The organism is Arthrobacter sp. 01T428, assembly GCF_056398685.1.
The window spans coordinates 55097-112767 of the sequence record NZ_JBFTPW010000004.1; the positions used below are offsets into that span (position 1 = coordinate 55097).

At 62.6% G+C, this 57671-nt stretch carries 46 protein-coding genes and 2 pseudogenes (2 of these 48 running past the window's edge); 28 read left to right on the top strand and 20 right to left on the bottom strand.

Features of this window, described 5'->3' with window-relative positions:
• Position 1, bottom strand: a 1-nt sliver of a protein-coding gene (moaA, locus tag AC1DJB_RS06980; RefSeq protein WP_059388595.1) for a GTP 3',8-cyclase MoaA. It extends 1040 nt beyond the left edge of the window; just 1 of its 1041 coding nucleotides falls inside the window; only part of the start codon is in view: it crosses the left edge, with 1 base visible at position 1; its stop codon lies off the left edge, out of view.
• 114 nt (positions 2 to 115) lie between these two features.
• Complete coding sequence (locus AC1DJB_RS06985) at positions 116 to 802, bottom strand: DUF2848 domain-containing protein (protein WP_284988721.1); 687 nt, start codon at positions 800 to 802, stop codon at positions 116 to 118.
• Positions 803 to 949: 147 nt separating this feature from the next.
• Here AC1DJB_RS06985 and AC1DJB_RS06990 point away from each other — a divergent pair, with 147 nt between their 5' ends.
• On the top strand, positions 950 to 2338 hold the full coding sequence (locus AC1DJB_RS06990) for an MFS transporter (protein ID WP_441437583.1): 1389 nt from the start codon (positions 950 to 952) through the stop codon (positions 2336 to 2338).
• 58 nt (positions 2339 to 2396) lie between these two features.
• Here AC1DJB_RS06990 and AC1DJB_RS06995 read toward each other — a convergent pair whose 3' ends face one another.
• Positions 2397 to 3053, bottom strand: coding sequence for a GntR family transcriptional regulator (locus AC1DJB_RS06995; protein WP_059388597.1), 657 nt, complete (start codon positions 3051 to 3053; stop codon positions 2397 to 2399).
• A gap of 32 nt (positions 3054 to 3085) precedes the next feature.
• On the opposite strand from AC1DJB_RS06995, the gene AC1DJB_RS07000 reads away from it, so the two are divergent.
• Positions 3086 to 3880, top strand: a complete 795-nt coding sequence (locus AC1DJB_RS07000; protein ID WP_284988723.1) for a carbon-nitrogen hydrolase family protein — start codon at positions 3086 to 3088, stop codon at positions 3878 to 3880.
• A gap of 150 nt (positions 3881 to 4030) precedes the next feature.
• On the opposite strand, the gene AC1DJB_RS07005 is transcribed toward AC1DJB_RS07000, so the two are convergent.
• The 3 genes from AC1DJB_RS07005 to AC1DJB_RS07015 form a co-directional block, all read right to left on the bottom strand.
• On the bottom strand, positions 4031 to 6484 hold the full coding sequence (locus AC1DJB_RS07005; protein ID WP_441437584.1) for a glycoside hydrolase family 32 protein: 2454 nt from the start codon (positions 6482 to 6484) through the stop codon (positions 4031 to 4033).
• 221 nt (positions 6485 to 6705) lie between these two features.
• A complete protein-coding gene (locus tag AC1DJB_RS07010) occupies positions 6706 to 7833 on the bottom strand; it encodes an acyltransferase family protein (RefSeq protein WP_441437585.1) in 1128 nt (375 codons plus the stop codon).
• A 339-nt stretch (positions 7834 to 8172) separates the two neighbouring features.
• Positions 8173 to 8730: a dihydrofolate reductase family protein gene (locus AC1DJB_RS07015; protein WP_306963363.1), complete on the bottom strand. Its 558-nt coding sequence runs from the start codon at positions 8728 to 8730 to the stop codon at positions 8173 to 8175.
• A gap of 273 nt (positions 8731 to 9003) precedes the next feature.
• Between AC1DJB_RS07015 and AC1DJB_RS07020 the strand changes: the two genes are divergently transcribed.
• Positions 9004 to 9843, top strand: a complete 840-nt coding sequence (locus AC1DJB_RS07020) for a DUF998 domain-containing protein (protein WP_059388601.1) — start codon at positions 9004 to 9006, stop codon at positions 9841 to 9843.
• A gap of 562 nt (positions 9844 to 10405) precedes the next feature.
• Here the strand turns inward: AC1DJB_RS07020 and mobF are convergent.
• Positions 10406 to 14032: a MobF family relaxase gene (mobF, locus tag AC1DJB_RS07025; RefSeq protein WP_476910069.1), complete on the bottom strand. Its 3627-nt coding sequence runs from the start codon at positions 14030 to 14032 to the stop codon at positions 10406 to 10408.
• A 447-nt stretch (positions 14033 to 14479) separates the two neighbouring features.
• Here mobF and AC1DJB_RS07030 point away from each other — a divergent pair, with 447 nt between their 5' ends.
• The 3 genes from AC1DJB_RS07030 (at position 14480) to AC1DJB_RS07040 (ending at position 15995) form a co-directional block, all read left to right on the top strand.
• Positions 14480 to 14968: a hypothetical protein gene (locus AC1DJB_RS07030; protein ID WP_476910070.1), complete on the top strand. Its 489-nt coding sequence runs from the start codon at positions 14480 to 14482 to the stop codon at positions 14966 to 14968.
• Between the two features lie 216 nt (positions 14969 to 15184).
• Positions 15185 to 15682, top strand: a complete 498-nt coding sequence (locus tag AC1DJB_RS07035) for a zeta toxin family protein (protein ID WP_476910071.1) — start codon at positions 15185 to 15187, stop codon at positions 15680 to 15682.
• Between the two features lie 100 nt (positions 15683 to 15782).
• Positions 15783 to 15995, top strand: a complete 213-nt coding sequence (locus AC1DJB_RS07040) for a hypothetical protein (RefSeq protein WP_476910072.1) — start codon at positions 15783 to 15785, stop codon at positions 15993 to 15995.
• Positions 15996 to 16026: 31 nt separating this feature from the next.
• Here AC1DJB_RS07040 and AC1DJB_RS07045 read toward each other — a convergent pair whose 3' ends face one another.
• Positions 16027 to 16845 carry a hypothetical protein gene (locus tag AC1DJB_RS07045; protein WP_476910073.1) on the bottom strand — a complete coding sequence of 273 codons (819 nt, stop codon included), beginning with the start codon at positions 16843 to 16845 and terminating at the stop codon, positions 16027 to 16029.
• A gap of 253 nt (positions 16846 to 17098) precedes the next feature.
• Between AC1DJB_RS07045 and AC1DJB_RS07050 the strand changes: the two genes are divergently transcribed.
• The gene (locus AC1DJB_RS07050) at positions 17099 to 17677 is read left to right on the top strand and encodes a hypothetical protein (RefSeq protein ID WP_476910074.1); all 579 of its coding nucleotides are present in this window, start codon (positions 17099 to 17101) and stop codon (positions 17675 to 17677) included.
• Positions 17677 to 18447, top strand: a complete 771-nt coding sequence (locus tag AC1DJB_RS07055) for a trypsin-like peptidase domain-containing protein (protein ID WP_476910075.1) — start codon at positions 17677 to 17679, stop codon at positions 18445 to 18447. The genes AC1DJB_RS07050 and AC1DJB_RS07055 overlap by 1 nt, the downstream gene beginning before the upstream one ends.
• 194 nt (positions 18448 to 18641) lie before the next feature.
• On the opposite strand, the gene AC1DJB_RS07060 is transcribed toward AC1DJB_RS07055, so the two are convergent.
• From AC1DJB_RS07060 to AC1DJB_RS07080, 5 genes are all read right to left on the bottom strand, one after another.
• Positions 18642 to 20093, bottom strand: coding sequence for a ribonuclease H-like domain-containing protein (locus AC1DJB_RS07060; RefSeq protein ID WP_476910076.1), 1452 nt, complete (start codon positions 20091 to 20093; stop codon positions 18642 to 18644).
• Positions 20090 to 20365, bottom strand: coding sequence for a DUF4258 domain-containing protein (locus tag AC1DJB_RS07065; protein WP_476910077.1), 276 nt, complete (start codon positions 20363 to 20365; stop codon positions 20090 to 20092). The genes AC1DJB_RS07060 and AC1DJB_RS07065 overlap by 4 nt, the downstream gene beginning before the upstream one ends.
• Before the next feature lie 151 nt (positions 20366 to 20516).
• Positions 20517 to 21194, bottom strand: a complete 678-nt coding sequence (locus tag AC1DJB_RS07070) for a hypothetical protein (protein WP_476910078.1) — start codon at positions 21192 to 21194, stop codon at positions 20517 to 20519.
• Positions 21195 to 21663: 469 nt separating this feature from the next.
• Positions 21664 to 22650, bottom strand: coding sequence for a hypothetical protein (locus AC1DJB_RS07075; RefSeq protein WP_476910079.1), 987 nt, complete (start codon positions 22648 to 22650; stop codon positions 21664 to 21666).
• Between the two features lie 483 nt (positions 22651 to 23133).
• A complete protein-coding gene (locus AC1DJB_RS07080; RefSeq protein ID WP_476910080.1) occupies positions 23134 to 23469 on the bottom strand; it encodes a DUF309 domain-containing protein in 336 nt (111 codons plus the stop codon).
• 639 nt (positions 23470 to 24108) lie between these two features.
• On the opposite strand from AC1DJB_RS07080, the gene AC1DJB_RS07085 reads away from it, so the two are divergent.
• Together AC1DJB_RS07085 and AC1DJB_RS07090 are read left to right on the top strand one after the other, a co-directional pair.
• Positions 24109 to 24807 (top strand): nuclease-related domain-containing protein, encoded by a 699-nt coding sequence (locus AC1DJB_RS07085; RefSeq protein WP_476910081.1) that lies wholly within the window; start codon positions 24109 to 24111, stop codon positions 24805 to 24807.
• Between the two features lie 332 nt (positions 24808 to 25139).
• Positions 25140 to 25691, top strand: coding sequence for a hypothetical protein (locus tag AC1DJB_RS07090; RefSeq protein WP_476910082.1), 552 nt, complete (start codon positions 25140 to 25142; stop codon positions 25689 to 25691).
• A 44-nt stretch (positions 25692 to 25735) separates the two neighbouring features.
• Here the strand turns inward: AC1DJB_RS07090 and AC1DJB_RS07095 are convergent, their stop codons facing one another.
• Positions 25736 to 26161: a hypothetical protein gene (locus AC1DJB_RS07095; RefSeq protein ID WP_476910083.1), complete on the bottom strand. Its 426-nt coding sequence runs from the start codon at positions 26159 to 26161 to the stop codon at positions 25736 to 25738.
• Between the two features lie 337 nt (positions 26162 to 26498).
• Here AC1DJB_RS07095 and AC1DJB_RS07100 point away from each other — a divergent pair, with 337 nt between their 5' ends.
• Together AC1DJB_RS07100 and mauJ are read left to right on the top strand one after the other, a co-directional pair.
• Entirely contained in the window at positions 26499 to 26930 is a 432-nt protein-coding gene (locus tag AC1DJB_RS07100; protein WP_476910084.1) for a hypothetical protein, read from the top strand.
• Positions 26931 to 27129: 199 nt separating this feature from the next.
• The gene (gene mauJ, locus AC1DJB_RS07105; protein ID WP_476910085.1) at positions 27130 to 28206 is read left to right on the top strand and encodes a methylamine utilization protein MauJ; all 1077 of its coding nucleotides are present in this window, start codon (positions 27130 to 27132) and stop codon (positions 28204 to 28206) included.
• Positions 28207 to 28271: 65 nt separating this feature from the next.
• On the opposite strand, the gene AC1DJB_RS07110 is transcribed toward mauJ, so the two are convergent.
• Positions 28272 to 29339 (bottom strand): hypothetical protein, encoded by a 1068-nt coding sequence (locus tag AC1DJB_RS07110; RefSeq protein ID WP_476910086.1) that lies wholly within the window; start codon positions 29337 to 29339, stop codon positions 28272 to 28274.
• A gap of 583 nt (positions 29340 to 29922) precedes the next feature.
• Here AC1DJB_RS07110 and AC1DJB_RS07115 point away from each other — a divergent pair.
• Complete coding sequence (locus AC1DJB_RS07115) at positions 29923 to 31341, top strand: hypothetical protein (RefSeq protein WP_476910087.1); 1419 nt, start codon at positions 29923 to 29925, stop codon at positions 31339 to 31341.
• A gap of 338 nt (positions 31342 to 31679) precedes the next feature.
• On the opposite strand, the pseudogene AC1DJB_RS07120 reads toward AC1DJB_RS07115, so the two are convergent.
• Positions 31680 to 32271 (bottom strand): annotated as a pseudogene (locus AC1DJB_RS07120) (recombinase family protein).
• A gap of 53 nt (positions 32272 to 32324) precedes the next feature.
• Between AC1DJB_RS07120 and AC1DJB_RS07125 the strand changes: the two are divergent.
• Positions 32325 to 33095 (top strand): transglycosylase domain-containing protein, encoded by a 771-nt coding sequence (locus AC1DJB_RS07125; protein WP_476910088.1) that lies wholly within the window; start codon positions 32325 to 32327, stop codon positions 33093 to 33095.
• 550 nt (positions 33096 to 33645) lie between these two features.
• Positions 33646 to 33846 carry a hypothetical protein gene (locus AC1DJB_RS07130; protein WP_476910089.1) on the top strand — a complete coding sequence of 67 codons (201 nt, stop codon included), beginning with the start codon at positions 33646 to 33648 and terminating at the stop codon, positions 33844 to 33846.
• Between the two features lie 645 nt (positions 33847 to 34491).
• Here AC1DJB_RS07130 and AC1DJB_RS07135 read toward each other — a convergent pair.
• The gene (locus AC1DJB_RS07135; RefSeq protein WP_476910090.1) at positions 34492 to 35139 is read right to left on the bottom strand and encodes a TetR/AcrR family transcriptional regulator; all 648 of its coding nucleotides are present in this window, start codon (positions 35137 to 35139) and stop codon (positions 34492 to 34494) included.
• Between the two features lie 136 nt (positions 35140 to 35275).
• Between AC1DJB_RS07135 and AC1DJB_RS07140 the strand changes: the two genes are divergently transcribed.
• The 9 genes from AC1DJB_RS07140 to AC1DJB_RS07180 all read left to right on the top strand — a co-directional run bounded on the left by AC1DJB_RS07140 (position 35276) and on the right by AC1DJB_RS07180 (position 49275).
• Positions 35276 to 37174 carry a sigma-54-dependent Fis family transcriptional regulator gene (locus AC1DJB_RS07140; RefSeq protein ID WP_476910091.1) on the top strand — a complete coding sequence of 633 codons (1899 nt, stop codon included), beginning with the start codon at positions 35276 to 35278 and terminating at the stop codon, positions 37172 to 37174.
• A 262-nt stretch (positions 37175 to 37436) separates the two neighbouring features.
• On the top strand, positions 37437 to 38384 hold the full coding sequence (locus AC1DJB_RS07145; RefSeq protein WP_476910092.1) for a C-terminal binding protein: 948 nt from the start codon (positions 37437 to 37439) through the stop codon (positions 38382 to 38384).
• A gap of 20 nt (positions 38385 to 38404) precedes the next feature.
• On the top strand, positions 38405 to 39697 hold the full coding sequence (locus AC1DJB_RS07150) for an aspartate aminotransferase family protein (protein ID WP_476910093.1): 1293 nt from the start codon (positions 38405 to 38407) through the stop codon (positions 39695 to 39697).
• A 2-nt stretch (positions 39698 to 39699) separates the two neighbouring features.
• The gene (locus AC1DJB_RS07155) at positions 39700 to 40599 is read left to right on the top strand and encodes a fumarylacetoacetate hydrolase family protein (protein WP_476910094.1); all 900 of its coding nucleotides are present in this window, start codon (positions 39700 to 39702) and stop codon (positions 40597 to 40599) included.
• Between the two features lie 34 nt (positions 40600 to 40633).
• Positions 40634 to 42724 (top strand): hydantoinase/oxoprolinase family protein, encoded by a 2091-nt coding sequence (locus AC1DJB_RS07160; protein WP_476910095.1) that lies wholly within the window; start codon positions 40634 to 40636, stop codon positions 42722 to 42724.
• 2 nt (positions 42725 to 42726) lie between these two features.
• Positions 42727 to 44487 (top strand): hydantoinase B/oxoprolinase family protein, encoded by a 1761-nt coding sequence (locus AC1DJB_RS07165; RefSeq protein ID WP_476910096.1) that lies wholly within the window; start codon positions 42727 to 42729, stop codon positions 44485 to 44487.
• A gap of 81 nt (positions 44488 to 44568) precedes the next feature.
• On the top strand, positions 44569 to 45702 hold the full coding sequence (locus tag AC1DJB_RS07170) for a Gfo/Idh/MocA family protein (protein WP_476910097.1): 1134 nt from the start codon (positions 44569 to 44571) through the stop codon (positions 45700 to 45702).
• A gap of 183 nt (positions 45703 to 45885) precedes the next feature.
• Complete coding sequence (iolD, locus tag AC1DJB_RS07175; RefSeq protein WP_476910098.1) at positions 45886 to 47835, top strand: 3D-(3,5/4)-trihydroxycyclohexane-1,2-dione acylhydrolase (decyclizing); 1950 nt, start codon at positions 45886 to 45888, stop codon at positions 47833 to 47835.
• 84 nt (positions 47836 to 47919) lie between these two features.
• Complete coding sequence (locus tag AC1DJB_RS07180) at positions 47920 to 49275, top strand: NAD-dependent succinate-semialdehyde dehydrogenase (RefSeq protein WP_476910099.1); 1356 nt, start codon at positions 47920 to 47922, stop codon at positions 49273 to 49275.
• Between the two features lie 80 nt (positions 49276 to 49355).
• Here AC1DJB_RS07180 and AC1DJB_RS07185 read toward each other — a convergent pair.
• The 3 genes and pseudogenes from AC1DJB_RS07185 to AC1DJB_RS07195 all read right to left on the bottom strand — a co-directional run.
• A pseudogene (locus tag AC1DJB_RS07185) lies at positions 49356 to 49490 on the bottom strand (IS3 family transposase); the annotation flags it as partial.
• Between the two features lie 63 nt (positions 49491 to 49553).
• Positions 49554 to 49793 (bottom strand): IS3 family transposase, encoded by a 240-nt coding sequence (locus AC1DJB_RS07190; RefSeq protein WP_476910100.1) that lies wholly within the window; start codon positions 49791 to 49793, stop codon positions 49554 to 49556.
• 94 nt (positions 49794 to 49887) lie between these two features.
• Positions 49888 to 51072, bottom strand: a complete 1185-nt coding sequence (locus AC1DJB_RS07195) for a Gfo/Idh/MocA family protein (RefSeq protein ID WP_476910101.1) — start codon at positions 51070 to 51072, stop codon at positions 49888 to 49890.
• 186 nt (positions 51073 to 51258) lie between these two features.
• Between AC1DJB_RS07195 and AC1DJB_RS07200 the strand changes: the two genes are divergently transcribed.
• The 4 genes from AC1DJB_RS07200 to AC1DJB_RS07215 form a co-directional block, all read left to right on the top strand.
• Positions 51259 to 52026: an SDR family NAD(P)-dependent oxidoreductase gene (locus tag AC1DJB_RS07200; protein WP_476910102.1), complete on the top strand. Its 768-nt coding sequence runs from the start codon at positions 51259 to 51261 to the stop codon at positions 52024 to 52026.
• Positions 52027 to 52078: 52 nt separating this feature from the next.
• Positions 52079 to 53839: an IlvD/Edd family dehydratase gene (locus tag AC1DJB_RS07205; RefSeq protein ID WP_476910103.1), complete on the top strand. Its 1761-nt coding sequence runs from the start codon at positions 52079 to 52081 to the stop codon at positions 53837 to 53839.
• Positions 53840 to 53902: 63 nt separating this feature from the next.
• Entirely contained in the window at positions 53903 to 54898 is a 996-nt protein-coding gene (locus tag AC1DJB_RS07210; RefSeq protein WP_476910104.1) for a D-2-hydroxyacid dehydrogenase, read from the top strand.
• A gap of 390 nt (positions 54899 to 55288) precedes the next feature.
• Positions 55289 to 57671, top strand: the 5' portion of a protein-coding gene (locus AC1DJB_RS07215) for an FAD-binding and (Fe-S)-binding domain-containing protein (protein WP_476910105.1). 572 nt of this gene lie beyond the right edge of the window; only the first 2383 of its 2955 coding nucleotides appear in the window; the start codon lies at positions 55289 to 55291; the stop codon falls past the right edge of the window.

Below are 57671 nucleotides of genomic sequence, written 5' to 3' on the forward strand. Positions count from 1 at the left end.
TGGAGCGCCCTCTCAACGCGGTAGTAGTGCCAACCGCTTGTGACTCTCCCAGAGTATGCCCGGTCCCGGGCGCCCACAATGGACCGCGGTCGGGCGAACGGCGGCGGAGGCGGCCTCAGCCGATGGGCTCTGCCATCTTCTCCACGACATACTGGGCGTCCACCGACGTGCCGGTCACCGGATCGGTCATTTCCACTCTCCAGCTGCGGGCAAACTGGTCGACCCCCTGTTTCATTGCCACTGTGCCTGAAATGAGGACGGTGCCCGGCTGGTTCAGGCCGCGTTCTGCGAGCACCGCCAGCCAGTAGTCCGGGCTGAGGAGGGCCTCCAGCGAACTGTCCTGGATCAGGGTGTCCGGAGTTTCGCCGTCGCCCACCCAGCCCTTGAGCGTGATCTTGTCCAAATGGTCGCGAACATCATCCAGGCGCCATGCTTTGCGTCCCAAGACGTCCGGGCTCGCGTTCTTGCTCCACGCCACGCCGTGGACCTCGAGCTCACGGTCCGTGTGGTCGCACGCCACGGTCAGGAGGACGTCCCCATCGGTGATCACGAGCGCCCATTCCGCTTCGCCCGAGGTCCGGCCGTGCTGGACGCGGACTTCCGAAACCTGCTGGGCCAGATAAGGCGACACCGGGTACAGCGCTGGCGTGGTTGTGGGGCCGGGAACGCCAAGTTCGGCCAGCTCGGCGATGTGGGCCTGCACTTCTTCCTGCTCGCGCCCTGCGTAGCCGGCGTTCAGGAGGTGCTTGACCTGGACATTCCGCGTGGTGCCATCGGGAAGTTCAAAGCTCAGAGTCGTCATTTTCTGTCCATCCTTTGCGTGTCCTGCTGGAGAAATTTTTCAGATCGGAAACCGGAAACAGTCGCCAATGTACATCCAGTATGCGTAATGTATACATTTAACGCCAGTGTGGCAGGCGTCACCGTAAACTTCTCGTGGAGGAAACCCATGGCCAATGTTCCAGTTCCGGCTTCCGGCGCAGCGCCGCGTCCCGGAAAGCCGATGCATCCCAAAGGCCTGTACAAGGCCTTTGCGGCAAGCCTCACCGGCACCGCGCTCGAGTGGTACGACTTTGCCGTCTACTCCGCCGCGGCCGCCGTCGTATTCCCCATCGTCTTTTTCCCGTCGTCGGATCCCTTGACCGGGACCATCCTGGCGTTCTCGACCTACGCGGTGGGCTATGTCTCCCGTCCTGTGGGCGGCATCATTTTCGGCCGGCTCGGTGACCGCATCGGCCGCAAGAAGGTCCTCGTGACGACGCTGATGATCATCGGCGTCGCCACTGTGCTGATCGGGGTGCTGCCTGGCTACGGCAGCATCGGCATCTCGGCCCCGATCATCCTGGTGTTGCTGCGCTTCGCCCAAGGCGTGGGTGTCGGCGGCGAATGGGGCGGGGCAGTGCTGCTCTCCAGCGAATACGGCGATCCCCATCGGCGCGGCTTCTGGGCTTCCGCGGCCCAAGTCGGACCGCCGGCCGGCAACCTTCTGGCCAACGGCATCTTGGCCGTCCTGACCGTCACCCTCAGCGAAGCGCAGTTCATCAGCTTCGGCTGGCGCATCGCTTTCCTGGTTTCGGCCGTGTTGGTGGGCTTCGGTCTTTGGATCCGGTTGAAGCTTGAAGATACCCCGATCTTCAAGGCCATCGAGGCGCACGGTGAGCAGCCCAACGCTCCGGTCCGCGAAGTCTTCAGCAAGGAACTCCGTCCGCTCGTCGCTGCCACCCTGTGCAGGGTTGGCCCGGACGTGCTCTATGCCCTGTTCACCGTCTTCACCCTGAGCTACGGGATCCAGACGCTTGGTTACGACCGCAGCCAGGTCCTCACTGCCGTGTTGATCGGTTCGGCATTCCAACTGTTCATGATCCCGTTGGCCGGGGCCGTCTCCGACCGCTTCAACCGGCGACTCGTCTACGGGATCGCGGCGGTGGTCGGGGCCGTCTGGACTTTCGTCTTCTTCGGAATCCTCGGCGGACACAGCGAGCCGTTGCTGATCGCGGGAATCGTCCTGGGCCTCATGGCGCACTCCTTCATGTACGGACCGCAGGCAGCCTTCATCGTGGAACAGTTCTCTCCGCGACTTCGGTCCACCGGAAGTTCGTTGGCCTATACGTTCGCAGGCGTGATCGGGGGCGCCATCGCACCCTTGATGTTCACGCTGTTGCTGTCCCAGTTCGGCACCTGGATTCCGGTTGCCATCTATGTGGCCGTGGCCGCCGTCGTGACCGCCGTGGGGTTGGCGCTCGGCCGGGACTCCAACACCGTGGAGGACGAGGACTATCGCCTGCTGCTGGAAGGTTCCGCGGCAAGCCAACGGTCCGCCGTCGCGGAAACGCGCTGACGCTCACGTCATGCCTTCGAAAATCCTGACAAGCTGCGCTGGGCGGACAGAAGATTCCTCAGGTGCGCAGCAGGATGTCCCGGGTCACCGCCAGGTGATGGTCGATGGCCTTCTGGGCCTTCGCCGCGTCGCCGGACATCAGGGCGTCGAGAATGTCCTGGTGTTCGGCGCATACCTGTTCGCGCCGGCCTCCGGTACGGAACAGCGCGGAGACGCCTACCAGAATCTGCCGGACGTGGAGCTTGCTGTACGTCCGGGAGATGAGCTCGTTGCCGGCCGCGTCGATGAGCTGCTGGTGGAACAGGGTGTCCAGGCGGATAAACTCACGGGCCGCTTCCGGGCTCAGTTCCTCGGGAAGCTTTGCCTGCTGGTCAAGGGTTTCCTGCATCGTCCGGGCGGGAACCCGGCCTTGCTCGATGACCAGCCCGGCGGCGTGGCTTTCAAGGATCCCGCGCAGTTCCATCAATTCGGACATTTCCCGGCCGGTCACCGGAGGAACGTAAGCCCCGCGCTGGGGAATCAGTTCCACCAAGCCGTCCGAGACGAGCAGCAGGAGCGCCTCACGCACCGGCGTACGCGATACGCCGATTTCCGCGGCCAGTTCCTGCTCGTTCAGGAACTTCCCCTGGACTTCGGGGTCGATCAGGATATTTTCACGCAAGTACGCGTACGCCTTCTCGCGGCCGGACGCCGCAGTCCCCGAACTTTTTCGCATACATCATGTATACAACAATTTGGAGTAAATTCATGCGTTTAGCCGTGGCACAAATCATCACGGGAGCCGATCTGGCCGCCAACCTGGAACTGATCCGAGAATACGCCACCCGCGCCAAAGCCGCCGGAGCCGAACTCGTGGTCTTTCCCGAAGCAGCGATGCGCGCCTTCGGCAACAGCCTTGCGGACATCGCCGAACCGTTGGACGGGCCGTGGGCCACAGCGGTCCGCGGCCTCGCACGGGAGCTGAACATCGCCGTCGTGGTGGGAATGTTCACTCCCGGTGAGGGCGGCCGGGTCCGGAACACCCTTTTGGTCACCGGCCCAGGGGTGGACGCCTCCTACGACAAGATCCACCTCTTCGATGCCTTCGGTTTCGCGGAATCCGATTCGGTCGACGCCGGGACGTCACCCGTAACCTTCGAACTCAACGGCACCGTGTTTGGCCTTGCCACGTGCTACGACGTGCGCTTCCCCGCCCTCTTCACAGCCAACGCCCGGGCAGGAGCGCAGGTCAACATCGTCTGCGCCTCGTGGGGCGACGGCGAAGGCAAAGCCGAGCAGTGGGAGCTGCTGGTGCGGGCCCGCGCAGTGGACAGCACCACCTTCGTGGTGGCGTGCGGCCAAGGCAACCCGGCCAGCGTCGGCCTGCCCACCACCGGCACCGCGCCCACGGGAATAGGGCACAGTGCCGTGATCTCGCCACTGGGTGCCGTGATGGTGGCCCTCGGGGAAATGCCGGAACTCGCCGTCGTCGACATCGATCCGTCGGTCGTCGAAGAAGTCCGGGGCAAGCTTCCGGTCCTGGCGAATGCCCGGGATCTTTAGCGGCGCCGAGAGTAGCGGCGTCTTCTTTCAGGGAGGGCGGCGCCGTCCTGACCTTCTTTCGTTTCGGAAAGCGCTTACGGCACGGCGAGTCGCGTCATTTCGAGGCTTTTGCGCGGCAAAGAAGGTCAGGACGGACAGGCCACGTTCGACTTAGGCGGCCGGTATGTCTTCGAAGGTGACTTGGTCGAGCAGGATATGGCCCCAACTTCCCGTGCCGTTATCGACCACCTGAAGCTGTGCGCTCTGGCCAATGAGGTCGGAGACGTTCCACGATGTCCAGGCGAGGCGTTCGCTGTTCTGGCCCGTCGCGGTGCGGACCACTTGCCCGTTGACGACGAGATTCACCGTGGTCTGATTGTCCGGTTCACCTCCTACCGCGTTTGGCACGCTGCTGAACACGATCTGGTCCACCATGATGTGGCCCCAGGATCCCGTTGCGTGGTCGATGACCTGGATTTGGGCCTTCTGCCCCACGAGCGTGTGGACGTCCCATTTCACGTTCGACATCGTCGATGAGTTCTGGCCTGTTGCCGTTCGCACTACCTGCCCGTTGACGAGGAGGTTCACCGCCGCGGCGCCGGACTGGCCCCAGGGGTGGTTTCCTCCAGCGATGAGGAAGTCGATATAGTCCCGCGTGATCGTGAACGTCGGTGACGTGATCGCGCCCGTGGAGGCATCACCTCCTCCGACGTACGTATCGAGGACCTTGGAGCCGAGCTGGTTGGGGAGGGATTCCGCCGTCGGGCCCTGGCCAATGTAACTGCCCGACGCCGTCCACCCGGCACCCCACGTCGCGCCCTCGAAGTCGGCGAAGACGTCCGACGGCCGTGGGTTGTTCCCGCCTCCTGCGAGGAAGTTGACGTACGAGTGGCCGATGGTGAACGACGGCGAGGTCAGCATTCCGGTCGCTGCGTCGCCGCCGTTGAAACTGTTGGCGAGCTTGTTCCCCAGGTAGCCCGTGACGGGCTGCTGATTGGTGAGAGCCCCGCTGGCGGGCCCTGAACCGAAGGCCGCTCCCGCCGTCGTCCATGAACCATAGGTGCTGCCCTCGAAGTCCGCGTACGGCGCCGCGGGGTTCGCCTGTTCGGTGATGTTGGCGAATTCCGTGATCGAGAGGTTGGCGAAGTTTGCGCTGCCGCCTATCGTGTAGAGGGAGATCCCCGTGTCCGACGACGTGAAGAAGGCCTGGTTCGAGAGTGCGATCCGGCCGTCGTCGGCGAAGACCTCCACGCTGCCATGGTCCACGAGGATCCGGAGGTGCAAGGACGTCGTGCCCGAGGCGAGCGGCGCCTGGGACTGCTGGTACGTGCCGAAGGAATACGGCACTTGGTCCTGCGCGGAGCGATCGACGTAGAGGTTGCCCCCGTAGACACCGATGTTCGTGTGCCGGCTGCCGTCCTTGTTCTCGCCGACGGAGATGCCGACGTTGTTCAGGGTGGTCCAGCTGACGTCCGCATCGAGCTCGTAGGCGGAGCCGTGGTAGTCGAGGGTTGTCCGTCCGTTGACCGTGGCGTTGGCGGGCTTCACGGTTTTGGTGGCGTAGTCGGCCAGATTCGGGGTCGGCTGGGATAGGAGGCTGTAGACACCGCTGCCCTCGGACTTGAGGCTGAGCTGGCGCACCACGGACATCTGGCCGTTGTAGTTGTCGGTGGAGTCCGTCGGCACGGTGTGCGGCGCGTAGTGCCAGTTGTTCATCCAGCCGATCGCGTAACGGGAAGCGTCGGGATTCGCGGCGTCCGGCCAGGTCACCGAGGCATACCAGTCCGAGCCCCAGTCGAGCCACTGCGGGTCCGTCTGGTCCGCGACGAACGCCGAGCCGTTCCACGTGCCGGTCCAGTACGCATACGTGTCCGGCTTGCCGCTGTAGTCGCCCTGCATGCTGCCGGCCATGACCCAATGCCACGAACCGTCGTTGGCCTTCATCTGGAAGATGTCCGGGCACTCAACGCCGCCGATGTTCGGGGTGGTGTAGCTGAAGTCGGTTTGGTGCGTCCACGTCTTAAGATCCGGCGAGGTGTAGAAGGTGATCTTTTGCTGGCGGCCGATCGCGGCTACCCAGGTCGAGTGTGCCGCGTCCCAAACGATCTTCGGGTCGCGGAACCAGTCCGAGGCGTCCGGGTTGGCAATGACCGGTGCGCCGTACTGCGTGAAGGTTGTCCCGCCGTCGGTCGAGTACCAGAGGTATTGCGATTGCTGGAACGGGTCGCCGTCGGTGGGCTGCGTGGCGAGCGCGACGACGGCGCCGGCCCCGAAGCCCGCGGTGTTGTTGGTATCGATCACCGAGGAGCCGGTCCAGACGGGGAAATTGCTTTGGAGGGGGAGGGCGTCGCCTTGGTCGTTGAACACCACAGTGTCCGACGACGTCGCATGTCGCCATCCGCCGGGGCCGTTGTCCTGGTTGCTGTGAAGGTAGTACAGGTTGTACTTGCCGTTGAGATAGATGGGCCGCTGAGGGTCGCTCAGCCATCCTGACGGGGGAGTCATGTGGTAGACGGCCCGCATTGGCGGTGGGGTCGCGCTGCCGACGGCTCCTGCGCCGGGGATGTCCCCGGTAACTATGGTTGTGGTGAAAAACATCGTGAGCGCGGCGAAGAGGGCGAGCATGCTCGCCCTCTTCGACAGCCTCCTTGCTGAGTGGGCCATAAGATCTCCGGGTCTCGGTCAGGACTACTCGACCGCCGATAGCTCTGCGTCGAGCCTCTGCACACGGCGTTGTTGAGCAGTCGGGGGAGCTTGTGGTGGAGCTAAGGATTTTTGATTAAACGCTTAATCACGGCAAGAATAACTGGCACTTGACTCGTGATCAAGCGTTTAAGCGGATTATTTTAGCTGGTTGCCCGGAGGGCGAGGCGGCGCATGAGGGCGCGCCGGATCCGCTGGGCTGGCTGTTCAATGGCCACGCAGCTCAAGAAACCAAGCGGCCAGACCGCCACGAGAGCGAACGCAGCAAACCCGAGCGCGGGAACGTGGGATGGAATGTGGGCGGCTGCGAGGAGCTGCTGGACGGGCCATCCGTAGATGTAGATCCCGTAGGAGATGTCGTAGCGGGACCCGATGGGGGACGCGCTGCCGATTGAACCGATCGACAGCACGAGGTAGGCAAACGGCAGCGGGGCGAGGGCTGTTCCGTAGCCCGTGGCGAGGGCGCCCCACACGGCCAGTGCGGCGAGGAGGCCTGGCGCCGCACCGACGCGGACCTTGCGCCTCTGGGTGGCAAGGAGGGATCCCGCCATGAAGACCGCGAGCAGCGGGAGGACGAATTCGGTGCGATTCGGCCCGAAGCTGCCTGCGAGCAGCTTTCCGAAGACTGCTCCCGTGGATGCGGCAAAAAGCAGGAATATTGCAGTGGCCGTGCCTCGCCTGCTCTCCGGAATCCTGCGGAGCAGGAACACAATCGCGGCGACGATAACGTAGCAGAGCCCCTCCCAGGTGAGGGTCCATAGGGGGCCGTTCCAGTCAAAGCGGTCGTTGTTGCCCCAGAGGGACGTCCCGATGGCGGGCGTGTCCATGACGCCGATGCTGAGTGCCAGCGCCGCGCCGAGGAAGGTCAATGCTCCGCGCGGGTCGTAGGTCCCGTGTGTCAGGAGGGCGCCAAGCGGTGCTGCCACGAAGGCAACAGTAAGCGCCGCGACCACGAGGGCCGGATAGATGCGGGCGAGCCGTGCTGCGGCATACTCGAGCACAGTGTCCGAGCGTTCGGCACTGACGGTGATGAGATAGCCGGAGATGGCGAAGAAGCCCATGACGCCAGCGGTCCCGAGCTTGATCCCGTAAAGCGAGGGTTCCGGGCCGTAGCCACCCAGCCACCAGGAATGGGAGACGATCACGGCTGCCGCGAAGACCAACCGCAGGGCGTTCAGCGAGTTTCGTCCGGAGCCCAGGGCATTACCCAGGGTGCGGGCGCCGAGTATGGCCAGGCCCGGACGGTCCACGGCTGTCGTTGGGGTCTTCATGGGCTGGTCATTTCTACTTCATGCCCAGGACTGTTCGGGTGAGCTTCTTGAGTGTGACCTGGCTAACAATCCTGACTGAATCTACACGAGTAGATCTCAGAAGGTCAAGCGACTTCTTTCTCAACCAACCAGCCGCACCTCGCCTTGGCCGAGCTGACCAGCTGGAAAGAGACGGCCACGGCCGTAGCCGGACACGGCAGCGCCGACCTCGAGCGGGGTTGCGCGACTTACGAGCGCTGGCAGCACAGGCCGACGGCGAAGGGCACCGCACGCATCTGGTTCTACATTAACGAGCGCACGGTCTTTCAGCCGAAGCTCACCCGCGACGGGCAGCCACCCTCAATCAGCCCGTCGATAGTGCAAGGCGACCGCGCCGTTGCTGAGCGGCTCCGCCGAGATCAGGTCGAGGCGTCGCGTGCTAGGCAGTCCGCCCTGGTACAGGGTGGGACCGTGGCCGGCAATCCTGGGATGGACAAGGAACTTGTACTCGTCGATCAGATCCAGTTGGTCCAGCGCTGTTGCAAGTTTGCCGCTGCCGACGAGCACCCCGCCGGGAGTCGCATCCTTGAGATCCTGCACCGCCGTTTGCAGGTCGCCTACGACGTGGTGGCTGTTGGTCCACGGGAAGTCGCTTCGCGTCGACGACACAACGTACTTCGGCTTGGCCTCCAGCTTGAGCGCCCACTCGCGCATCGCAGGCGGCGCGTCCTCCTCGCCGCGGGCGACCGCTGGCCAGTAGCTCTCCATCATCTCGTAGGTGGTGCGGCCCCAGAGCATTGCGCCGCCGTCGTCCATGAGGCGGGTGAAGTAGGCGTGCGTCTCGTCGTCGGCGATCCCTTCCCGATGGTCGACGCAACCATCCAGGGTGACGTTGATGCTGAAGGTAAGGAGACCCATGCGACGATTCTAGGCCGCCCACTTGCCGATGTCTCAACTATCACCGCCTCGGCACGGAGGCTATTCGCTGGACTAGTTAACGGGTAGCACGGCGAGCTCTCCTCTACTCAATTCCGAGCAAGGATGCGCAGGTCTTCATTCGAGTAGCGGAACCTCTAGTATTTTGTCCAGTCGAGCGCCTTAATCCTTGCTATGAACAAGGTGAACAGCTGGATCGAGCTACTCGGCGGCTGGTGTTTGGGGCGGCGTCCAAGGACGTCGGATACTCGGCACATGATCGGATCATGGGCCGCAAAAGCGATGCTTAGCTTCATCGTATTTGAGTGGGTCGTTCAGCTTGGGTGGAAAGGCAATGGCACTTACAGCTACGCATCGAACTACGTCAGCGACCTCGGCGCGGTGCACTGCGACAACGTCGGCAACCCTGCCCGCTACGTGTGTTCTCCATCCTTCGCTGCGATGGATCTGGCTCTTATCTTCATCGGCGTGAACGTCGTGGTAGCGGCCTGTCTCATCACTTCGCCGGTGCTCTGGATTGCAGCACATGCCGGCGACCTTGATGACGCGTACAAGGCGGTACGTCGGGACAAAACTGACGGCAAGATTCGGATGCAGCCCACCGGTTTTGCCAAGGTAACGACAACCATCATTCGTTGGTCGCTCGCCGTTACTGGGCTGGCTATTTTCGCCATCGGCGTCTTCCCCGAAGACTATCCAAATGCAGGCCACACTATTGGAATCCACGACCCCGCCGTCGTCATTCTGTCGGTTGGTATCTTCGTAACCCTCGTCTCGATCGGCGTGCTCTGGTTCAGACGGACCGACGCAAGCCTTTGGTTTTTCGGACTGGCCATCGTCGCTGGCGTATCGGGATTGTTGATGCTGCTCACCGGCGGTAAAACCGAATTCTCAGGCATTTTTGAGCGTGGCGTCATCTACGCGTTCATTGCCGGCCTGGCCATCCTTGGCTTCATGGTCAGCTCCGCGGCCCATCATGAGCGCGTTGGCCACCTTCAGCCGCGACCAGCCACAAGGCCGCTATGGGGGCCTCGGCAGGCCGGGCGGCTTGTCGCACCGTTCAGGCGGCGTCACGCGACCGTGCTCGAGATTTAGCAGAGGCTACCGCCTCACGCGTAGCCGCCACGTCAACATCCCCGACGCGGGCGCGACCAGTTTCGAAAAGCAGAAAACCCCCGGAATTCCGGGGGTTTTCATTGGCGGTGACGGTGGGATTTGAAACCTTTTCAGCCTCAATCAGGGCATGAAAAAGCCCTAGAATTCAAGGATTTTGGTTACCTCAAATCACCGGTTTTTACATCGGATGTGCCCAAAATGTGCCCAAAAAGTGCCCACGGCCGAAGGCCTCGATGTATCCGCTGGAGGCCTAGCGGCGCTGAATCGCCCTGTCTCCAAGGCGGGGGACCAACATTGGAATGCGACGGTCTTCGCCAAGATTTGCTGTTGCCGGGGAACGCGCCCCGATATGTCGCACGTGCCGTCGACGTGGGCTTTTGTAAGAGGCATCAAATGGATGCGCCGATGGGCTCCAAAGCGTCGACTCTGAGCACGGTCCTTTCCGCTGACGTGAGATTCCTTCGCTTCACGACATCGAAAGGATTCCACTTTCTGAGCGGTCGGCATGTTCGGCCAGCGACGGGAAGTGCGGCGTCTAACGCTAGACCCTCAGTCCCGGTCCCATGTCCCGTGTCGAGGGGGACGGCTGGTAGGGGTCCACCGTTGCCGTCGTTGGGCTGGTGCCGGTGGGGGCAACCGGGGAGAGCTTGGTCTGGAGCCGTTGGCGTTGGTTTTGCCTGTCTGGTTCTTCCCAGCTTGCAGGGGTGCCGAGCGGGTTGGTGGTGTCGGTGATGGCCCAGCGGTCCCGGTAGATGAGGATTTCCTGGAGCGTTCGCCGTCGCCGGTGCGGGTCCGGGATGTTCTGGAGTTGCGAGGTTAGGTTTTGCACCCATGGTTCATGGCTGGTGGGGATGCGTGCGGCTACGAGTTTGGCGCGGTTGCGGAGGCGCTGTTCGACCTGGGTAATGAGGTTGTTCAGGTCGGGTCGGTTGCTTGGGCAGCCGACGAGGCCTCCGGGTGTTTGGTGGTGATTGGCGGCGGTGCGTAGCCGGTTGTGGATGATGGCGGTCAGGTCGCGGGCTTCGCCGCGGGGCGTCATTGCGTTGATTACTTCGTGTTCGGCCAGGTTCCGGTCATGTGCTGCCAGGCGCTTCCAGGCGGCGACGGCGGGGCCCCATGCCGGGGAGCGCCGCAGATCCCCGGCCGGACCGGGGGAGTTGGTGGTGAGGAAATCCGTGAGGTCCTCGTCGGCGGCGAGTTGGGTGAGGTAGTCGTGCTCGGCGGCGAGCTGGTGGAGGGTATCGGTGCTGTCCTGGAGTTCCTGCCGGGTTTCGTGTGCGGTGTGTTCGGCGCCTTCGGCGGCGAGGACCTGGCCCAGGATCTCCGGCCAGCCAGGCAGACCGGTTGGATCAATCCGTTCGTCCGCGTCGGTGTCGGGTTCGACGATGTAGGCGGTGTTGGTGGTCCGGCCGCGGGTCATGCCGACGTAGAACAGTTCGCGGGTAAGCCTGCCTTCGGTCACGACGATGTGCCCGGTGTCGACGGTGATTCCCTGCGAGCGATGCGCTGTGGTCGCGTACCCCAATTCCGCAAATCCGGACAGGTAGCTCCGGTCAAGGTTGATGGTGGCGCCGGTGTCTTTTCTGACGCAGGGCACGGTGCCGGCTTTGGTGGGGTGTGCGGTGATGGTCAGGAGGGTGCCGTTGCGGATGAACCCGCCCATGCTGTCCCTGATCCTTCGGTCGTTGCGGCGGGCCAGGATCACATCCCCGCAACCGGCCGTGAGGCCATCGGACAGGGGCGCGGTGTGCCCGGTGTCAACCGCTCCGGTGGCGGCCCGGTCGTCCTGGGCGCGCCGGTTGAGGACGGTGACGGTGTCATTGTCCGCGGCGATGAGGATGGAGGCCAGCCCTGCCTTCACGTCGGCGGCCCATCCCGCGTAGGCGGCCTCGATCATCCGGTGGTCGGTGCCGGCCAAGATCCGGCCGTGTTGCTGGTACTCGAGGATCCCGTCCCAGTTCCCTGCCCGCAGCTGGAGCGAGGCGGCGCTTTCCCAGGGGTGGGTGAAGCGGTGCAGTGAGGTCAGCCGCACTGCACGGCCGGTGCGGTCGAGCCAGCCGAGCATCCCGCCGGCGTCGATGGAGTCCAGCTGGGCAGGGTCACCGACAAGCACCAGTTTCGCCCCTGCCGCGGTGGCCATTCCGGTGAGGGCGGCGAGCTGGTAGGTGGGGACCATGGACGCTTCGTCGATGATGAGCAGCTGGCCGGGGTGGAGCTGCCAGCGGGCCTGTTCGGCGGTGACGGTGGCGAGGATCTGTGCCGTCTGCTGCCGCCGCCGCTTCTGGATCGGACCAGTGGCCAGAGGGTGTTCCAGGGCGTGTTCGGCGAGGAGGTAGCGGCGGGCGCGGTTGGCTGCTCCGGGGCCGTTGGATTCGTAGAGCCATTTCGTCACGTTTTCCGCTTCGAGTCCCAACGCGTCGCCGAGGACGTCGGCGGACACGGCGGCCGGGGCGAGGGCGACTACGCTGCCGGGGCCGTGGACCTGTTGCCACCCGTCGCTGACGGCTTTCATGGTGGCGGTCTTCCCTGCCCCGGCGGGGCCCGTGAGCGCGTCCAGACGGCGCCGGCTGGTCAGGATCTGGATGGCGGCGTCCTGCTGGTCCGCGAACAGGACGGGCCCGGCACTGCGGGGCGTGGCGGTGACGGCGTCGACGGCGTCCCAGGGCTCCAGGCCGGGCGCGTCGGTGGCGTGGCTGGCGGCCATGATGGCTTCTTCGTCGGCGAGGGTGCGGGTGTTGGTGAAGACCCTGTCGGTGACCGGGTCGAAGACCGTGTGCCCGTCGTTGGCGAGATCAGCCCGGGCGTTGTCAGGTGCGGTGTACCGGTAGTCGTTGAGCGGGACAGAGAGCGTCTGGGCGTCGTCGGCAAGGGCGTCGATCGTCGCTGTGCGTTCGGCGGGGCTGGCCATCCGGATGCCGGAGCAGACGCGTTCGGCCTCGGCGAGCAGATTCCACCGGTTCCAGGTGGCGCGTTTTTGGGCGACAAGGTCCATGACCAGGTGCCCGGTGACCTGCCGCCATTCCGGGGACAGGTCCGCAATCGTGAGGGGCCGGGTGCGGGACTGGTCGACAGTGCCGGTAACCAAGCGTTCCGGCCTGTAGCCAAGGCCTTCGGCCCGGCGGCGCCAGGACGCAAGCCGCTCGCCCAGGGGTACGGGTTGGGCGTCCTTGGCCGTCCGGGTGGACAGGGTGGCCTGCTGCCGCAGCTTCAGGACCGTGGCGTCGGAGGGACTGGTCCCGTGTTCGAGGTTCCAGAGCCGGACCAGCCGGTCCTTCTCCAGCTCGATGATCCGTGCCCGGGCGGAGAACTCCGTGATCAGCCCGGCGTCGACCCCGGATAGCTCGCGGCTGGGGTTGCGTTCGACCGCGACCGGCGCGCGCAGTTCGGTTTCGGTTCCCAGGCTGCGCCGCAGCTCGTCGAAGAGTAGGCCGTTGTAGTGCTCGCTGGCCGCGACCACTGCTTTGTACAGGGTCCGGGAATCGAGAGTGGTCCACGCCCCGTCGCTGGTGCGTTGGACGCGGTTGGCGATGACCAGGTGGGTGTGCAGTTGCGGGTCGCCGGCCCGGGATTCCCAATGATCAAACGCGGCGGCGATGGCTCCGCGGACCGGGACGTGGGCCACGCCGTTGCGGCCCGTCCGGGTGCCGATGGCCCGGCACTCGAGCCAGGCCAGGGTGTCCTGCACGGCGCGGTGGTGCGCCGCGAACACCTGGTCGCGGACGGTTTGTGGGCTGAGCGCCCACAGGACCGAGACCGACTTCGGAACGCTGAACGTCAAGTCGAACCCGGCGACCGGGCAACGCGTTGATGTTCCGGGTTCCCGTCCCGGCCCTGCCGGGACGGTGGCCCTCCGCCCGTGCCGGCGGCCCAGCGGCTCACCGGTGACCGGATGCAGTGCTCCTTCGAAGACTGCCTTCGCCGAATCATCCGTCAGGACGGTGCCGGGGGCCAGGCCGATGCCGTCCATGCCGCTGCCCAGCCAGGTCCCGGGCGGGTTACCAGATTTCGTGTAGTAGTCCGTCAGATTGCGCACGGTTACATCACCATGGGCCGTAGTTTTCAGCAGGTACTTCACCCCGGCATCCGCAGACAGCCGGGCAATGGACATCGTCACCCCAATGCCCCAGGAACGCCCGCGGAACGCGGACAGGCACCGCACCCCGGGCATGGGGTTGTGATGCTGTTACGCCGTTGCTTCACGCCCCTTCATCGTCAGCAATGGGTTCGGGCACATGACCACTTTCCGTCGACAGGCGTGAGTCCTTGCTTGGATGCCAGACGTGTGCATGATCCGGAGGGTGCATGACGCGGATGTGTGCCATGCACCCATTCTTTTTAGGGCCCAGGGACGAGAGTTGTCGCGCCGCGTGGCTATTTATAAATACATGGCCCGCCGATGTGGCGCTTTCCGCTAGTGTTCCAGAGGCGTGGGCGAGCAGCGTTCCGCGCCGACAAATCGGAGGCTCGTGCTGTGGCTGACGAATAAGAGCGGTGACCATTTTCAAATCGGAGCCTGACCGTCTCCCAGCCGAGCGAGACGAGTCCCGGGATTCGATCCGCAAGCAGAAAGACCGGACGTCAGCCTGATAAGCTTACTAATATAGGAGGTTCGGATATGACGATTACCAGCCCCGACCACGCACTTGCTCTGGCACGCCGTGCATTGGCCCGTCAGGATCTGGGCCGTCTGGACTATTTGAGGGCCTTGCGGGAAGCGGTGCAGCAGGGATTGGGGCAGCGGGAGATCGCCCGTGCGCTGCACATCACCCAGTCGGCCATCAGCCAGGCGCTGACGAAGGCTGAATCCAGGGGTGTGAAGGCGATTCCGGAAGGGTTCAGTGGAGCCAGCCCCTACGAAATCGCGGAGCGTTACGCTGCCGGGGACATTGACCGGGACGAGATGATCCGCCAACTGTCCGCGTGGCCCCATGTCAATGCCCCTGACAACACGGAACAGCTGGCCATGGAGTGGAAGGCGATCCTTCCCCCGGACCCTCCCGGAACCTTCGAAGAGGTGGGGGAGGCTTTCGACAGGGGCCTGATCGACGGGGACGCTTACGACATCATCCTGGACGCGGCCGAAGACGCTCCCGGCGTGCCGTGACTACTCTGTAGAGCGTGACTACTGACGATCAGGCTTACCGCGCACCGTGCCCAGCTGGAACGCCTGTGCGCTGACGGCGGACCGCTGACGGCCCACTCCCGGTACGCGACAACCCAGAATCCGGAATGGTTCAACGTCAAGCGGCAGCAACCGCGCCAGGAACGACGGGCCCTGCACAACGAGATCCTTGCCGACTTTGTCGCGGCGCATCCGGAAGTGCTGCGGAACCGGAAGGCCATCGTCCTTGCCGGCCCGCCGGGGGCGGGGAAGTCCACCGCACAGGATGCGCTGATCGCGCAGACCCGGACGGGCCCGGAACACTGGCTGTCCATCAACCCCGATGACTTCAAAGACGAGCTGCTGGTCAAGGCCCTTGCCGACGGCAGCTATGACAGCTACCTGGTTCCGGATGAGGTGCGCCAGATGGAAGCAGCGGGGGAGAAGTTCTACCCGCGCGAGTTGGCGGCTCTGGTCCACAATGAATCCTCCATCCTGGCCAAGAAAGCGATCCGGGACGCCCTTGAACGGGGGGACAACATCATCATCGACGGCACGCTGTCAGGTGAGAAGAACGCCCGTGCGCAGCTGGACGCTTTGCAGGCCGCCGGCTACGACGTGAAGGGAGACCACCCGGGCAGTCAGCGAGGCCCGCACCCTGGGGCGGTGGGAACGCGGCTACCTCGAGGCCGAGAACGGCACGGCCACAGGCCGTGACGCCGAGCTGGGAGGCCGGTGGGTTCCGCAGTCGTTCCCGGCCTCGCTTTTCACCACTGCCGGTGCCAAGGAGTCCATCTGCGCGGCCAACGCCGCCGCCGTGGCCGCCGACTACGGATGCGTCAGCGAATACATCGTGTACCGCGTGGTCGACAAGGACGCCGGTCCCAAGCTGGAAACCACCAAGGGGCGCGCGAAGCCTGACGGGCCGCTCGTCGATGGAGAGACCCTGGCCGCCGTCCGCGCCGCCTCAACAACGCGCGCGCCGCAGCACAGAGGGCGGCCACAAGCCGCCAAGGACTTCGGGCGGTAACGACCAGTACTCCCCGGCGGAGCCGTTCCGTCTAGGCCTTGTCTTTGGCCCACCATAGGAATTCGGCAGCGTGCTGCTGGTGGTGGAAGCCGTCACCGAGAAGCGCACGGAGCAGATTGTTGCTCCACAGGATGAGGCGTCCTTTAGTCCAGGTGGTCGTCTCAGGAGCGGGCAGTTCGAGGCCCCAGAGGGACCGGGCGATCTCTCGTTTACCAGCAAAGCCGGTGTACATGAGGATTGTCAGGTACTCCTTGGGGTAGACGATGCACAGGACCTTCGTGAGCAGCGACTCCTTGAAGCCCTTCATCGCATTAGGGGTGGAGTCGTTGATGAGCGCAGTAAGGCGGTCCTCCAACGCGGATGGCGACGTGCCGCGAAGCAGATATTCGATAGTCCTGCGGACTTGGGCGGCGGCGGCGTCGGCGCCCATTTCATTCCAGGCTTCATTGAAGACAGACATGTTTCCCGGGTTCGCGCCGACGTTGGAGTTGGCGAAGTCCTTCAGATCCTGTGGGTTCGCCTTGGGCAGGCCTTCGGCGCTGAACACCTGCTGGTATTTGCTCCAGTACGGGGCGACGTTGGGCACAGGTTCGGGTTCTCGCCCGAGAAACTCAGCCTTGAGTTCATTGGCCCGCGCAAGCTTCTCGGGATCGACGTCCCCGGGCTTCGGGAACCGCTTCTTGATGTCCTCGAGCGTTGGCAGGGGGATCTTCTGCCGCGCCGGCTCGCCGCGGAGCCACTCGCGTCCGCAGTGCTCGCATTTGAGCTTCCGCTGCGTCCCCGACAGCATGTCCACGCGCACGACGTGTTCATCGGTATGGCAGGTGGAACAATCGAGATCAATTGCCATAGGAAGTACCTTCCGAACACGCTAAATATGGCCCCGACATAGGGCCACCCAAACGGTAACAGCTTCAGCTTGTTTATTGCGCTGAGGGACTTTGCGTATCTTGTGGCTTCATGCGCGTCCAATGGGTGACTGCTTCCCGGAAATGGCGGTAAACGTGGCCTTCTAATGAACCGCCTTGATGTGATCCGCATCGATGTGGCGAGCTGTAATGTATGCATCACGTGGGATCGCGGTTTGTTTGTCTGGAGGGGAAATGGACGAGGATTCGGGCGAAGAAAGCTCCTGGCAGCCTGAAATCACAGGGGTTGGAGGGAGACGGTGGCCTTTCATTCTTGCGATCGTTGTCCTGTTATTAGTGGCGGCCGGCATGGGTGCAGGCTTCGCCTACAGCAACAGCTCCGCACAGGCGTGGCGAGAAAGCTCGACGCAGGCTGCCAGCGACCTGGCATCCACAAGGCAAGACCTCGCATCCGTCACCCAGGAGAGAGATCAGCTCCGTGGAGTACGCGACGAGTTGACCCGGACCCAGAGCTCACTGGCTGACATGACCTCACAGTTCAATGCGGTCTCGGACAGGATCCGCTCCCTTTCCAATGAAAAGGCCCAAATCGGTGATCAGGCCGCTTTGATGACCGAATTCCTGGCGATGTCCCACCAAGTCACCCAAGAAATGGATCAGTGCATCTCGGCACTGCAGACCCTCGAGGGCTACCTGGTCAACTCCAGATCCTATGATTCCGTGTCTCTGGGAAACTACACCCAGGGGATCAACAAGGGCTGCAACCAGGCACGGGCCGATAGCGATGCGTTGTCGAAGAAGCTGGGGGGCTGATGTTCACCGTCCGAACCGCCCACGCCCTTGCGGCCACCGTGCTGGTGCTGACCGCGGCAGCTGGGTGCTCGCTAGCGCCGGTTCCGCCCCCGCCCTCCGGCGCTCCATCCGACGTCCCATCGGGCCGCCCTGCAGCCGGCCCCGCTGTTACCCCCGTCGCCGGACCGACGGTGACTCCCGCCGGGTTCTCGGACTACGAACGGGCTGCCCTTAGGGTGCGCAATATTGGCTGCGGTGGAGTCGCCAGCGGATCAGGCTTTGCCATCGGAGACCACGTGTTTATTACCAACAGACACGTCATCGGAGGTGCCGCGGTCCTTCAAGTGAGCACTTATGACGGACGCGATATCGATGTTGTGGCCACAGGCGCCGTGACGATCGCTGACCTGGCGCTGGTGTGGACGCGCGATCCACTTCCCAAGACGCTTACGCTGGCGTCGTCCGACCCAGCCGTGGGTGCGAATGTGACCGCGATCGGCTTTCCACTCGGCGGCCCGTTGACTACGACTCACGGCAAAGTCCTCGGTTACGCGCAGGACCCGATCGGATGGTCGGTGCTCCCTATGTTGGTGAACGATGCACCGATCGAGCACGGCAGTTCGGGTAGTCCCTTGATTGACGATGCCGGGCACCTGGCCGGCGTCGTCTACGCGGGCGGGGGTAGCGAGTACGCTGTGCCGGTCGAGGTTCTGAAGGAGGTGCTTGGCAACCCAAGCGCCTATTCCCATTCAGCCGCCTGCGATGGCGTCGTCAATGGGCCGGGATCCTAGTCGGAGTCAGCCGCAATCTTTGGCGCTTGCCGCTTTGGGGGGGATGTCTCCAGCGTGGAGGTCCTTCTCTTGCGCGATTGTGCAGAACGAAACTAAGAGCCGATAAGGGATCCCTCACCGGACGAAGGCAGGTGAAGATCCTGGTGTTGTTCTGTCAGCGATGTATGGCGCGCGGGAACAGGGGGGCCCACGGCTCAGCGGTTCTCGTGAGGTGAAGCCAATGCTTTCAGTTCCCGCGTCAGAGCGAGGGTGGAGTCCAGATCGTCGCGGTTGTAATCCAAGAGCTGCCGCTTTGTGTCCTGTTTTGACCTGCCGGATTCGTCTTTCATCCTGAGGTACAGGCCTTGCGCTTCCATCCCTCCGGCGACATTGGAGTTGCGTGGGAAGGCGAAGTATTCGGCCAGTCCTTTCAACCCGAGACCGGGTGCCGGAAACCGCATGCTCCTTTGAGCCCATACGTACAGGTCGCAGTGCTTCCGGCCGGCGAGCGGATCCTTGGTCCCGAGCCTCGCGGCGGCCCTGCGTGTCGCCGGGAGGTCGGCCCCGCGGCCTGCCCAAGTCACGATCGGAAGCTGGGGGTGCGTGTCGAGAAGCCGTCCGAGGTCTTCGAGAAGCCCTCGTTCGTCCGCGTCGGTGTCGTCGGCCCACAGCTGGTGGACCTGCGGGGGGTCGAAGCCTTTCGCCACGACGGTGCCGGCCAGCCAGACACGCTCCCCGAACGGCTGCGTCAGGTACTCGAGGTCGAGCACGATGAACCCGTCCCCGACGGGCGGCGGGGCCCCGAAGAACTGGGCAAAGCCTTCACGGTACGCGCGCGCATGGTGTTGCCAGCGCTCGGCCATCGAAGGAGAGCAACGCCGCTGCCCAGCCTGGCGGAGCGCCGCGGCGAGTGCGCCTGGATCCCATTCGAGCAGGTCGAGGTAGTCGTGCACCCCGAGGTCTGAGAGAGCCTTTTCGTACTCGGGGCCGACGCCGAACAGGAGGCTTACGTGTCGGCGGGCGGTCACGCTCTGCAGGACCTCGTCCCGGCGCACACCGGTGCAGACATGGCATCTGCACAAGCGGGGCTCCATCGGCGTGATTCGGGATTGGCGGACTAAGGCGAGGTAGCTCGTCACCTGTGAGATCCGGTGCGGTGGGATGGCAACTTCGACAGGGTAAGGTTCACCGTCGCGGCGAAGCACCATGAGACCTCTGGGATCATCAGTTCCCTTGGTGCGGTGCGGTGCCAGGAGCAGCCAGTAGAAGGCTAGCTCGATCTCGTCGTGGGGCTGGACGTCCTTGTGGGACTTGTATTCGATGGGCCATAGGGCCCCGCCCTGCGGGTCTATGCCGTCGGGCATCCCGTAGATCTTGAGCTCCACATTAAAGAGGAGGGGCGGATGCAAGATGACCGTGCCCTCGGCGAGCAGTTCGTCGAGCTCTTCGATGGATTTGAGCTCGACGGTGGGGGCCATTGCGTCGACCCGGTCATGGAACTCCTGGCCCTGAGCAATGAGGTCAAGGATGAAGTCGTCGAAGAGGTCGGCCGGGTCGAGCTCGCCGCGGTGCAGGAGCGAGTACGTGTAGGGGCAACGGACGTAGGTCATCAGCTCGGTCTTGGTCACCCATTCCTGGGAAAGCTCCGACGCGGCTGGGGTGATCATGCGTGGCACCTCGCCTTCTGCGCGAGCCAATAGTCCTGGCTCCGGAACAAGGCGGTGATGATGGCACCGGTGGATTGGTCGACAACGACACCGATGCCGCCGCGTTGGCGCATCTGGCGGTTGGGTCCGTAGTCGTTCTGCTCGTAGGTCACGTCGGGCTGGTTGAGGGCTTTGAGCAGTTCGGTGTCGGCGATGCCGCGTTCCGCGGCTCGCTTGCGCGCGTGGTAGGTCAGGTGCCAGATGGGGGCGGGTTCATGGGTCTGGTCGAACATCTTTTGGCTCTCTCTGTCGACGGCGCATGTGCGCCGGTGGGTGGGTGAGAGCCAGGTCCATCCCGTACGCTTGGGAGTGGTGGGACCGTGCGTACGTGCGGATCCTGGCGCGAGGGGCCCGTTGACGCGGGCCCCTCGTTGCATTTCCGAGTCAGCTGTTTGCCTCTTCGCCGGCGGACTGTGAGGTGGTGCCCGGCGGGTTCGACGCTGTGAGGATGTCGCTGGCCAGCATGCCGTGCTCCATCCCGCTGAGGATGACGAGCTGCCGGCGTAAAACGGCTTGGTCCTGCTCAACCAAGGGCTTCAGTTCGTGCCAGACCCGTCTTGCTGCGTCGACGAATCCCACTAAGTATTCGGTTGCATCGAGCCCCAAGTCGCGTCCTTTGCCGGAAAGATCCTGGTAGGCGACGTCCTCAGACCCGTTCTTGAGCAGCCACGGGCCGAGAGTTTCGAATTCTTTGCCGACGTCGAGGTAGCTTTGCGTTCCGCTCGCGTCATCCGCCCACCGCACCATGTATATCGGATCTTCACCGGCTTCTGCCTCGAGCTGCTCCACGACCAGCTCGTCCATGTCCTGGAGCTCCTTTACGGTCGCGGCCTCTCTTGCCCAACGAGCACCTTCGTCGGCGCCCACGGCCCGATGTCCCTTGGGGGTCGTGCGCTGGAGGCGCAGTGCCGCGCGCAGCGACTCTATCTTGGCGCCGACGCCCTGGCCTTTGGCCTCCAACGCTTCGCGGAGGGCCTGCTGGCAGATCTCGGATGCGTTCAGATCCGCGGTCTTGACCGAAGCCGCCAGCGAGTCCTGCAGATAAATGTTCAGTCGAGCCATCGTTCTTCCTCTTTCCTCGTATGCACAGTATGCGTTTGTATAGAGTGCATGTCAATGAAGCCCATTCGACTTATGGTCGGGGCCCCAAACAAATAAACGGTTGCCCGGAATCTAGAGGTTTACGAGACGCGTGCGGCCAACCGGCCGGCGAAGCGGTTCGGTATGTGAGCTAAGCATCGCTCGGGATGCAGTTGGGATCGCGATCAGGGGAATCAGGCGCGGGGGAGGATGTCCGTTAGCCGGTCCTCCACCGGACAAGCCAGGCCCCGGACTGCAATGGATCAGGCCGGGGTTGTTGCCGTTGTCCACCGAAGTCGCACGTCCGGACAGTACCAACACGTCCTGCACACAGCCCGGAATTTGGTCGTAATACTGCCTCTACCGGGCTTCGTATTCCGTCACCGCGAAGCGTGAACCTCGCATGCCTGTTGTTAGACCTGAGCGGTGGGACCTACAGAATTAAGCACGGTCATTCCTTACCGAGGAACACGTCCGACGTATTCTTCTCTGCCAGCGCCGCTGCATATGCATCGGCGACTTCAACTGCGAACTGCATGATTTGGTCCACCCGTTCGTGACTAACCCAACCCGGCGGGGTGCGACCTGTCCACCGCGTCCCGGCGGACCCGAAGAGTGACTCGGCCCGCCTGCGGAAGTCCTCAGTCGTAAGTGCCGAGATCGGGATACCGGTATTCTGGCCTGCAAACGCCCCGTACGGCACAGCAACCTGACCATTTGGAAAGAGTGCAAGCACTCCACGCTCCCCACTCTTGGCCGGCCCCTTCGCAGCGAGGCTGACGTAGCCCGAGTATCGCCATACGAGGTGACCCAGTGCTTGCCACCGCTTGACGAGCACGCTCATCGCCTCCCTGATCTCAAGGTTCTCGCACAGCGCGATGAACTCGTCGAGACTCAGCGGCTTCTCGGACTGCTTGGCCTGCTCGACTTGAGCCGTGAAAGAGTTCGGCGAGATCACGGCGCTGAATAGAGGGGCCCAGGGACTCCCTGAAATTCGAACCGCTTTGGCTTCTACCAGCCACACCGCAATTCCGTGCTCTGCATCGTGCTCGGCAAGTTCGTTCAGGTATTGCGCTACTGCCCGGAACTCATCTCGGTGCTCCTCCGCCACGACGACAAGACCCCGAGCGCCGCGCGCGATAGCGTACGCAAGGCCTCGGGTTAGGTGGTCATGGTCGGCACGTCCGTACTGGTTCTCAATCACGAACTCCGGGCCGTCGGACGCCTGGGCCACGATGTCGATGCTCCGGCCACCAGCCGTCGCTACCTCAGTCTGGCCGACAGCCAGAAGGTTTACGCCAATTTCGTCGCCAATGGCATCCAACTGCTCCGCCAGCAACGGCGTGAAGTCCGTTGCCTCGCCCTTCCAAGCTTCGCGGAGCGACCCAAATTCGAGCTTTGCCATCATCGGTTTCACTGGTATGTCACTCGTCTCCACAGTTGGGGCATGCACCAATCAGGGGCCGTTCCATAAAGCACGACTCACAGACATCACCCCTTCGGCCAGCTACATCACGGTCGACGGCGCCGGAGCCGGGCGACATTTCGGCGCAGGTCTGGCAAGGGGGGAGAGTGCGCATCTGCTCCTCGGATGCGTGGTACGGCGCCGGGCCGAGTATCGAACCATTGCTGGCACGATAAAAGTGCGAGCAATCCTCATGGTGCCTTCGTCGCGGAGCTGCGCCGGTCGGCTGGCCATCAAGGTTAATCGGATCCTTGACCCAAATGAGACCCGGATACTCAACGCTTTGGTTCACGTCACTACCCTAGACCCGCCCTCCGACACTTTGCCTCTGAGATGCCGGGATTCCTGGGTTAAAGCGCACCGTCGCATTTGGAACCGTTCGAGTACGACAAACTCTTAGCAGTGTCCCGGAGATAGTGCCTTCGGCCGCCTGCCCCGAGGATGCTGGTCGCGAGCTCAGCCACTGGTGCCCATCCGATCACGCGCGCAACTCACAACGGCGGACAAATCGAGCCCGTAGGTTGGCCCGTCGCCTGAACCGTACTCCTCGAGTCGGGCCGCACCGCGCTCGAAGAGCCGCAGCGCGCCAACGCTGTTCCCTCGGGCGGCGTGGGTGAGCCCGACGCAGATCTGGGCGAGACCTTGCCAGAGGTTGCGTTCTTGGGCCGGCCCAGCTTTCCATCGGGCCTCAAGTACCTCATGGGCGGCAAAGGGCCGGCCCGCTTCCACCAGGCTCCGGGCCGAGACCAAAGTCTCCGCCGGCGGCAACGGTTCCTCGGAGACCGGCTCCACTCCAGCGCTTCCGTATGGCAGCGGCCGTCCAAGAGCGTCTCGTGGCCGGGCCTGCCTCGGGCGTCTTGAAGCATCCCGATCCCGGTCGCCGGTCATTGCAGCTTCCGCTCTGAGCGTCCGTGGAACTTACCAACCTTCATCCGCCCAATGCTACGGCCCCGCCCTTCGAACATGCGTTTCGCTGCAGAGGGTGCCGTCAGGAGGGCGGCCGCGGGAAAAGAAATGATCACCGCTGGGCGCACCGCGGAGGGTGGTCCTTCGAGCCAAGCACTTCGCTCTTGCCCGTGCTTTGAATTCTCGGTGTGCGTTCAAGGATCCTTCACTGGGACAGTTCGAGAGTGGGACAGTTCGAGAGTGGGACAGTTCGAGAGGTCTTTGGATGCGGCTACGCGCGGCACACCCAGAAAAAGTTCCTGCCGTGGGTGAGGATTGAGCCATGACAGCGCGCAACCGCAGCCTAACCGCCGCGATCTACAAGCAGACCGGGTCCGTGCCTGTGATCCAAAGTGCATCCTCATGAAGCAGATGAGGCTCCGGTACTCCGGAGGATGCAGGCTGTGCGGTGCCTCTCTTCCGGCAGGGACAGAAGCGATCTACGAGAGCGAGACGAAGACCGTCCGCTGCTTGGGATGTGCCACCGTGGCTGCAGAAACCGTGTCCCCCGACCCGGAATCACCTTGTGATGCGTCGTTGTCCACTGAGCCCGGAGTAGCCGGTTCGTCCGCCCGACGCGAATATGAGCGCCGCAAGGCGAAGGACAAGGAAGAGCTCCGCGAGAAGTGGGGTCGCTTCGGCGGCCTCGCCGTCGCCCTCTCCGACGAGCGGCAAAGCACCAAGTCCTGGGACAAGGGTGCGATCGGTGAGGAACGCCTCGGCGCCCGGCTAAATACCCTGGCCACCGATGGCCTGGCTGTCCTCCACGACCGGCGCATCCCCGGCTCGAAGGCCAACATCGACCACATCGCCATCACTCCCGGTGGAATCTGGGTGATCGATGCCAAGCGGTACAAGGGACGGCCTGAACTGAAGATCGAGGGTGGCATCCTTCGCCCACGCGTCGAGAAGCTCCTAGTTGGCCGCCGTGATTGCACGAAACTGGTTGATGGGGTGCTCAAACAGGTCGATGTCGTGCGCGACCTCGTCGGGGATGTTCCGGTCACCGGGGCGCTGTGCTTCATCGAAGCAGACTGGCCCTTGATCGGGGGCGCGTTCTCGACTCGTGGCGTTCACGTGCTTTGGCCGAAACGATTGGCCAAAGTGCTTATGGAGCAGACAGCCGGCGACGTTGATGTGGCGAGGACGCGTGAGTCGGTAGCCTCGCGGTTCAAGCCGGCGTGATGCCAGGTGACTATGTTCGAAGCTGTTCGGAAGCACGCTAAGGGATCCACTATCGGGCGCTGTGGGGTCGACCACCGGCTTACGGGCATGGTGCGAGGGCTCTTTGGACCGAACAGCGTGCTCGGTTACTTGCCCACTGGTTCTAGGCCGTCGCCAACAAGGGTTCGGTGTCATTGTGCCCTCGCCTGCACCCCGCGGTTCCCTCGTCTGCACCCCGCGCCGCGAAAAAGGCCGTGGCCTGGCGTGCCGGAGGCACCCAGTGAGGGGAAGGCATCGGAGAATTGACCACGGCGTCGCGCTTGAACGAGCGTCCGGAATGGAAAGGATGACTTATGGATCCAACGGGTCAGAAACCAGGACTCCCACCGGGAGGCTGGTCTGCGGATCCCTACGGGTCCGGAACCTCCAAATGGGGAGACAGCGCCGGGCAAGCCGAAGACGATACCGGCACCCAGAGTCCGCTGGCTGCACGGATCCCCGGACTACGGCTTCCCCGGCCTATGCTCGGAGCCCACGCGCCCGTATACACCCCTTACATCTGGATGCTCCTTGCCGTGCCTGTCCTGGCTGCCCGCGGCGACGTCGTGCGCATCGTAGCGGCGATCCTCCACGCCGGCTCGGTCACACCGGCCACTGTGGTTCTTTTCTCTGCCGTGATGTCCTTTGGTGCCACCGGTCTTCTGGGCTACCTGGACTGGCGGAAGCTGCGCGGCGTCGGGGTCGTACGGCCTTTCCATTGGATCTGGGCCTTCCTGCCCACGGTCTATGTCATCGGCCGGACAACCGTCATCAGGAAAGTCGCCCCGCGCAGGGGCCTAGCACCGGTATGGGTGCTCATCGCCTCATTCCTCCTGATCGCGTTGTACCTCAACCATGTCATCTAGACACGCTCGCCCACACCATCGCCCAACAAACCGCAGGCTAACACTCAGCGGCGGGACGTTCGGCTCTTCTGTGCAGATTCTTCTGCCTCGGCTTTGGCGGACTGAACGATCTCGAGGAAATCCGCCCGTTGCAGGTAGTCCTCGCCTGGTCCGCGGATGACCCTGCCTAGGTAGGGGTCGCGTTGTTCCAGTTTACTGTTCCCGTGTTGCAGGGTGGTGTAACCGGCTTCGCGCTCCGCCTCTGCTTTTATGGCTACATATGGGATCAGGATCCCGACTGAAAAGCCGCTCACGAGCATGGCAGCCGCAGCGGTGTACATGGGCCACAACAGGGGGGTGCCCGAGACGTTCAGGACGCCCATGATGGCGAGCAAGGCCAAAGTAATAGTCGTACTTCTGAAACGCATGCGCAGCAGCGCGAAGGCTGTGGGCCCTGCCAGTAGCCGACCTTCAGGATCGCTGGTTACCAAGTCACAGCTCCATATCCACCATTGAGTAAGCCGGAGGGCAGAGTGCTCACATCGGCCGGCTTCGTTCGCTTGAATACCCCATGCCCCAGTGAACCACGAGGTTGTCGCGGTTTGCCTGAGGACCGTTCAGACGAAACGCCACACGGATAGCTCCGGACTCACACCATACGAGGCGGGGACATCCCTGATCGGTCCGAAATCGGCGACCTGGTCAGTAGGCTCGTAGGTGGTCCTGGATCAGGCCGTCTCAGTGGTCCTCAATTGGGTTGACATACCCAGGAAGCATGAGCAAGAGCCGTGAACACAAGCGGCAATCTTCGACGTGAGGTGCTCAATAGTGGCAAAAAGTAGCGGCCAACTCGGCTGGTGGCGCAGAGGAAACTTAAGGTGGAGGCTTGCGTGCCTCGGCGTCAGCCTGGGTATCGCAGCGGCATTAGTTCATCTTCTCAGTTACACACTGCCCACCTTCAACCCTGTCTTCGTCCTCTACTATCTGTTCTACCTATTCCCTGAAGTCCTTGTTATGACGGTGCTTGGGGTGGCAGTTTCCGGCGCAGTAATCGTTGCCAGGTTGGCGGTGGCCGAGGAAGCGACCCGCAAGACGCGGGCAGTTGTCACGGGAGTCGTTGCACTGATGACTTCAGGCGCAATGGCCTTCGCCCTCTACAGCCTGGTTCAGTCAGGGAACCCCTGGGTAGTCTCGGGCGTCACAGGGGCTCTGGTGGGCAGCGCATTCGCCACGGTTACCTACCGCCACTCCGAAGGCTGAAACAGGACCCGTTCCCCCGATTGCTGCTTACCCTCGTAGCCCCGACGACCGTCTTCGCCTAATAGGCCAATCCGAGGCTGACCATGCAAAACCGAGCGGCGCGGTGCCCGAAAAAGGATCCTCTGCCGGACGCTATCGGTGAGCGACGAGCGCGTACGGTGAGAGGGGCACCGGGCTTCTCAATGATTACGCTTCTTACATGACGACGAAGAATAGGAAGAAGAGAAAACGACCGTCCACCAACAATTCCCGCAACCAGACCCCAAACTCCGCGCAAATTCCTCGCCCTTCCGTCACGGAATACTTCACTCTAACTTCGGTTCCAGTGTTCCCTTACGGCCCGGCCGGGTCTCCTAAAGGCGGGGAAGGAGACTACGACATCACCTATATACTCGGTGTTCCTGGGGCCGATGATGTCACTACGGCGGGCCTCGACGTGGAGAAACTGCTCAAGTCGGGGAACTCGCTGATTGTGGGAAGCTCGTTTGTCACCCAATTGGTCCCCCCGGACGGCGGCGAGCCGTCCTCGGCGGAGGTACTTCCCAATTCGTCGGGTCGGCTTGCCCGGGTTCGGATATCCGTTTCGGCCAAGTCGTTCGGGGAAGCTGAGACGATCGCTTCCAACCGGGTTATGCCGCTCTTGAGTTGGCTCGCGTTCACGACTGACACCGCGGTCGACGCGGTCGCTCTCGTCATGAAGGAGAGAGCCACGAACATCATCCAGATTGGCGCGACCATCGCTGGCAGGGTCAAAACATTACCCGGCATCGAAGGAACAGCCTCGACTGAGCTTGCACCTTTCCTGTCCGCATACCGCGAAGGAATGTCGTCCAACTCCCCGCTCTACGAAGCGCTCTCGTTCTATAAGGTCCTCGAAGGCATCAAGGCGCATGACACCAGACGCCGTCGCGCTATGAAGGGCGCTATGGCTAGCCCAAGCCCTCTCGCCCAGGTCCTTCCTTCGCGAGCCGAGGAGCTACCATTTTCCGAAGAGATGGAACGAGCCCCTTTCATTCCGTTCCTTGGGGAATCCTTTGAGCAGATCACCAACTCTGTCAGCGACACGATTCGCAATGCCATTGCCCACCTGTCGCAAGGTAAAGATGGCGTCAAGGTGGCGGACAGTATCGAGGACGTCCGCGTGTGCAGAAGGATTTCCCCCGTGCTTCGGCATATGGCCCGTCGTGTTATCGAGGACGAACTCAAGTTACTTCAGACTGAATCACCTGCCGAAGCAAACGGTGCTGCCAGGTCCACTGCCGACGCCGATAAATAGTCCAGATCGGGGGCGGTCCGCCCGTTGGCAGACCCTCTCTACCAGACGACCGCGATGTCGGCCCCCTAGGAGCGGATGTCCAGCTCGGGCCATGCCTCGAGCATCTTCCGAGTAGTTTCAAGCTCTGGCCCGAAAATCATGGCTATTGTGCGTGCTTCCGGAAGGAAATCCTGATGAATCAGGGAGGCTTCTTCAAACCGCTCCGGCAGATTGTCAGCATTCCCCGGATACCATGTGACGGCGGTTGGCTTTCCTGCGCCGTTGATCTTTTCCACAATGTGACGATCGTGGAGCGAATGGCCAAGGAACAGGACGTGCGTGCAACGATCAAGAAGTACGTCGAATTCGCTCCAGAGCCCCTCTCCTCCTTGAAAGCTGTCAGCAGTTTTCGTCGAATCCGGAAGCATGAGCGCGGGAATCCCGTGGGTGTTGTTGTAGCCCTGATCCGCGGGGAACCTGACAACTGGGCCGGCATCAGTTCGATACCAGCCCACCGCGCCGTGGAGATGCAGAACCGGAATCGAATTCTCCGCCCAATCTTTCCAGCCCACCCCGAAGGGCTCTAGGACGTCGGTTTGGAATCGTGAGGACTTGAACCCATCCGGGGTCTGGAAACCGAGAGCATCAAGACCAACTTCAATTGCCGGGTCGTAGTTCGTGGTGGCAAAAGCAAAGGCTGTGGCCCCCTCCAACTCCTTAAACAACGAGAGGAGGGCGCCATAGGCGTTCTTGGCTAGGTCAGCATCAACCCGCCTAACCCCAAAGTTGCGGAAGAGGTTCTTACGGATGATCTCAACGATTGCTTCGGAGCGCTGACGAGCTTGGGGGAGCCAAACCTGGAATCCGGGCGGTTCATCGTGAGCAGTCGTTCCGCCTATCCTTCTCATCTTCTCGATGAGATCCAAACCCCGCTGGAACGCTAGGAACTCGCCAAGATTCATTTCGAACTGATCACCGGGAAGATCAGGGAAGAGCCCGATCACATCTGCGGCCCCGGGCTCTGCACGCTCTAGGTCTTCGCGGAGACTCTGCGCCCAGTCAGTCATAAGCGGCATCGGCCGGTTATCGCGCCCGAGGAGGCGGCTTGCTCCAGCACCCGCGATGACAAGGATTCTCCGATCTTTGGGTTCCATGAGTCTTTTGTACATGACGTCCCAGTTTTATTACCGCAATTACCAACATCTGCTTGTCCGTAAGCCGGTCGATCATCGGGCCCCCAGCTCCCTAAAGACTGTCTGTGCGGATGCTGGAGCTGACATGCCCGTATACCCGGCCCGACTAAATGCCCGGAAAGGTGCCCCAACTGCAACACCACTGGCGCCTCACAACCCTAAGGATTTGAGATACTAAGGTTTCGAGACACTCAACAGGTACGGCAAAGAACGCTCGTTGCACGTCCGTCCTTTGGACAGGAAGAATGAACTATTGGTAACGCGCATACCTGATGAGCCGACGGGGGCACCCGTCAAAGAACATCCCTCGCCAACTGTGGCGACTGTAAAACAGCTGTACGCCTCGGCGTTCCGATGCGCGAAGCCCGATTGTCTCCGCCCGCTCTACAAGACGAATGACGACACCGGTGACCTCGTCTTGAACAGTCGTATTGCACACATTCACGCCCGTCGCGCCGGAGGGCCGCGGTGGATAGAAATGTCTGCAGAGGACAACCGGAGCGCATCGAACCTCGTGCTCCTGTGCATAGAGCACTCTTATGAGGTGGATGACTTCCCCATTCTGTTCCCCGCCGACATGCTCCGCCAATGGAAAGCCCTTCAGTTTGAGGAGTATCAGCAAGTCGAACGAGCCTGGCCGCTCAATGATGCAGAAGCCGGCCAAGTAATCGGCGCGTCGATACAAGCGGTCGACTTTCATCATGCAGGTGCGATCCTAGAGGGAGTCCGCGCCGCGGAGCGGCTCACCCTGACGGCTCGAAACGTCCGGCGCGGCCCGGCGACCGAAGCAGCCGCATGGCGTGCTACCAGAGCCCGCGCACGTAAAAGCACTGCGTGGGACCAAGACGGCAACACGATTTATGCGGAACCGTCCTCGCTCGAGACCCGACAGCACAAGGCCGCACTCCAGGAGGCGCTCACCCAAGCCTGCGAGCAGCTCATTCCCGCCGTCGACGATGTTAAAGTTGAGCTCGCGGCAGCCAAAGCGAGTCGCCCGTCCATCGCGCCTTGGGTTTCTTGGGTATCCCGTGCCGTCGACGATGTCGTAGCCGCATCAGGAACATGGCCCGACACACCTGAGTTGAACGACGATGGCCAGTTCGAGGCCAGATTGAACAACCTTGCTCAGGCCACAGATGCTCTCAGCGCAGCCTGGCGCGGTGAGCAAGTCCAGTCGCCTCCACCTGTACCGCAACCGAAACCACCTGCAGTTGAACACAACCCTATGCAGGACCATCTGGCACTGCTTGAGAGGGCTCGCCCCTACGCGCGGGTTCATCATCGTCCCTACGACGCAGCGCTGCGCGCAGAACTTGCGGAGGCCGCTTCGGCCGCTTCCGAAATTCCGCCTGTAATGTCTGCCTTCGCCTTGGGACTCGGTGCGACATGCAGTCTCGCCGCTGCGGTCGCCGCGAATGCAGAAGATGACGAGCTAGCGGTCCTGACAGATCAAGACGCCAAACGCCGACCGTTGTCTGTTGCGTTTTGCCTGCTCGCCGAGACCGCACGGATTTCTGAGCAACGCGGCCGTCTCGTTGCACAAGGGCATGCTGAGACAGCCCTCCTAGCCCTCTGGGACAGCGTCGATTGGTCCGACCCCAGTTCTTGGGACCCCAAAGATCTGAACCTCGAATCCGCCCTTTGGACCGGCGCGCGACTCACCTCGTCCCAAGCCGTTGCGGATAGGCTGACCTGCGCGTTGGAGCAGCAGCCTGGCATTCTCCTCCTCCTCGTTAATGCTTGCGCAGGCTGGGTTGAGAATCTCGACTCAGAGACCATGGAGGTGCGCGATCGCCGCCGCCGGTATCGGCAGCTCCCTCCGTGGTTCCCGGTGCAAGCCGTCGTAAAAGCAGCCGCCTCAGCGACGCCGGTGACCGTGGATCAGTTCGGGGAGACCGTCTCTGACGATGCCGAATCGCTGCTGGCTCAGGTACTTTGGGCTGCGAAACACGAGCCCGCCTAACCGTAAGCCGAACCTGACAGCCCAACAGCCTCTCACCGACTCGCGTTGTCGGTCCTCCGAGACTGAGGCGTTATGTCCTTGAAATAGTTGTTTTCCCCGGATGGTGACAGAGCTCGTTGAGCGGAGGTCACTTCCAACCCAAGGGTCTTGCAACCCTTGGGATACGAGGCGTCTCGCCATCCCGACGATCACTTTGGCGGCGACACGCCAGTTTCGCGGAGTGGCGGGGTACGTCCACGGTCAGTGATTCCCGTAACCATGTCTCAAAACCTTCTGGTTGAATCGGTGTATTTACGGTCAGTTACGAGACCACCATTTGCTGTGGATCGCAGCGGGCGCTATGTGGCCTGGGTTCCAGCGGAGCTGATGGCCGTCTGGTGGCGGTACAGCGTCGCGCGGCTCCATCCGACGAGCGCGGCAGCGTCTGCCGCGGTGCGTCCACGTTTGCGGGCATCGGCGACGATTGCGAGCTTTTCCGTAATGACCTCCGGGTTGATTGGTGGTCGGCCGAAGCGGGTGCCGCTTTGTCTGGCTGCGGCGATTCCGGCGTTTACGCGTTCGACGATCAACTCGCGCTCGTATTCGGCCAAAGTGGCAAGAATGTTCAGCATCATCCGCCCGGTTGAGGTTCCCGGGTCGATTCCGTCCGAGATGGATCGGAGGTGCACACCGTGTTCGCGCAGCAGGTTGACGGTGTTGAGGACGTCGATCAGGGACCGGCCGAGCCGGTCGACCCGCCACACCACGACAGTGCCGCCGGCTTCGGCGTACTCCGGCAGCTTCTTCATCCCGGGACGCTCGATCGCCGTCCTGCTTCCGGAGGTCGGCGAACACGTCGCGCTTCTTGGACCCCTGCGGGCGAGGAGCGTCGAGTTGGAGTTGGGCGTCCTGGCTGGCGGTGCTGATTCTGGTGTACCCGAGTTGGCTCACCCCACGATCCTGTCTCGGAAATACCAAAATCACGCCGCGAGACACGATGAGCAGTGAGACGACTTTGCAAGACGCCCGTCCTGGTCGTTCTTAGCGTGGCCGCAACGGGCTCGCTCAACCGGATGCACGTTGAACGTACGTCGTACATGTTCCAGGCGGGCGAACCGATCGTCTATCAGTACGTCAGGATGGACCACATCAGCCGGTTCCTCGTTGCATCGACACTCGTGCACGAAGATGACCAGCTCGGCACCCGCGTGGGCGCTTTCGACTGGGACGCGTTCTGGGCTCGCGCTCAGGCCTACACGGCAGGGCAGCCCGATCCGAGCGGCTCGACCATTCCCCAGCAGCTCGTCAAGAACATCTACCTATGGCCTAACCAAGATCCCGTGCGCAAGGGCATCGAGGCGGTACTTTCAGAGGAGGTCGACTTCATGGTGCCGAAGAAGCGGATCATGGAGCTGCACCTCAACTATGCGCAGTTCGGCCCGAAACTCTTCGGTGTCTGCGCGGCGACCTGGTACTACTTCAACACACCGCCGTCCGCCGTGACCGAGTACCAGGCGGCACAGCTCATGGGTGTGCTGCCGCTCCCTGACAAGGTGAACCGCGCGCCCGGTGGCGGGATTGACCTTGGACCCAACTGCGGACGCCAAGGCGGTCGACCTGGTCAATGGCGCGGCCAATGTCTGGGTACCGAAGCAACTGGCCGTTGCGCGGCTGGCAGTTGGCTGTGGCGACGGTCGGCATCACTGATACGGCGGCTGACCATGCCGCTAGTCTGGGTGATTCGAACAGCTGCGCGACGATGCCACAGGCTGTAGCCGACCGGATCAAGTCTGAGATGTCCCACTAGACCGGGGAGGGTGCGCTTTTGTAGCGGAAGCGCGCCCTCCCCTCTTTCACGCCTGCACTACATCATGCCCATAGCCTGATGAATCATGGCATTGAGTGCGTCGATACCACCCTGGATCGTGCCCGTCGCGGCCATGTCTGCGAGCTTAAACAGAAGAGACTTCACCAGGCCGGTCTGCGGTGCGCCCGACTGGATGTGCTTAGTTGGGTCAGTTGGGAGTCCGCAGATCTGGCAGACATAGTCGTCGCGTTCAAGTACTGTCTAGCGGTGCTTTCCATGGAAAGTAGGACGGCGCTGCGCTTCCGAGAGAGGAAGAGGCACGCTGATTCCTTTTCGCGCCTTGCACTCTACGCAACGGCAATCATCGCCGCGTCCCGCTTTTTCGAGGAAAACTGCCCTGCATGCCTCGTGTTTCGCCGGGAAATCACCCGGGGCTGCCCCGATGTTCACTGCTTTTGCACTCCTCAAGGACCCGGAGCTTGGCGCCTGGGTCGTGGAGAATATTCCTTCCCAACAGAATGGTGGAGCGGATCACCCCGGTCTCCACTGAGATCGACCGTGAGACCGTCACATCGGAATTCGAGGTCGAGGACGCCTGGTCTATGGTGTGCGAACCTCTCGAACAGTGGGTGCTCCAAGACCACATCAGCCTGGGGCGGCCGCCGCTGGAAGACACACGGGAGTCCAACTCGTGGATGACGTCGAACCTTACGTGCTGATGAAGATGCGGCCGCTGAACGCTAGCCACCAAGGCATCTGCTATTTCTTATACCTCGTCGGCCGTGGCCTTAGGTCTCGGCGTCGTTCTGATACGGGGACCGCTGCTGGGTATGAGGGGCCGGAGTGCAACTTGGGGAACCGGGAACGATCCGAAAGTTCGCGAGGAAATAAGCGACGTGGGAGCGCCGAGCGAAGTTTCGGACCGGGGCCGGCGCGCAGCGCCCTGGTTGTGCGGAGGGCCTGCCCAGCGACAATCGACGATCAGAATGACAAACAGCGATGACTACTGCAACATGAGGCCACATCTGTGCGGTCGACGGTCAAGATTGTATCGCCGGAGAGACCCGTGCCCCAGGCCCTCGGTGGCGTTCTCTCGAACCAAACTGCCGGTTACCAATGGCTTGGTTGTCGATGAAAAAGCAGCATCTTGGTGATTCTTCCATCGCTTCCCTAAAGACGGAGTGAACATGAGAATGTCCAAGTCGGGACGAGCTCCACAAGCGGCGACCTGGCCGAGCGAGGCCCCGGCGATTGCAACCGACTCATCTTTAACTCACCGTAATGAGCGGCAACCAGCCCGGAGCTTCACGGTTGAGACGGGCAAGATACTCACGGAGGGGGCCGGCTGAAACCTTGCGCTCGAACTAAAATTGAGCAGCGAGAACGACCTGGGAAAGCGTGACGGCGCGACTGGTCAACGCCTCCAGTTCATTGTCATTGCAATCGGGTGATGCCCACCTGGTAGCTCCTTCAAGAAGGGTCATGATGACCTTGACCCGATCCTCGGCTTGCGTGAAGCCCATGTCAATGGCGGCAGCGACGTACATGTTCTGATGGAGGCTTACCCAGTCATTGACCTGATTGCGCAGGGCTGGCGGGAGGATATGGGCCATCCTGTCGGTGGCGACCAGCAAGTCCCAGAGGTTGCTTTCCGGGAGCTTCACCTGACGAATGAAGTGAAGCCTGACCATGGCATCCCAGAAAGACTCAGCAGAGGTCGCCGGTCCGACCGCTTCCAATAAGGCCATGCCAAAGCGGTGGAAGTGCCAGCGGAGCGATTCTGCAACGATTTCGTCCCTCCCGTTCGGGAAGTGTGAGTAAAGGCTGGGGGGCTTGATGTTAACGGCATTTGCGATCGTTCGCATCGAGACCGAACTGAAGCCGTTCGCTATTGCCAACTCAAGAAAGGCTTCAAGGATGTGCCGCCGCGAGGCCCCTTGGCCTGCCCAGTCCCACTCCTGAAGTTGGCGGGCGAAGGCGTCGCGCGCAGCCTCGTATGACCTACCGCTCATAACTTGACCCTAACAAAGAAGTAACCCCTAAAAAACTCTTGGCTAACGACCATTAGTTAGCCTATCCTGAAGGTGGGGTTAATGAAGCGCCCGCATTGAGCGCTTCTCCAAGTTTTAGACACAGGAGGCGGCGGACGTGGTCACGGAAGCGGTTCTGGATCAGGCCGTGAAGTCAATGGTGCCGGACGTGACGTCGTCGCCTGGCTCGTATCGGATTCCCCAGAAAGATCTTGAGATGGCTACTGCCGAAGTATTGTCCCCTTGGCCGCATGCGGCATTGCAGCAGATCGACCGAGTACGCGAACTTTTCCTGAGGCAACCAAATGCGGACCTCAGCGGCATCCGGCCGATCGTTGCCCGTTCCTGGTACCGGAGCCGCGCTGCCGGTGTCGATGGGGTCGCGGACCGCGGCTTCTTTGGTGAAGGCCGCATTGATGAACACACCATGGCAGCAGCCGGTCCGCACCTACAGAAGCTGGATGAGGTGGCTGCTGACTTGGGCGGCTATATCAGCCTGACAGCACCAAACGGGGTGCTTGTCAAAGCTAGCTTCCTCCGTGACGACGGTTTCCCTGCCGGATACTCGCTGCTGGAGGAGAGCTGCGGCAGCAACGGAGAGGGCCTGGCGCTGGAGGAGGGACGCGGTGTTTGGCTGGCCCCTGAGGAGCACTTCCGTGAGGACATGCGGGGCAACTGGTGTTTTGCCTCCCTTGTGCGGGACCCGTTCCATAACCGCGTGCGGGCTGTCATCGGTCTGACGCTCCCGGCCAACCGCGTCCCTGCCCTAGAGCCGTCATCTACGCTGCTGATGCTTGAGGGCGTTGCTTCGCGGATCGAGCGAGACATCGAGGTGCGGACTTCCTCCAGGGAACGGGCTCTTCTGAGCGAGTATTTGAGAATCTCGCGGCGAAGGGGCAACCGGGCAGTGATCGCAGTTGACGGGAAGAACTCGCTCCAGAATGCCTCGGCCTTGGCCATGCTGGTGGACAGCGATTTTTCCATCGTCTCCGGTTATGCCAAGGCAGTGATGTCCTCGGGCCGCGATATGACCTGTGAAGTCATGCTGCAGGGTCCGGGGCTGTCCACCTTGGAAATTTCGCCTGTGACCTTGTCCGCCGCGAACATTGGGGCAATTGTTGTGGTGCGGCCCCATGCCCCCGCCAAGGAGCATGCTGAAGCTGTGGCAAGTATCGTCACAAGGCTCGAATCGCTCCCGCAAGGGACCGCTGAGCGCTTGATGAAGCACGTGGAGGGCACAAGCACGGAATTCAAGCGTACCCTGAACCTGGCCCGGAAGGCTGTGGACCAGGAGAGGTCCGTGGTGATGATCGGTGAGTCGGGCAGTGGAAAACTTCGTCTGGCCAGCGCCATCGCATCATTGCGGGAAGGCCAAATGGTGGTTGATGCACGAAGCGGCGCCCTCCGGGCCCCGCAATTCATGGATGTGCTGCACCAGGTGGCAACAAAACTTCCGGCGACGTTAATTGTCGAACACGCCGACGAGATTTCCCAGCACGAAGCCAGCGAAATCGCCCACAACCTGCGGGGCAACTCGGCCACCAAACTGATCTTCACCATCACCCGCCCTACCGACGCCACACTGCTGCTCTCAGAAGCGTTCGACGTCCTTGAGATCTCGGTCGCACCCTTGCGCAACCGAAGGGAAGACATCCCCCAACTCGCCAATGCCATCGCAGCGGAGCTGGGGGAGCGCAGGCTGTCACGGAGGCTCATCACGACGCTTACCCACGCTGACTGGCCAAGGAACATTGACCAGCTCCGGGCCGTCGTGTGCAACGCGGTGGAAAGAGCAGAAGGCGCCGAAGTCACAGTGGACGATTTGCCGCAGGGATTCCACCGCGTCCTGACAAAGGGCAGGCTTTCGCGGCTGGAGGATGCAGAGCTCAGCGAGCTGCGGACGGCTTTGCAGGAGGCGGAGGGAAACCGCAGCCTGGCGGCAGAGAACCTCCAGATAGGGCGCTCCACTTTGTACCGGCGAATGGACTATTTCCGCAGCCGGGGCTTCGATCTCTGACCCGGAGCACCGGGAATAACTCCCATGGACTGAAAGAGCCGGCCATCTTCTTGATGGCCGGCTCCTTCGTGTTCGGTACCTGCCCGGGGCGAGTCCTGCCCGGGGCGAGTGCTGCCCGTGGGACAGTGTCCCACCCGGTGTCTCGATCTGGCACGGATGGAGTCCCGGATATCGGGTTGTACTTGAAACACCCGACACCGGCACCCGTCCCATGGAGTGTTCGGCAGCGAATGAGGGTACGAGACGAAGAGGACGACAGACTATGACCCGCGATGCCCAGGGAACCATATTGGTGGCCCCTCACCATTTCCCGAACCTGAACCGCGAGCACGCCCTCGCGGAGGAGTTCGGATACACACTCAACCCCGCGGCAGACACCGATGCCTTCCGTAAAGCGCTTCCCGAAGCCGACATTGTGATGATCACCCCCTACGCCAAACTCACGGCCTCGGACTTCCCGGTGATGTCCAAATGCCGCGCGGTCATCAGGTACGGAATCGGCTACGACAACATCGACGTTGCCGCGGCCACGGAAGCCGGCATCCCGGTGTCAATCGTCCCTGGAACGGCATCGGAGGAAGTTGCCTCCCACGCCTTTGCCATGGGCCTGGCTCTGGCCCGTCGCCTGCCAGCAGGCAACGCTTCGATCCGCGACCTGGGATGGGCCGGAACCATCGGCTACGACACACCGGTTCTCTCCGAGCTGGAAGTCGGCGTGCTGGGCATGGGACGCATCGGCCAGCACGTGGCCCGGATGTACTCGGCTGTCGGCGCCCGCGTCCGCGCCTACGACCCCTTCGTCACCGAGAGCTTCGTCGACCTGACCGGGATGGAAGACATCTTGGAAAACTCCGACGTCGTCTCGCTGCACCTGCCGCTGAACCAGGACACTGCCAACCTCATCTCCGAGGACGTCCTGGCACGGATGCGGAAGGGTTCGGTCGTCGTCAACGTTTCCAGAGGTGGCCTGATCGATGAAGCCGCTCTCGCGTTGGCACTAACCTCCGGACACATCGCCGGCGCCGGCATCGACACCTTCGCCGAAGAGCCACTGAGCCCGGAACACCCGCTTCGTTCCGCCCCCAATACCATCCTCACTCCGCACATCGCCTGGCGCTCCAACCGGTCCACGGACGCGCTCCAGGACGGCGCCGTCGAACGGGTCCGACTTGCATTGACCGGCCAGCCACTAATCGACCTTGTGAACTGAATAGACTGGAGAACTCGAAATTGGGAACAACCAATCATCTGGAAAACGTCGCGGGCATTAACCCCGCGGAAGATCCCCACCTGCGCCGCGGGCCACGCGGCTTCCCGCTGCTCCCTGGTGGCTACGGGCGCTCAACCTATTACACCGGAGCTCCAAGCCCTTACGCCATCAAGGGTGAAGGCTACCTCGTGTGGGATGACCGCGGCCGCGAACTGATCGACGCGAACAACAACTTCACGTCCCTGATCCACGGCAACGCCCACCCGGAAATCGTGGAGGCCGCAACGAAGGCCCTCACCACGGGATCCAGCTGGGGCATTCCAAACCTCTACGAGTGGGAACTCGCTGATCTCCTGCTGTCCCGCCTGCCCGACCTTGACCAGGTCCGTTTCACGAATTCGGGCACCGAAGCCGTCATGTCCGCGATCCGCATCGCGCGGGCAAGCACCGGACGCGAACGCGTCATCGTCACCAAGGGCGGCTACCACGGAACGTCCGAAGTGGCCCTGGTCCCTGGCGGACCCTCCTACCAGCGCGGCGTGACCCAAGGTGTTATCGACGACGTCACAGCAGTACCGCTGAACGACGTCGATGTCCTCCGCCACGCGGTGGAAACCGCCCCCGACCAGTACGCCGCCATCATCCTCGACCTGCTGCCCAACCGCGCCGGCCTGCTCACGATCTCCGACGAGTTCGTCCGGACCGCCCGGGAACTCGCGACCCGGCACGGCATTGTCCTGATCATCGACGAGGTCATCAGCCTGCGCCTCGGGTTCAACGGGTTCAGCGGAGAATACGGCGTTGCGGCCGACTTGCTGACCGCCGGCAAGCTCATCGGCGGCGGATTCCCCGTTGGCGCCGTCTGCGGCAAAGCCGAACTCATGGCCGAAGTGGACCCGACCCGTCCGGGCAGCCTGCCACACGGCGGCACTTTCTCCGGCAACCCGGTCAGCATGGCCGCCGGGGCGGTGTCGTTGCGCTTGTACACGCAGGAGGAAGTCAAGCGACTCAACCACTTGGGCGATTCCGCGCGGGACACCGTGAACGCCAGGATCGCCGATGCTGGCTGGGAGATCCGCGGACGTGGTTCGCTGCTGCGCGCCGTTCCTGCCGGAGCCGAGAAAGTAGGCGAGCAAACCCAGCACCAGCTGTGGTGGGCCTCCTATGAACGGGGACTTCTCGGTTCCCCTGCCAACCTGCTGTCCCTGTCCACGCCGATGGACGAGAAGGTCGTCTGCGACATCGCCGACCGCCTAGCGGATGCTGTGTTGGCAGTCGCAGCACACGCTCCGGCAACGGAAGGCGGCAAATAGGCATGAAGATCGTTTCCTACGAACACGAATCCGGAGTTCGCGGCGGAGTCCTGGTTGACGACGCTGTCTACGACCTAGAACTGCTCCTTCAGGGTTCCAGCCAAGCCGTTCAAGGCGCCACAACCTCCGTTCGTGAGTTCCTGGAACTGTACGGTGACCGGCTTGAGGAAATTTCGGCCGAAATCGGGACTCTGGTCCGTCAAGACCCTGTTGCCCGCGTGGGTCCACGGGACGGCGTGCGCCTCACCACACCGGTGTTGGATCCCTCCAAGGTGCTTTGCATCGGACTGAACTACAAGGACCACGTAGCCGAAACCGGACGGGCTTTCCCCGAGTACCCCGACGTCTTCGCGAAGTTCGCCTCCACCATGGTTGGCCCCGAAGACGAGATCGGGGGCGCCAAGGTCAGCGAAAACCTTGATTTCGAAGGTGAGCTGGCAGTCGTTATCGGACGTCGGGCCAGCGAGGTAACAGAGGAGGAAGCGTTGGACTACGTGGCCGCGCTCGCCCCACTGAACGACGTCACGGCGCGGGACCTCCAATACCGCGGCACCCAGTGGCTGGCCGGCAAAGCCGTCGACGGCTCAACCCCCTGGGGTCCTGCCCTGGTCACCCTGGATGAAGTGGGTGATCCGCAAGCTCTGGAACTGGCCACGCGCGTGAACGACATTGAAGTTCAGCGTTCCAACACCCGGTACCAGATCTTCTCCATCGCCCGGATCGTCTCCTACCTCTCAAGTTTCCTCACACTCGAGCCGGGCGACGTCATTGCCACAGGTACCCCAAAGGGCATCGGTGCCAAGCGGAACCCGCCTGTCTGGCTTGAACCTGGAGACACGGTGGAGATCGAGATCGAAAAGGTCGGGGTGCTCCGTAACCGCGTCGGCAAACCTCAGCTCTAATTCCCTGCAAGCTCTACGAAAGTAATGAAGACCTATGAGTGAAGTACAAACACAACCAGGTGAGGCCCGGTACCGCATCGCCGTCGACACCGGCGGTACGTTCACCGACGTCGTGGTCGGTTCCAACAGCGGCGACATGGCGGTCGGCAAAGCACTGACCACCTACGACCGCGTATTCACCGGCTTCGAAGCCTCTGTCCGCCGTGCGGCCGAGTCCGTCGGTTGGAGCGGCGACGACGTACTGCGCAACGCCGACGTCATTGTCTACGGCACCACCCACGCCACCAACGCCGTCCTCACCGGCAAGGTCGCCAGAACCGCACTGCTGACCACGGACGGCTTCGCCGACACCTTGCTGCTGCGCGAAGGCGGACGCCGGGACGCCTTCGACTCCAAGGCCGCCTACCCGCCGCCCTACATCCCCCGCCAGCTGACCTTCGAGATCACCGAACGCATCTCTGCCGAAGGCGACATCCTGGTGCGGCTGGACGAAGAACAGGTCCGGGAAGTCCTCGGCTCCTTCAAGGAACACGGGATCGAAGCCGTCGCCGTCTCTTTCCTCTGGTCGATCATCAACGACGCCCACGAGAAGCGGGTTGCCGAACTCATCAAGGAAATTCTCCCCGGCATTCCCTACACACTCTCCAACGAAGCCAACCCCACCATCCGCGAATACCGCCGCTCCTCCGCGGCCTCAATCGACGCTTCCCTGAAGCCGCTGATGGCAGACCACCTCGGCAAGCTCCGCTCTGACCTTCAGGAGTATGGCTTCGCCGGCGACCTCCTGGTCGTCACCTCCGAAGGCGCCGTTCTCGACGTCGCAGACGTCCTGGACCGTCCCGTGCTGCTGCTTAACTCCGGCCCGTCCATGGCGCCGCTGGTCGGCGCGGCGGCCGCCCCGGACCKCGACACGGTCGTTGTATGCGATATGGGCGGGACTACCTTTGACGTGTCGCTCGTTGAAGAAGGCGTTGTCCGCCACACCCGTGAAGCATGGCTGGGCGAGCCATTCGTTGGGCACCTCACGGGACTGTCCTCCGTGGCGGTGTCCAGCATCGGCGCCGGCGGCGGCAGCATCGCATGGATCGACGGCGGCGGCCTGCTCCGCGTCGGTCCGCAGAGTGCGCGCAGCACCCCCGGGCCGGCCGCCTACGGACGCGGCGGCGAAGAGCCCACCGTCACCGATGCCTGCGTGGCACTCGGGTATCTCGATACAGAGGGCTTCGAAGGCGGGTTCACCCTGGACCGCAAGGCCGCTGTCCAGGCTATCGACACCCGCATCGCCGGGCCGCTGAAGATGGACACTCTGCAGGCAGCACAAGCCATCCTGGACGTCTCCGCGAACCACATGGCCACGGCCATCCGACAGGCCGCACTCGAGCATGGCGTCGACCCTCGCGGTGCGCTCATTGTTGCCGGCGGCGGCGCAGGCGCCATGGTCGCCGCCGCGATCGGTGTCCTCCTTGAAGCCGACACGATCCTCATCCCGGCCACCGCAGGTGTCCTTGCCGCCTACGGCGCCCACCGCGCACCCATCGCCACCGAGTTCCTCTCGCCGCTGCACAACGACACCCGCAGTTTCGACGCCGGTTCAGCCTCCCGCGCTGTCGAGGAGCTCACCGCCAAGGCAGAACTCTTCGTGAAGCGGTTCGATGGCGTAGGAGATGCACCCAACATCACCTATTTCGTCGACGCCCGCTACCCGGGCCAGGCCTGGGACCTGAAGGTTTACCTGGATGCCGCACCCGACACCTCCGGCGATGCCGCCGGAATCATTGAACGGGCTTTCCACGAAGAACACGACCGACGGAACGGCACCCACGATCCGGACAGCCGGGTGGAGATCATCACCTGGGGCGTCCGGGTGGAAATCCCGCGGCCCGAGCACACCAAGTCCGAGAACGAACGCACACGGACCACCGAGGTCCACCGAACCGACGCCATCGTCTTCGGTGGCGAGAGCTTCAGCACCCAGCGGTACCGCGGAATCACGCTCGCCCCGCGCGACAAGATCCTTGGGCCGGCCGTCATCGACCAGCCCACCACCACCATCGTCGTGCCGCCGGAATGGAACGCCACGCTCGACGAACGATCCAACATCTACCTCACGCGTAAGGAGGCATAACCGTGGCGCGCGAATTCGATCCCGTAAAACTCTCGGTACTTGCCAATGCATTCGACGGCATCGTCCGTGAAATGACCAGCGGCCTGCTCCGCTCGGCACGCTCGTCCGTCATCAACACAGCCCGGGACTTCTCCTGCGCCGTCCTGACGGCAGACAACCAATTACTCGCAGCGGCAGAAGGTGTCCCCGTGCACGTCTTCGGCGCCGGCCCGCTCGGCGAAGACATGGTGGAACTGCACGACGACATCAGTGAAGGCGACGCCTTCCTCCACAACGACCCCTACATGGGCAACTCCCATGCGGCGGACCACGTCATCCTGGTGCCGATCTTCATCCAAGGACGCCACCTTTTCACCGCCGTGACCAAGGCCCACCAGGCAGACTGCGGCAACTCCCTGCCTACCACGTTCTTCGCCACCGCCCGGGACGTGTACGAAGAAGGCGCCCTGATCTTCCCCTGTGTGCGGATCCAGCGCGACTACACCGACATCGACGACATCATCCGCATGTGCCGCTCCCGCATCCGTGTCCCGGACCAGTGGTACGGCGACTACCTCGCCTCCGTCGGTGCTTCCCGCATCGCTGAGCGCCGCATCCACGAACTCGCCGAAAAGTTCGGAGTCGAAGACCTGGTGGACTTCGTTGACGCCTGGTTCGACTACTCGGAACGCCTCACAGCAAGCGCCATCGAAAAACTCCCAGAGTACGTCCTGCACGGCACATCAACACACGATCCTTTCCCCGGCACCGGCCCCGACGGCGTGCGCTTGCAGGCGACCATCGAAGTGAAGCCCAAGCAGGGCAAAATCGTCATCGACCTGCGGGACAACCCGGACAACCTGCCCAACGGCCTGAACCTCACGAAGGCAACGGCCACAGGCGCCGCTTTGGCCGGTATCCTCTCGGGCATCCCGGAGAACCTGCCAAGCAACGCGGGAACCTTCCGACGCGTCGACGTCTTGCTGCGGGACGGTTGCGCCGTCGGTGTACCCAAGCACCCCTATTCCTGCTCGTCCGGAACGACCAACCTCGCCGACCGCGTCGTGAACATCGTGCAGGCTGCCTTCTCACAGATCGACGACGGTTATGGGACGGCCGAAGGCGCGGCCGGCCAGGCACCGGCGAAATCCGTCATCTCCGGCATCGACGAACGCAACGGCAACCCTTACGTCAACCAGATCCTGGTGGGCGGTGTCGGTGGCCCGGCAACGCCCTACGTTGACGGGTGGCCGACTTACCAGCGTCCTGTCTGCGGCTCCCTGCTTTACCACGACAGTGCCGAGGTGGATGAACAGCGCTACCCGATCCTGATCCACGAACGCACCCTCGTCGCCGACTCCGGCGGAGCAGGCCGGCAGCGCGGTGGACTCGCCACACGCGTCACCATGGAACCCCGAGGGGAAAGCGTCACCCTCACCTACGGCATTGAAGGCAGCCTCAACCCACCCAAGGGTGTCCGCGGCGGGCACGACGGCAAAGCCCCTGCCACTTGGGTCGAGGACCTGCGGACCGGAGAACGCCGAGAAATTCCCGTGGTGGGCCGCTACGACCTGCAGTCGGGGGAGAAAGTCGTGTCCATCACTCCGGGCGGTGGAGGATACGGGGACCCCCTCGAGAGGGACCTTCTTGCGGTCTTGGACGACGTCCGCGAGTCCCGGGTCAGCCCCGACGCCGCACTCACGGACTACGGCGTGGTCTTCACCAATGGAGTGCTGGACGAAGAGGCCACCTTCAAGAACCGCCAGGAGCGTCTGGCCAGCTAGAACACAGTCATGGCAATTATTTCCGGGGCGGGGTATATTCCTCGCCCCGGAATGTTCCAACAATCAACAACGGAGATAGACATGGAACCCATTCGAGTCGGGATCATTGGCGTCGGAAACGTTCTGAACCAATACCTAGACAAGATCAGCGTCCACCCGGACGTAGCGATCGTGGCGCTGGCGGACGTGAACGCGGATGCCGTGAAAGCGAGGGCGGCAGAGTACTCGATTCCCAAAGCCCTCACACCGGATGAACTGCTGGCCGACAAGGACGTTGAGCTGGTCCTCAACCTCACCCCGCCCAAGCTCCACGCACCAGTGACGCTCAAGGCCATCGCCGCCGGCAAACACGTCCTCTCCGAGAAGCCTTTTGCCACCTCGCTGGAGGAAGCCAGGGAAATCCTCGATGCGGCGCGGGAAGCCGGCGTTAAAGTAGGTTCCGCGCCCACCACCTTCCTGGGGTCGGGCATGCAGACCAGCCGCAAACTCATTGACGATGGGTGGATCGGCAAGCCGGTAGCAGCCTTTGCATCCTTCGCGTGCCGGGGTTACGAGCACTGGCACCCCAACGTGGATCCGTTCTACAGCCCCGGCGCCGGGCCCATGCTGGACATCGGGCCTTACCTCATCACCAACCTGGTGAACTTCTTCGGTCCGGTCAAGCGCGTTTCCGCTACGGCGCCCCGCTCTTCGGAGACGCGTCCCCGCCCCGGCAAGGAAGGGGAAGTGATCCACATCCAGACCCCCACCCACGTTACGGGCACCATCGATTTCGAGTCCGGTGCCGCGGCCACGGTGATCGTCAGCTGGGACATTTGGAACCACAACCTGCCGCACTTGGAGATTTACGGTACGGGCGGCTCCCTCGCAGCGCCCAACCCCGACCATTTCTCCGGCGCGCCGGTGCTTCGGCGCGGTGAGCCCCGTGATCTCTCCTTGGACATGACCCCTCCTGGCGGTGGTGACTGGCGGGAAACGCCCATCACCCACCGCGACGACGCGTACCGAGGCATCGGCCTGGCCGAATTCGGCTACGCCATCCGCAAGGGACTGGAGCCCCGCACGGGCGGCGATTTCGCCTACCACGTGCTGGAGGTCCTGCTCGCCTTTGAAGCATCCTCTGAGCAAGGACGCCATATCGAGATCAAGAGCACCTGCGAGCGGCCCCGGCCGCTGCCTTCAGTAGGCCCGCAGGAACCTTACCGATTCGACTGACGGCCAGCAAAAACAGCAGCCGACGGCGGTACTCATGTGCCGCCGTCGGCTGCTGTTTTCTTGTGTCGATCCCGTGGGCTGCGTATCAAACTGGGACACAATATTGCTCCTCCACGGTGAAAACCTGATGTTCGGGCGAATCGGTTTGCAAATGCCGACGCACCTACGAATTTAGGAGAACGCATGACTAGCACAGCCGCTGCTGATATCGGCACCGACGTCGACATCAAAGCCGTCCGTCGCCGCACAGTCGCACAAGCAATCGTTGAATACCTCCAGGTCCAGTACAGCGAACTGGACGGCCAGAAGAGGCGCCTGGTTGCCGGCATGTACGGCATCTTCGGCCACGGAAACTCCGTCGGACTGGCCCAAGGTATCGACGAATACGGCGTGGACTTCCCCCACTACCAAGGCAAGAACGAACAATCGATGGTCCACGCAGCCATCGGCTTCGCGAAGGCTTCCAACCGGGCAGCCACCCTCGCCTGCACGGCCTCCGCCGGCCCGGGATCCACCAACATGATTTCCGGCGCGGCAACGGCCACCACCAACCGCCTGCCGGTCCTCCTGTTCCCGGCAGACATCATCAACAACCGCTTCGGTGACCCGGTTCTGCAGCAAATCGAACACCCGGTCGAACGCGATGTCTCCGCCAATGACTGCTTCCGCCCGGTGAGCCGCTACTTCGACCGCATCACCCACCCGGCTCAGCTGCTCTCCACTCTCCCCGAAGCCATGCGTGTCCTCACCGACCCCGTGGAAACCGGCGCAGTGGTGGTCTGCCTCCCGCAGGACATCCAGGGCGCGGAGTTCGACTTCCCGGAGTCGTTCTTCACCCCGCGTGTTTGGCACATCCGTCGCCGTCCGGCAGTGGAGGACGAGATTCGCGACGCGGCTGAAATCATCCGCAATGCCAAGCGTCCCCTGCTGATCGCCGGCGGCGGAGTCCGCTATTCCAAGGCGCAGGAGGAAGTGGCGCGCTTCAGTGCCGAATTCGGCATCCCTGTCTCGGAAACGTTTTCCGGCAAAGGTAGCGGCCCGATCAGTGAATTGAACCTGGGCGGCCTGGGCGTCACAGGAACCGTCGGCTCCAACGAAATCGCCGGCGGCGCCGATTGCGTGATCACCGTGGGCTCGCGCCTGCAGGACTTCATCACAGCCTCGCACTCACTGTTCCAGAACCCGGACGTCAAGTTCGTGCACCTCAACGTCGGGTCCTTTGACGCGCACAAGATGGGCTCATTCCCGGTGATCGGTGACGCGAAGCTGAACCTGGCTGCACTGCGTGAGCGCCTCGCGGCGGAGGGCTATAGCACGTCCGGGGACTTCCGCAACGACATCGCCGATGCCCGGAAGGCTACCGCCGAAATACGCAAGCATGACCTCCAGGCCTTCCCCGGCGAAAACATGAGCCAGGCGCAGGTCATCGAGATACTCAACAAGGAAACGAACAGCCAGGACGCACTGGTTCTGGGTTCCGGCGGCACTGTGGAAGGCATCCACAAGGTGTGGGATCCGTCCAACGGCACGGATATCCACTTCGAATACGCCAACTCCTGCATGGGCCACGAGATCCCGGCAGGCCTCGGCTACCGCTTGGCCCGTCCCGACGCGCCGGGTGACGTGTTCGTGCTGATCGGTGACGGCACCTACCTCATGCAGCCCACTGAACTGGTAACGGCGGTTCAGGAACGCAAAAAGATCATTACCATCGTGATCGACAACCGCGGACACCAATGCATCTGGCCGCTCCAGGTTGCCAAGGGCGGCCCGGGCCGTGAATTCGGTACCCAATACAAGGAACGCGGCACGGAGTCCGGCCGTCTCGACGGGGCGGTTCTTGAGTTCGATATCGCTGCCAATGCCGCGAGCATGGGTTGCGCCGCCTGGTCCACGACGACGGTCGAGGAGTTCACTGCGGCGCTGACCGAAGCACGCGAGGTCGAAGGTCCCGCCGTCATCGTCGCCCATGTGGAACCGTGGCGGTACCTGTCCGGCAACGGCTCCTTCTGGGATGTTGGAGTTCCGATGACGTCCCAGCGCCCGGGTAGCCAGGAAGGGACTGCTAAGCACCTCGAAGGCCGTGCCCGCCAGCGCTACTACGCGGCTACCACCGTACCCGACGCCAGCTAGGCGTTACCGGGCGGGATCGTCTTTGAGGGGCGGTCCCGTCCGGCCCTGTTTGGATCCAACATCCCTCGAAAAGGAGCATTCACCATGGGCGCATTCGCTGTTATTGACCCGGCCACAGGTACCACCCACGCAGAGTACCCTGCGGCCACAGATGCAGAGATCAAAGCAGGTCTCAGCGCTGCCCAGAAGACGTACCAGGAGTGGTCACGCACCACCACCGTCGCGGAGCGCGCAGCCTTGGCAAAACGCCTGGCTGACTTGTTCGTTGAGCGCAAGGACAAGCTCGCAGCCATCATCAACCGGGAAATGGGCAAGCCGCTGCACCAGGCGGTCGGGGAAGCCGAGTTTTCAGCCAGCATCGCCACCGCCTTCGCCGAGAACGCCGAAGAGTGGCTTGCCGATGAGGAACTCGAAGTAGCAGACGGCCTGCGGAGCTTTTTCCGGTACCAGGGCCTCGGAGTGATCCTCGGCATCATGCCGTGGAACTACCCTTACTACCAGGTGGCTCGTTTCGCGATCCCCAACATCATCCTGGGCAACACCGTCATTGTGCGTCACGCCAGCCAGTGCCCCGAGTCGGCACTGGCCCTGGCGGAACTCTTCCGCGACGCAGGGTTCCCCGAAGGCGCGTACGTCAACCTTTTCGCCACGCACAAGCAGATCTCGGACATCATCGCCGACGACCGTGTGCAGGGTGTATCGCTGACGGGCTCGGAACAGGTTGGTGCGATTGTTGCTGAGCAGGCCGGGCGCGCATTGAAGAAATGCGTCCTGGAGCTCGGCGGTGCGGACGTATTCCTGGTGCTCGACACCAATGACATCGACCTCGCCGTGAAGAAGGCCATCATGGGCCGCATGGGCAACACCGGACAGTCCTGCAACGGTTCCAAGAGAATCGTCGTCATGGACAAGTACTTCGACGAATTCTCCGAGAAGTTCAAGGCCGCGATTGCCGGACAATCCTACGAAAACGGGGACTTTGGGCCGCTCTCCTCGGACGCTGCCACTAAGTTCCTGACCCAGCAGGTGCAGGGCGCCCTCGATCAGGGCGCCGAAATCTTGGTCGGCAACAACCAGCCCCAGGGGAACGTCTTCACGCCAACGGTAATCACCAACATCACACCCTCAATGGATGTCTACAGCGAGGAGCTTTTCGGTCCGGTGGCGCAACTGTACAAGGTCAGCAGCGACGAGGAAGCCATCAAGCTCGCAAACTCCTCCCCGTACGGACTTGGCTCTGTCGTGATCTGCGAGGACCTCGAGCGCGCCGAACGGGTCGGCAACCAGCTCGACGTCGGCATGGTCTTCGTGGGTGCCTACGACCTTAGCGGCGCTGACGTTCCGTTCGGCGGCGTCAAGAAATCCGGCTACGGGCGGGAACTGGGCAAGGTGGGCATGCTGGAGTTCGCCAACAAGAAGCTGTTCCGTTTCGCGAAATAAGCAACCACAGAACCGCAGAAAAACGAGAGGCCGGATCATTTTGAACTGGTCCCCGGAAGTTGGACTGGCCAAATAAGATCCTAAGCCGCTAGGGCCTGGGCACGGTATTGCACCGGGCTCAGGCCCTTGAGCTTTGCCGAGATCCGTTCGGTGTTGTACCAGTGGATGTACTCGTGCAGTGCTGTTTTCAGTGCGTCGACGGTGAGGAACCGGACGTGGTGGAAGAGCCACGAGACGTGCTGATATTGGAAACCCTGGTCCGAACGGACTAGCGGTTTCTACCTGTCCTTGAGTGTCGCCAGCTTCTTCCTGCGGGCCTTGCAGACCAGCCCGAGGGCACGCATCAGCTTCAACACGGTCTTCTTGGCAACCGAGCACCCCTCCTTGGCCAGTTCGGTGTGGATGTGCCGGTGCCCGTACCGGGCGTGGTTCTTCTTGTAGATGTCCATGATCTCGGACTTGAGTGTCCCTATCGCGCCCTCACGCTGTTCCTCCGATAACGAACTGCTGACGCGCATAAAACTGCTCCCCGAGAGTTAGAACTGATTTCTCAGTCCAACTTTCGGGGAGCAGTTCAATTTCGATCCGGCCTCGCATTTCTTGTTGGCAGGGCTATGCCTGGTACGTGGTGGTGCCAGAGACCTCGGGAACTTCAATCCAGGCGCCGGACGCGGCGCTGCGCAATGACGCGTCAACCAGCTCGGATGCTGACCAGCCATCGGCGACCGACGGGCCGAGCTGCTTGCCTTCGGCGACGGACCGCAGGAACAGTGCTGCTTCGATCGTCTTGAGGTCGTTGAAGCCGATACCCGGACCTGCGTTGGGCTGGAAGCGGCCGAACTCACCGAAGGACGGCGGGGTCATGATGGTGCGGTAGCCGCTGCGGTCCGTGGCGACTTCCAGCTGGTTCATGCGTTCGAAGTTCCAGCGGACGGATCCTTCGGTGCCGTAGACCTCCACGATGTACTCGGCATGCGGGCCGATGGCCACGCGGGTCGTCTCGAACATGCCGATAGCGCCGTCCTCGAAGCGGGCGAGCATGGCGGTGTAATCTTCGTTCTCCACTTCACGGGTGACATCCGAGGCCTCACCGGTGTTGAAGGAATTCGAGGAAGTACCTGCCGGGAGGGGGCGTTCCTTGATGAAGGTCTCCGTGACGGCGTTGATCGAGGCGATGCGGCCGACCAGGAATTGGGCAAGGTCAAACCCGTGGCTCAAGATGTCACCGAGGACGCCGGAGCCTGCACGGGCTTGCTCGTAGCGCCACGTGAATACCTGGTTCGGGTCAGAAGCGTAGCTCGTCAGCAAACGGATCTGGACATTCGTGATACGGCCAAGGGCGCCCGAGCGTATGAGGCGGCGTGCCTCGGCGATCGCTGGAGCGTGACGGTAGTTGAAGCCCACCGAGGTGATGAGGCCCGCGGCCTCGGCACCCTGAGCAATCTCCCGGGATTCCCGTGCGCTACGGCCCATGGGCTTCTCGATCCAGAAGTGCTTGCCCGCCTCGATCGTGGCCAAAGCGATCTCATGGTGCAGGAAGTTCGGAGAACAGATGGAGACCACGTCCACATCAGGGTTCTCCAGGACCTTGTGGTAGTCAGTGGCAGTCTCGGCATAGCCAAGCGCGTCTTCGGCGTGGTGTCGTCCGGCGTCGTCAGGGTCGGCCGCAATCACCAACTCGGGGTGACGGGGCAGTTCTGGGAAAAACTGCTTAGTGGCCAGGTAGGCACGTGAATGCAACCGCCCCATCCACCCTACCGAAATCAGGCCTACGCCGATGCGGCTCTGGTCTTTCAAGGGAACTCCTCCGTCTAGCAATGGTTTCTTGGAAATGGTGCCGCGGGAAGGGGCGGCATCTGTCGATCAGCATATGAGGCACAGAGGCGTCCTCTGTGTCTCAATGTGAGACATCGGGCGGGACCGGGGCGCTGGTTTAGTGGAACACAACCTAGACCACGCCAACCATAAGGGGTCCTGTCGACGATGATGAGCCGCAGCGAACAAGCGAGAACGGAACCGTTGAGGGTCCTCGTCACCGGCGCCACATCCGGTGTCGGGGAAGCGACCGCCAAACTTTTTGCACGACGGGGCGCCCGTGTCGCACTGCTGGGCCGGCGGTCAGAAGAACTTCAGCGAGTTGCGCGGGAGATCGGCGCGGGCGTGCACGTTGTGACGACCGATGTCGCAAACGCTGAATCGGCCAGGAACGGGGTCCGCGGAGCAATCCATTCACTTGGCGGACTCGACGTGGCGGTCAACGCCGCAGGGGTTGCCGGCTATGTAGCCCTTGAAGACTTGGATGAACACCGGTGGCACGAGGTTCTGGAGACCAACCTTTCCGGCACTTTCTACGTTTCCCGGGAAGCCGGCCTCCACATGCGCGGTGCCGGTGGAGGAGCGATGGTCAATGTCGCCTCGGACCTCGCAGTTATGGGAGTCCCCGGATTGGCCCACTATTGTGCAGCGAAGGCCGGCGTCGTGGGACTCACCAAGGCGTTGGCTCTGGAGCTGGCCCCCGATGTCCGCGTCAACGTCATCTGCCCTGGACCTATTGATACGCCCATGTTGAGGACGGGCCTTGAATCGGAGCCGGACCCGGTCCTTGCCCTGCAGCAGAAAAAAAGCACTGTGCCGCTGGGCCGGCTCGCGGACCCGGATGAGGTGGCCGCGGCCATTTACTTCCTCGCCGTCGACGGCACCTTCGCAACCGGAACCAGCATGGCGTTCGACGGCGGCACTTCCGCCGCGTAACCGCCTCACCAAAACCCGAAGATATAGAACAAGCCAAGGAGCTTCGAAAGACATGCCAGAGTCGAACTACAACGACCTCCGCAGTGCGCGATGGTTCGCGCCGCAGGACCTCACGGGATTCGTGCACCGTACGGCCATCCAGGCAGAAGGCTTCTCGCGCTTCGCCCTCAAGGACAAGCCGGTTATCGGCATAGCGAACTCCTGGTCCGAGCTCGTCAACTGCAACATCCATTTCAAGCTGCTGGCCGATGCTGTCAAGCGGGGCGTCCTGATGGCTGGCGGTTTGCCTTTGGAGTTCCCGACCATCTCCCTGGGCGAGAGCCTCATGAAGCCTTCCGCCATGCAGTTCCGGAACCTGATGGCCATGGACGTCGAGGAATCCATTCGTGCCTACCCGCTGGATGCCATCGTGTTGCTGGGAGGCTGTGACAAGACGGTTCCCGCCCAGCTCATGGGCGCGGCCAGTGCCGACATTCCGACGATCATGCTGACCGGCGGACCCCAGGAGCCGGCACACTTCAGGGGCAAGCAACTCGGCGTCGGAACGGACACCTGGAAATTCGCCGACGAGCTGCGGGCCGGGAAAATCAAGCAATCAGATTTTGATGAACTGGAATCTGCCGCGAAACCGTCGGCAGGTCACTGCAGCGAGATGGGCACCGCGTCCACCATGACCTCCCTCGTTGAAGCCCTCGGCATGTGCCTACCCGGCACCGCCTCCATTCCCGCTGTCGATTCGCGTCGTGGCGCCGCGGCAGAAGCTACAGGTCGCCGCGCAGTGGAGTTGGCTTTGTCGCAGGGTCCAAAGCCCAGCGAAGTACTGACCAAAGAAGCCTTCGACAATGCGATCACGCTCCTGATGGCAGTGGGTGGCTCGACCAACGCCGTGGTCCACCTCCTGGCCCTTGCACGGCGCGTGGGATACGAGCTGGAGCTGGACCGGTTCCACGAGATCTCGGAGCGGACTCCCCGTATCGTCAACGTGCGTCCTTCCGGCGAGTACCTGGTGAAACAGCTCTTCGAAGCCGGGGGTATTCCCACGGTGCTCAAAGCGCTTGCCCCGCTGCTGAACAAAGATGTGATCACGGTCAGCGGCGAGACCCTCGAAAAGGGTTATATCGACGCCCCTGAGCCTGACGGCGTCGTAGTCAGTAGTCTTGACGAGCCCTTTGACGCCTCCGGTGGCATCGCCGTCGTTCGCGGTTCCCTGGCCCCCAACGGCGCCGTTATCAAGCGCAGCGCAGCCTCCAAAGATCTTTTGCAGCACAAGGGGTCCGCGATCGTTTTCGAGGACATCTATGACCTTGGACGCAGGATCGATGACCCGGAGCTCGACGTTACAGAGGACTCCGTACTCGTGCTCCGCAACAGCGGTCCGGTCGGAGCGCCCGGCATGCCGGAGTGGGGCATGCTTCCCATTCCAGAGAAGCTCCTTCGCAAAGGAGTCCGGGACATGGTACGGATCTCAGACGCTCGGATGAGCGGAACGGCCTTCGGTACAACCGTCCTGCATGTTTCGCCCGAAGCAGCCGTCGGCGGTCCGCTCGCGATCGTTCGGGACGGGGACCCGATCGTTCTCGATGTCGAGAATCAGCGCCTTGACCTGGACCTGCCGGCGGAAGAGATCGAGAACCGCCTGGCCGAACTCAAGCTCCCCGAGCCGAAGTACCGGCGTGGATACGGCCGGCTGTTCATCGACCACGTCAATCAGGCGCACGAAGGCTGTGACTTCGATTTCCTGAAGGGCCTGCCGGACGAAGAGCCCCAACGGCTGCCTTACGGCCTGATGAGCGGCTGGCAAGGCGGCTGGTAAGAGCAGGGCTCACAACTACAGATGCGCCGCCGTCTCAGAAGGACGGACTGAAAGGAGAGAAAGATGTCTCGACCCAAGGTGATCACCATCGTCCAGGAGGGCCGTCCTGTCCCGCCTGTTGAGCGGCTGGACGCTGAGGCCGAGGTCGTGGTGGTCCGGACGGCAGACGATTTCCGGGCGGCACTGCCCGGAACCGAAATCCTGTTCCTTAATGACTTCCGCACCAAGCTTCTGCGCGAAGTGGGTCCAGGGGAATTGCGTTGGATCCACACCTCCAGCATCGGAGTAGACAGCCTGATGACCGATGAGATCGTCAATAGCGACATTGTGGTGAGCAATTCCCGTGGAGTGTGCGAACGGCCCATCGCGGAGTGGGTTCTGGGAGTTTTGCTGATGTTCACCAAGGACCTGCGCCGCACCATTGAGTTGCAGCAGGCCCGCACGTGGCAGCACCGCGAAACCGAGCCGCTCCTGGGCAGGAAAGTCTTGGTGGTCGGTCCTGGGCCTGTGGGCCGCGAGACAATCCTCCTGCTGCGCGCAGCCGGCATGGACGTCACGGTCGTTGGAAGATCCGCCCGTGATGATGCCCAGCTCGGCGCCATCGCGTCCTTCGACGATCTCGACGTACTCCTCGGTGAGGCTCAGGACGTGGTGCTGACCGTACCGCTCACCGAGGAGACCCGTGGCCTGTTCAATGCTGCACGGTTCGACAAAATGCGACCGGGCTCCCGCCTCGTAAATGTCGGGCGTGGCGCGGTGGTGGTGGAGCAGGACCTCCTCCAAGCCATTGACGCAGGTCACCTGGGCGCGGCAGCCCTGGATGTCTTTGAGCATGAGCCGCTTACACCTGGTAACCCCCTGTGGAGCCGCAAGAACATCCTGGTGTCCCCCCACGCCTCAGGAGACCTGATCGGTTGGCGCGGCCGAGTCGTGGACTGCTTCGCGCGGAACCTTGAGCGGTGGAAAACGGGGCAGCCTCTCAATGACGTGGTGGATCTCAAAAAGCTGGGGGCGACAGCTCCAAAAGTGGCGTCCCGGGCTGCTGCAACACTCCCGTAATCGCCCCATGAGTGCAACGCATAATGCCAGTGGAGAACTGAACGCGAAAATGCCCCAACCGGTCGCTTTTTGGGAAAAAGCAGAAGTGGGAGACGCCGTTCGACTGCAAAGAGCAGGCTGGCCTCCGCACGATGGTTATGTGGACACGAAGACTCCCGACGGAGAAATCGTCTGGGTTGTTTCAGTAGGTGAACGTCGCCTCTTTCACAGGGCTGACGGTTACAGCCTCATGGTGAGGAGCTGACCCCTGCCGCCGGCGATCACGCTCACGAACAAAGCTTGAGATAAGCAGTTCCCACATGAACGGGCGCAGGGGATCCATCCGCTGTGCCCGTTCTGTTTGGCACACTCCAGCAGGGTGCCAGCCTGCCTAGATTTCCACCACGACGATTGGAGAACGCAAATATGCCGCATGGTGACGACCGGGACATAACCCTGAGGCAGCTTCTTGTGAGTTTGCGCGAGCAAGGCATCGAAGTGGACGACTCTTCCCGAAGGCTCTCCGAGTACTCCTACGATGCTTCGAATTACCGCGTCCGGCCTGCCGCCGTCGTTTTCCCAGGAAGCGTCGACGATCTTCGGAAGGTTGTGCGGGCGTGTTCCGCTTCGAACGTGCCGACTATCGCACGGGGCGGCGGCACCTCCATGGCAGGAAACGCGATCGGTGAGGGCTTGGTGATCGACCTCTCCCGCCGCATGGTTTCAGTGGAAGGCCTCGACGACGACCAGGCCACGGTCTGGGCGGATGCGGGCGTTGTCCTGGGCGAGTTGCGCTCGTACGTTGAGAAAACCACGCACGGGAAGCTGACCTTCGCTCCCGACCCTTCCTCAATGACGCGGGCCACGATCGGCGGTTCAATCGGAAACGATGCCTGTGGTAACCACTCGCTGGCCTACGGGCGGATGACCCAGCATGTAAAGGAGTTGGAACTCATTACTGCTGACGGCGCCCACCTGCATGCCGGACGGGACTTCCTTCGGGCGGTGGACGTGACAGATCACCACTCCGTGGTCCGGGCCAGTGAGTTGCTGGAAGGCTTGAAAGAACTGGCGCGGGCAAACATGGCTCCGCTGCGGGTAGAACTGCAGAAAATTCCGCGTCAGGTCTCCGGGTACCACCTGGGCCATCTGCTGCCGGAAAACGGTCTGGACATCGCGGGCGCTTTAGCAGGCAGCGAAGGCACATGCGCCATCATAGTAAGGGCCAAAGTCGGACTGGTCCTAAAACCCCGGACCACGGCGCTCCTGTGCCTTGGATACCAGGACACCATCGAGTCGGCCCGTGATGTGATGACTATTTTGGCGGCGAAGCCAAGCGCGATCGAAGGCTTGGATGCATCGATTGTGGATATCATGCGCCACCGCAGGGGGGCCGCGAGCGTTGATTCCCTGCCGAAGGGCGAGGCCTTCCTCATGGTCGAGTTTTCGGCCGAAACCATCGACCAAGCAGCATCCGACTGCGAACGTCTGGCGGAAAAGCTCCGCGCCGACGGCCGGATCGTGGACCATGCAATCGTTACCGAACCCCGGGAACGCTCAAAGCTGTGGCGCGTGCGCGAAGACGGTGCAGGACTCTCGTCAAGGCGCATCGATGGTGTGCAGACGTGGCCAGGTTGGGAAGATTCGGCTGTCGCTCCGGAGCGGCTGGCTGACTATCTCGCGGATTTGCTGCCTTTAGTGAAGAAGTACGGCTATACCGCCTTCATGTACGGACACTTCGGTGCAGGTTGCGTGCATATGCGGCTGGATTACGATCTTCGCAGTGACGCCGGCCGGCAGGCATTCAGCGATTTCACCCATGAAGCGGCCACGCTCGTGGTCGCCCACGGCGGGTCGCTATCCGGAGAGCACGGTGACGGCAGGGCGCGGGGCGAATTGCTCGAGGTGATGTACTCCCGCGAGATGTTGGCCATCTTCAAAGCGTTCAAACATCTCTGGGATCCGACAGGAATCCTCAACCCAGGGATCATCGTGGACCCGGCGCCCTTCTCTGCTTCGCTCGCCCTGGAAGGCCTACCTCAACCCGTCTCCGACCAAGGCGAGGTGGGCGCGGTCCTGGATGCCGCCGTCGTGCCTTCCTCCGAAAACCGTGCTTTGCTCCCGGTGGTTAGCCCCTTCATGGGCAATACCCACGCTTGCATCGGGGTGGGACGCTGCAGGGCGACGACCGGCGGGTTCATGTGCCCCAGCTACCGGGCCACCAAAGACGAAAAGGATTCGACGCGTGGACGGGCGAGAGTACTGCAGGAACTTACCAGGACTAAGGGGACGAGCCATGACGGCTGGTCAAGCCCGGAAGTGAGGGAGGCGCTGGATCTCTGCCTGTCCTGCAAAGCGTGTTCAACCGACTGTCCCACGGGTGTGGACATCGCGGAAGCCAAGTCGCAGCTGGTGGATGAGCACTATCGTGGCCGCCTGCGGCCGTTCACGCATTATTCGATTGGTTGGTTGCCGCGTTGGCTGCCGCTGCTGACGAGGGTCTCCACGCTTGCCAACCTCGGTACGCGCATTGGCCTGTTCCGGGCTTTGGGGGAGCTGTTGGGTGTCAGCGCGCGACGGCGGCTTCCGGACTTCGCGCAGTCGGCCAAGATCGGGCAGCGGATCCGGGAAGCCGGATTCACCGGGAACGCGGACATCCTATTGTTCATCGACAGCTTTACCCGCGCGTTCCGACCCGAGGTGGTGCCGGCTGCGGCGCGGATCTTCCGCGAATCCGGCAGCTCGGTTGGCTGTACACCGGACGCTTGCTGCGGCCTCACCTGGATCTCTACTG

Excerpts from the sequence above, each read along its gene's own strand:
- AC1DJB_RS06985 (WP_284988721.1), bottom strand. The coding sequence starts at position 802 with ATGACGACTCTGAGCTTTGAACTTCCCGATGGCACCACGCGGAATGTC.
- AC1DJB_RS06990 (WP_441437583.1), top strand. The coding sequence starts at position 950 with ATGGCCAATGTTCCAGTTCCGGCTTCCGGCGCAGCGCCGCGTCCCGGA.
- AC1DJB_RS06995 (WP_059388597.1), bottom strand. The coding sequence starts at position 3,053 with ATGCGAAAAAGTTCGGGGACTGCGGCGTCCGGCCGCGAGAAGGCGTAC.
- AC1DJB_RS07000 (WP_284988723.1), top strand. The coding sequence starts at position 3,086 with ATGCGTTTAGCCGTGGCACAAATCATCACGGGAGCCGATCTGGCCGCC.
- AC1DJB_RS07005 (WP_441437584.1), bottom strand. The coding sequence starts at position 6,484 with ATGCTCGCCCTCTTCGCCGCGCTCACGATGTTTTTCACCACAACCATA.
- AC1DJB_RS07010 (WP_441437585.1), bottom strand. The coding sequence starts at position 7,833 with ATGAAGACCCCAACGACAGCCGTGGACCGTCCGGGCCTGGCCATACTC.
- AC1DJB_RS07015 (WP_306963363.1), bottom strand. The coding sequence starts at position 8,730 with ATGGGTCTCCTTACCTTCAGCATCAACGTCACCCTGGATGGTTGCGTC.
- AC1DJB_RS07020 (WP_059388601.1), top strand. The coding sequence starts at position 9,004 with ATGATCGGATCATGGGCCGCAAAAGCGATGCTTAGCTTCATCGTATTT.
- mobF (WP_476910069.1), bottom strand. The coding sequence starts at position 14,032 with ATGCCCGGGGTGCGGTGCCTGTCCGCGTTCCGCGGGCGTTCCTGGGGC.
- AC1DJB_RS07030 (WP_476910070.1), top strand. The coding sequence starts at position 14,480 with ATGACGATTACCAGCCCCGACCACGCACTTGCTCTGGCACGCCGTGCA.
- AC1DJB_RS07045 (WP_476910073.1), bottom strand. The coding sequence starts at position 16,845 with ATGGCAATTGATCTCGATTGTTCCACCTGCCATACCGATGAACACGTC.
- AC1DJB_RS07050 (WP_476910074.1), top strand. The coding sequence starts at position 17,099 with ATGGACGAGGATTCGGGCGAAGAAAGCTCCTGGCAGCCTGAAATCACA.
- AC1DJB_RS07055 (WP_476910075.1), top strand. The coding sequence starts at position 17,677 with ATGTTCACCGTCCGAACCGCCCACGCCCTTGCGGCCACCGTGCTGGTG.
- AC1DJB_RS07060 (WP_476910076.1), bottom strand. The coding sequence starts at position 20,093 with ATGATCACCCCAGCCGCGTCGGAGCTTTCCCAGGAATGGGTGACCAAG.
- AC1DJB_RS07065 (WP_476910077.1), bottom strand. The coding sequence starts at position 20,365 with ATGTTCGACCAGACCCATGAACCCGCCCCCATCTGGCACCTGACCTAC.
- AC1DJB_RS07070 (WP_476910078.1), bottom strand. The coding sequence starts at position 21,194 with ATGGCTCGACTGAACATTTATCTGCAGGACTCGCTGGCGGCTTCGGTC.
- AC1DJB_RS07090 (WP_476910082.1), top strand. The coding sequence starts at position 25,140 with ATGGATCCAACGGGTCAGAAACCAGGACTCCCACCGGGAGGCTGGTCT.
- mauJ (WP_476910085.1), top strand. The coding sequence starts at position 27,130 with ATGACGACGAAGAATAGGAAGAAGAGAAAACGACCGTCCACCAACAAT.
- AC1DJB_RS07110 (WP_476910086.1), bottom strand. The coding sequence starts at position 29,339 with ATGGAACCCAAAGATCGGAGAATCCTTGTCATCGCGGGTGCTGGAGCA.
- AC1DJB_RS07130 (WP_476910089.1), top strand. The coding sequence starts at position 33,646 with ATGGTGGAGCGGATCACCCCGGTCTCCACTGAGATCGACCGTGAGACC.
- AC1DJB_RS07135 (WP_476910090.1), bottom strand. The coding sequence starts at position 35,139 with ATGAGCGGTAGGTCATACGAGGCTGCGCGCGACGCCTTCGCCCGCCAA.
- AC1DJB_RS07145 (WP_476910092.1), top strand. The coding sequence starts at position 37,437 with ATGACCCGCGATGCCCAGGGAACCATATTGGTGGCCCCTCACCATTTC.
- AC1DJB_RS07155 (WP_476910094.1), top strand. The coding sequence starts at position 39,700 with ATGAAGATCGTTTCCTACGAACACGAATCCGGAGTTCGCGGCGGAGTC.
- AC1DJB_RS07170 (WP_476910097.1), top strand. The coding sequence starts at position 44,569 with ATGGAACCCATTCGAGTCGGGATCATTGGCGTCGGAAACGTTCTGAAC.
- iolD (WP_476910098.1), top strand. The coding sequence starts at position 45,886 with ATGACTAGCACAGCCGCTGCTGATATCGGCACCGACGTCGACATCAAA.
- AC1DJB_RS07180 (WP_476910099.1), top strand. The coding sequence starts at position 47,920 with ATGGGCGCATTCGCTGTTATTGACCCGGCCACAGGTACCACCCACGCA.
- AC1DJB_RS07190 (WP_476910100.1), bottom strand. The coding sequence starts at position 49,793 with ATGCGCGTCAGCAGTTCGTTATCGGAGGAACAGCGTGAGGGCGCGATA.
- AC1DJB_RS07200 (WP_476910102.1), top strand. The coding sequence starts at position 51,259 with ATGATGAGCCGCAGCGAACAAGCGAGAACGGAACCGTTGAGGGTCCTC.
- AC1DJB_RS07205 (WP_476910103.1), top strand. The coding sequence starts at position 52,079 with ATGCCAGAGTCGAACTACAACGACCTCCGCAGTGCGCGATGGTTCGCG.
- AC1DJB_RS07210 (WP_476910104.1), top strand. The coding sequence starts at position 53,903 with ATGTCTCGACCCAAGGTGATCACCATCGTCCAGGAGGGCCGTCCTGTC.